This is a genomic window from Oribacterium sp. C9 (genome assembly GCF_002007235.1).
GTDB lineage: Bacteria > Bacillota > Clostridia > Lachnospirales > Lachnospiraceae > Oribacterium.
On the sequence record NZ_MUHW01000018.1, the window covers coordinates 1 to 57,671 of the forward strand.

At 42.5% G+C, this 57,671-nt stretch carries 52 protein-coding genes and 2 riboswitches (1 of these 54 running past the window's edge); of the genes, 46 read left to right on the plus strand and 6 right to left on the minus strand.

Annotated features, from left to right (window positions below; all coding sequences use genetic code 11):
• Positions 1–166: 166 nt before the first annotated feature.
• Positions 167–415: a helix-turn-helix domain-containing protein gene (locus BXO88_RS17175; RefSeq protein WP_256363675.1), complete on the minus strand. Its 249-nt coding sequence runs from the start codon at positions 413–415 to the stop codon at positions 167–169.
• Between the two features lie 460 nt (positions 416–875).
• On the opposite strand from BXO88_RS17175, the gene BXO88_RS11465 reads away from it, so the two are divergent.
• From BXO88_RS11465 to BXO88_RS11490, 6 genes are all read left to right on the plus strand, one after another.
• Positions 876–1,634 (plus strand): metallophosphoesterase, encoded by a 759-nt coding sequence (locus BXO88_RS11465; protein ID WP_242945211.1) that lies wholly within the window; start codon positions 876–878, stop codon positions 1,632–1,634.
• The gene (locus BXO88_RS11470) at positions 1,627–2,427 is read left to right on the plus strand and encodes a segregation and condensation protein A (protein ID WP_078037872.1); all 801 of its coding nucleotides are present in this window, start codon (positions 1,627–1,629) and stop codon (positions 2,425–2,427) included. Before BXO88_RS11465 ends, BXO88_RS11470 begins: the two co-directional genes overlap by 8 nt.
• A gap of 3 nt (positions 2,428–2,430) precedes the next feature.
• On the plus strand, positions 2,431–3,237 hold the full coding sequence (gene scpB, locus BXO88_RS11475; RefSeq protein ID WP_139355578.1) for an SMC-Scp complex subunit ScpB: 807 nt from the start codon (positions 2,431–2,433) through the stop codon (positions 3,235–3,237).
• Complete coding sequence (locus BXO88_RS11480; protein WP_078037873.1) at positions 3,221–3,658, plus strand: dUTP diphosphatase; 438 nt, start codon at positions 3,221–3,223, stop codon at positions 3,656–3,658. Before scpB ends, BXO88_RS11480 begins: the two co-directional genes overlap by 17 nt.
• A 102-nt stretch (positions 3,659–3,760) precedes the next feature.
• Positions 3,761–4,390: a tetratricopeptide repeat protein gene (locus tag BXO88_RS11485; RefSeq protein ID WP_078037874.1), complete on the plus strand. Its 630-nt coding sequence runs from the start codon at positions 3,761–3,763 to the stop codon at positions 4,388–4,390.
• Positions 4,391–4,684: 294 nt separating this feature from the next.
• Positions 4,685–6,034: an aminotransferase gene (locus BXO88_RS11490; protein WP_078037875.1), complete on the plus strand. Its 1,350-nt coding sequence runs from the start codon at positions 4,685–4,687 to the stop codon at positions 6,032–6,034.
• Positions 6,035–6,263: 229 nt separating this feature from the next.
• Here BXO88_RS11490 and BXO88_RS11495 read toward each other — a convergent pair whose 3' ends face one another.
• Positions 6,264–6,782 carry a DUF4364 family protein gene (locus BXO88_RS11495; protein ID WP_078037876.1) on the minus strand — a complete coding sequence of 173 codons (519 nt, stop codon included), beginning with the start codon at positions 6,780–6,782 and terminating at the stop codon, positions 6,264–6,266.
• Between the two features lie 169 nt (positions 6,783–6,951).
• Here BXO88_RS11495 and BXO88_RS11500 point away from each other — a divergent pair, with 169 nt between their 5' ends.
• From BXO88_RS11500 to rlmH, 5 genes are read left to right on the plus strand one after another with little or no spacing between them, the layout of a single operon-like run.
• Positions 6,952–9,645, plus strand: a complete 2,694-nt coding sequence (locus BXO88_RS11500) for a DUF5717 family protein (RefSeq protein ID WP_078037877.1) — start codon at positions 6,952–6,954, stop codon at positions 9,643–9,645.
• Between the two features lie 4 nt (positions 9,646–9,649).
• Entirely contained in the window at positions 9,650–10,867 is a 1,218-nt protein-coding gene (locus tag BXO88_RS11505; protein ID WP_078037878.1) for a DUF5716 family protein, read from the plus strand.
• A 15-nt stretch (positions 10,868–10,882) separates the two neighbouring features.
• Positions 10,883–11,674 carry a tetratricopeptide repeat protein gene (locus BXO88_RS11510; protein WP_139355579.1) on the plus strand — a complete coding sequence of 264 codons (792 nt, stop codon included), beginning with the start codon at positions 10,883–10,885 and terminating at the stop codon, positions 11,672–11,674.
• Between the two features lie 29 nt (positions 11,675–11,703).
• Entirely contained in the window at positions 11,704–14,343 is a 2,640-nt protein-coding gene (locus BXO88_RS11515) for a valine--tRNA ligase (RefSeq protein WP_078037880.1), read from the plus strand.
• Positions 14,344–14,350: 7 nt separating this feature from the next.
• On the plus strand, positions 14,351–14,830 hold the full coding sequence (gene rlmH / locus BXO88_RS11520; RefSeq protein WP_078037881.1) for a 23S rRNA (pseudouridine(1915)-N(3))-methyltransferase RlmH: 480 nt from the start codon (positions 14,351–14,353) through the stop codon (positions 14,828–14,830).
• Between the two features lie 153 nt (positions 14,831–14,983).
• Here rlmH and BXO88_RS11525 read toward each other — a convergent pair whose 3' ends face one another.
• Positions 14,984–15,493, minus strand: a complete 510-nt coding sequence (locus tag BXO88_RS11525; protein ID WP_078037882.1) for a CarD family transcriptional regulator — start codon at positions 15,491–15,493, stop codon at positions 14,984–14,986.
• A 284-nt stretch (positions 15,494–15,777) separates the two neighbouring features.
• Between BXO88_RS11525 and BXO88_RS11530 the strand changes: the two genes are divergently transcribed.
• From BXO88_RS11530 to BXO88_RS11615, 18 genes are all read left to right on the plus strand, one after another.
• Positions 15,778–16,197, plus strand: coding sequence for a GtrA family protein (locus BXO88_RS11530; protein ID WP_078037883.1), 420 nt, complete (start codon positions 15,778–15,780; stop codon positions 16,195–16,197).
• 70 nt (positions 16,198–16,267) lie between these two features.
• Positions 16,268–18,868: a YfhO family protein gene (locus BXO88_RS11535; protein WP_078037884.1), complete on the plus strand. Its 2,601-nt coding sequence runs from the start codon at positions 16,268–16,270 to the stop codon at positions 18,866–18,868.
• Between the two features lie 112 nt (positions 18,869–18,980).
• Positions 18,981–20,312, plus strand: coding sequence for an argininosuccinate lyase (gene argH, locus BXO88_RS11540; protein WP_078037885.1), 1,332 nt, complete (start codon positions 18,981–18,983; stop codon positions 20,310–20,312).
• A 495-nt stretch (positions 20,313–20,807) separates the two neighbouring features.
• Positions 20,808–22,070: an argininosuccinate synthase gene (locus tag BXO88_RS11545; RefSeq protein ID WP_078037886.1), complete on the plus strand. Its 1,263-nt coding sequence runs from the start codon at positions 20,808–20,810 to the stop codon at positions 22,068–22,070.
• A 305-nt stretch (positions 22,071–22,375) separates the two neighbouring features.
• Positions 22,376–23,605 carry a bifunctional glutamate N-acetyltransferase/amino-acid acetyltransferase ArgJ gene (gene argJ / locus BXO88_RS11550; protein WP_078037928.1) on the plus strand — a complete coding sequence of 410 codons (1,230 nt, stop codon included), beginning with the start codon at positions 22,376–22,378 and terminating at the stop codon, positions 23,603–23,605.
• Between the two features lie 72 nt (positions 23,606–23,677).
• The gene (gene argB, locus BXO88_RS11555) at positions 23,678–24,565 is read left to right on the plus strand and encodes an acetylglutamate kinase (RefSeq protein ID WP_442944931.1); all 888 of its coding nucleotides are present in this window, start codon (positions 23,678–23,680) and stop codon (positions 24,563–24,565) included.
• A gap of 21 nt (positions 24,566–24,586) precedes the next feature.
• Positions 24,587–25,840 (plus strand): aspartate aminotransferase family protein, encoded by a 1,254-nt coding sequence (locus tag BXO88_RS11560; protein WP_078037930.1) that lies wholly within the window; start codon positions 24,587–24,589, stop codon positions 25,838–25,840.
• A gap of 244 nt (positions 25,841–26,084) precedes the next feature.
• Positions 26,085–26,759: an NUDIX hydrolase gene (locus BXO88_RS11565; RefSeq protein ID WP_078037887.1), complete on the plus strand. Its 675-nt coding sequence runs from the start codon at positions 26,085–26,087 to the stop codon at positions 26,757–26,759.
• Between the two features lie 232 nt (positions 26,760–26,991).
• The gene (locus BXO88_RS11570) at positions 26,992–27,675 is read left to right on the plus strand and encodes an ECF transporter S component (RefSeq protein ID WP_078037888.1); all 684 of its coding nucleotides are present in this window, start codon (positions 26,992–26,994) and stop codon (positions 27,673–27,675) included.
• A gap of 57 nt (positions 27,676–27,732) precedes the next feature.
• Complete coding sequence (locus BXO88_RS11575; RefSeq protein ID WP_168171694.1) at positions 27,733–28,518, plus strand: type III pantothenate kinase; 786 nt, start codon at positions 27,733–27,735, stop codon at positions 28,516–28,518.
• 22 nt (positions 28,519–28,540) lie between these two features.
• The gene (gene coaBC / locus BXO88_RS11580; RefSeq protein WP_078037890.1) at positions 28,541–29,737 is read left to right on the plus strand and encodes a bifunctional phosphopantothenoylcysteine decarboxylase/phosphopantothenate--cysteine ligase CoaBC; all 1,197 of its coding nucleotides are present in this window, start codon (positions 28,541–28,543) and stop codon (positions 29,735–29,737) included.
• Between the two features lie 32 nt (positions 29,738–29,769).
• Positions 29,770–30,453: a cyclodeaminase/cyclohydrolase family protein gene (locus BXO88_RS11585; protein ID WP_078037891.1), complete on the plus strand. Its 684-nt coding sequence runs from the start codon at positions 29,770–29,772 to the stop codon at positions 30,451–30,453.
• 113 nt (positions 30,454–30,566) lie between these two features.
• A complete protein-coding gene (locus tag BXO88_RS11590) occupies positions 30,567–31,454 on the plus strand; it encodes a bifunctional 5,10-methylenetetrahydrofolate dehydrogenase/5,10-methenyltetrahydrofolate cyclohydrolase (RefSeq protein ID WP_078037892.1) in 888 nt (295 codons plus the stop codon).
• Between the two features lie 196 nt (positions 31,455–31,650).
• Positions 31,651–31,762, plus strand: a riboswitch (TPP riboswitch).
• A gap of 65 nt (positions 31,763–31,827) precedes the next feature.
• On the plus strand, positions 31,828–32,463 hold the full coding sequence (gene thiE, locus BXO88_RS11595; protein ID WP_078037893.1) for a thiamine phosphate synthase: 636 nt from the start codon (positions 31,828–31,830) through the stop codon (positions 32,461–32,463).
• A gap of 171 nt (positions 32,464–32,634) precedes the next feature.
• Complete coding sequence (gene thiD, locus BXO88_RS11600; RefSeq protein WP_078037894.1) at positions 32,635–33,435, plus strand: bifunctional hydroxymethylpyrimidine kinase/phosphomethylpyrimidine kinase; 801 nt, start codon at positions 32,635–32,637, stop codon at positions 33,433–33,435.
• Between the two features lie 80 nt (positions 33,436–33,515).
• Positions 33,516–34,064, plus strand: a complete 549-nt coding sequence (thiW, locus tag BXO88_RS11605; protein ID WP_242945212.1) for an energy coupling factor transporter S component ThiW — start codon at positions 33,516–33,518, stop codon at positions 34,062–34,064.
• A 154-nt stretch (positions 34,065–34,218) separates the two neighbouring features.
• The gene (locus tag BXO88_RS11610; RefSeq protein ID WP_078037895.1) at positions 34,219–35,184 is read left to right on the plus strand and encodes a hydroxyethylthiazole kinase; all 966 of its coding nucleotides are present in this window, start codon (positions 34,219–34,221) and stop codon (positions 35,182–35,184) included.
• 124 nt (positions 35,185–35,308) lie between these two features.
• Complete coding sequence (locus BXO88_RS11615; protein WP_078037896.1) at positions 35,309–36,139, plus strand: hypothetical protein; 831 nt, start codon at positions 35,309–35,311, stop codon at positions 36,137–36,139.
• 279 nt (positions 36,140–36,418) lie between these two features.
• Here the strand turns inward: BXO88_RS11615 and BXO88_RS11620 are convergent, their stop codons facing one another.
• The gene (locus BXO88_RS11620) at positions 36,419–36,958 is read right to left on the minus strand and encodes an energy-coupled thiamine transporter ThiT (RefSeq protein WP_078037897.1); all 540 of its coding nucleotides are present in this window, start codon (positions 36,956–36,958) and stop codon (positions 36,419–36,421) included.
• Positions 36,959–37,053: 95 nt separating this feature from the next.
• A riboswitch (TPP riboswitch) is annotated at positions 37,054–37,151 on the minus strand.
• 111 nt (positions 37,152–37,262) lie between these two features.
• On the opposite strand from BXO88_RS11620, the gene BXO88_RS11625 reads away from it, so the two are divergent.
• Positions 37,263–37,811 (plus strand): ComEA family DNA-binding protein, encoded by a 549-nt coding sequence (locus BXO88_RS11625; protein WP_242945213.1) that lies wholly within the window; start codon positions 37,263–37,265, stop codon positions 37,809–37,811.
• Positions 37,812–37,936: 125 nt separating this feature from the next.
• Here the strand turns inward: BXO88_RS11625 and BXO88_RS11630 are convergent, their stop codons facing one another.
• Complete coding sequence (locus BXO88_RS11630) at positions 37,937–38,557, minus strand: NUDIX hydrolase (RefSeq protein ID WP_078037899.1); 621 nt, start codon at positions 38,555–38,557, stop codon at positions 37,937–37,939.
• Positions 38,558–38,867: 310 nt separating this feature from the next.
• Between BXO88_RS11630 and BXO88_RS11635 the strand changes: the two genes are divergently transcribed.
• The 15 genes from BXO88_RS11635 to BXO88_RS11705 all read left to right on the plus strand — a co-directional run bounded on the left by BXO88_RS11635 (position 38,868) and on the right by BXO88_RS11705 (position 54,653).
• A complete protein-coding gene (locus BXO88_RS11635) occupies positions 38,868–39,251 on the plus strand; it encodes an Asp23/Gls24 family envelope stress response protein (protein WP_078037900.1) in 384 nt (127 codons plus the stop codon).
• A gap of 129 nt (positions 39,252–39,380) precedes the next feature.
• On the plus strand, positions 39,381–39,929 hold the full coding sequence (gene nusB / locus BXO88_RS11640; protein ID WP_078037901.1) for a transcription antitermination factor NusB: 549 nt from the start codon (positions 39,381–39,383) through the stop codon (positions 39,927–39,929).
• Between the two features lie 3 nt (positions 39,930–39,932).
• Complete coding sequence (xseA, locus tag BXO88_RS11645) at positions 39,933–41,270, plus strand: exodeoxyribonuclease VII large subunit (protein WP_078037902.1); 1,338 nt, start codon at positions 39,933–39,935, stop codon at positions 41,268–41,270.
• A gap of 1 nt (position 41,271) precedes the next feature.
• The gene (locus BXO88_RS11650; RefSeq protein WP_078037903.1) at positions 41,272–41,514 is read left to right on the plus strand and encodes an exodeoxyribonuclease VII small subunit; all 243 of its coding nucleotides are present in this window, start codon (positions 41,272–41,274) and stop codon (positions 41,512–41,514) included.
• On the plus strand, positions 41,492–42,475 hold the full coding sequence (locus BXO88_RS11655) for a polyprenyl synthetase family protein (protein ID WP_330395150.1): 984 nt from the start codon (positions 41,492–41,494) through the stop codon (positions 42,473–42,475). The genes BXO88_RS11650 and BXO88_RS11655 overlap by 23 nt, the downstream gene beginning before the upstream one ends.
• A 21-nt stretch (positions 42,476–42,496) precedes the next feature.
• A complete protein-coding gene (gene dxs / locus BXO88_RS11660) occupies positions 42,497–44,383 on the plus strand; it encodes a 1-deoxy-D-xylulose-5-phosphate synthase (RefSeq protein WP_078037904.1) in 1,887 nt (628 codons plus the stop codon).
• An 89-nt stretch (positions 44,384–44,472) separates the two neighbouring features.
• Positions 44,473–45,303: a TlyA family RNA methyltransferase gene (locus BXO88_RS11665; protein ID WP_078037905.1), complete on the plus strand. Its 831-nt coding sequence runs from the start codon at positions 44,473–44,475 to the stop codon at positions 45,301–45,303.
• 100 nt (positions 45,304–45,403) lie between these two features.
• Complete coding sequence (locus BXO88_RS11670) at positions 45,404–46,222, plus strand: NAD(+)/NADH kinase (protein ID WP_078037906.1); 819 nt, start codon at positions 45,404–45,406, stop codon at positions 46,220–46,222.
• A 19-nt stretch (positions 46,223–46,241) separates the two neighbouring features.
• Positions 46,242–46,691 carry an arginine repressor gene (gene argR, locus BXO88_RS11675; protein WP_044995801.1) on the plus strand — a complete coding sequence of 150 codons (450 nt, stop codon included), beginning with the start codon at positions 46,242–46,244 and terminating at the stop codon, positions 46,689–46,691.
• 89 nt (positions 46,692–46,780) lie between these two features.
• Positions 46,781–48,436, plus strand: a complete 1,656-nt coding sequence (gene recN, locus BXO88_RS11680; RefSeq protein WP_078037907.1) for a DNA repair protein RecN — start codon at positions 46,781–46,783, stop codon at positions 48,434–48,436.
• Positions 48,437–48,565: 129 nt separating this feature from the next.
• Positions 48,566–50,011: a glycogen synthase GlgA gene (glgA, locus tag BXO88_RS11685; RefSeq protein ID WP_078037908.1), complete on the plus strand. Its 1,446-nt coding sequence runs from the start codon at positions 48,566–48,568 to the stop codon at positions 50,009–50,011.
• Positions 50,012–50,017: 6 nt separating this feature from the next.
• Positions 50,018–50,485, plus strand: coding sequence for a divergent PAP2 family protein (locus tag BXO88_RS11690; protein WP_078037909.1), 468 nt, complete (start codon positions 50,018–50,020; stop codon positions 50,483–50,485).
• Between the two features lie 87 nt (positions 50,486–50,572).
• Positions 50,573–51,553, plus strand: coding sequence for a peptidylprolyl isomerase (locus tag BXO88_RS11695; protein WP_078037933.1), 981 nt, complete (start codon positions 50,573–50,575; stop codon positions 51,551–51,553).
• A gap of 354 nt (positions 51,554–51,907) precedes the next feature.
• A complete protein-coding gene (locus BXO88_RS11700) occupies positions 51,908–53,404 on the plus strand; it encodes a carbon starvation CstA family protein (RefSeq protein ID WP_078037910.1) in 1,497 nt (498 codons plus the stop codon).
• A 241-nt stretch (positions 53,405–53,645) separates the two neighbouring features.
• Positions 53,646–54,653, plus strand: coding sequence for an ATPase P (locus BXO88_RS11705; RefSeq protein ID WP_078037911.1), 1,008 nt, complete (start codon positions 53,646–53,648; stop codon positions 54,651–54,653).
• Positions 54,654–54,803: 150 nt separating this feature from the next.
• Here the strand turns inward: BXO88_RS11705 and BXO88_RS11710 are convergent, their stop codons facing one another.
• Entirely contained in the window at positions 54,804–55,658 is an 855-nt protein-coding gene (locus tag BXO88_RS11710; RefSeq protein WP_078037912.1) for a DegV family protein, read from the minus strand.
• Between the two features lie 247 nt (positions 55,659–55,905).
• On the opposite strand from BXO88_RS11710, the gene BXO88_RS11715 reads away from it, so the two are divergent.
• A protein-coding gene (locus BXO88_RS11715) for a polysaccharide deacetylase family protein (protein ID WP_242945214.1) crosses the window boundary here: on the plus strand, positions 55,906–57,671 show its 5' portion. The gene runs 70 nt beyond the window's last position; the window shows 1,766 of its 1,836 coding nt (coding positions 1–1,766); its start codon is at positions 55,906–55,908; its stop codon lies beyond the right edge, outside the window.

Consider the following 57,671-nt stretch of genomic DNA (forward strand, 5'->3'; position numbering starts at 1 on the left):
TGCCGAACGGCACGTACGGTGGTGTGAGAGGGGGATTATATTCCCCCTACTCGATTGTACTGAAGGTTTGAAGCTGTAAATCCTCAGTGTAATTGGCAATATAAGCAAAGAACTGCCGGGAAGAATTAGAAATGCCAAAATGAAAAGTTAATATGCTATAATAATTCTACTTGGCGTCGTCTAAGCGGAACATAAAAACATCTGTCGGGGTGATCCCCAATCTTAGACAGAGCATAGCTATGGATTTTAGAGTAAGTGGTCTGTCTGTTCGAAGCTTCTGCAGCAAGCTTGATGAGATATCCATCTTGGTTACAAGATCATATTGTGAGATTTTCTTCTTTTTCAGTGTACGCCAGAATGGAGCATAAGAAATTATGTCGTCGTAAGATGTGGTTTTAGAACAATTGGTATCCATGATTACTTCCTTTTAATTAATGGACAAGTTTTTAAAATAAAACTTAAAGGTTTAGGTATTGATTATCTTTTGTTTATCAATATCATATAGTTACATCGCATCATGATTGAGCTTCAATTCCTTTTGACACTCAAGTTGCACGCATAATCCCGGAAGCGGGAATGAAATATATCTGTCAAATGACGTCATGCTCCCCCGTACGTCATATCTGAAATTTATCAAAATTATGCTCATGATGCATGATGGTTATTATATAGGGATAAATATCGCGTTATCTATGGAAAAATATTTTATAATTTTTTTATTATTATGTGGCATAATGCTGATTTGTATATCAGAATGGGAAAGAAATAAACTAAAAATTTATAAGTATTCCGTTTCCTCACCCAAGCTTAAAAATGAACATAGATTTGTTTTCCTGTCGGATCTTCATGAAAAACAGTTTGGTGAAGATAATGAAGTGCTGATACGTAAAATAGATGAATTACAGCCTGATTTCATACTTATAGGCGGAGATCTCATAAGATCACATAAGGTACATGAGAACAGAAAATACATTGACAGAGATGCAGTAAGTGTCAGTGTATCTCTCATTGAAAAACTGAATAAAAAGTATAAAATTTATTTTTCTTACGGAAATCATGAACAGAGACTGCTTCAGAAAGCAGGTTTCGATGATTGCAAAGATGCTGTAAAATATGATAAATATATACAGGATATTTCTAAAGGAAAGGCAGAAGAGCTGAAGAGTGCATTGAAGGAAGTATGTGTACTGGATAACAGCTCTGTTTCTTTTGAGGATTTTGATATTACCGGTATCACCTTACCGATGAAATATTATACTCCGTTATTCTTACGCAAGGGTGAAGAATTACCTGAAAGCGACATCAGAGAAATGATCGGTGATCCTGATGATGATAAGTTCCATATCATGATGATACACACTCCCATGTATTATAGAAATGTCATCACGCATGGGGCTGATCTCGTGCTGTCCGGGCATTATCACGGAGGGACAGTATATATTCCGTATTTCGGGGCTCTGATGACACCTCAGTATCAGTTTCTGGTGAAAGAGTGTGCCGGAATGCTTAAGTACAAGAACGGAACACTCATAGTTAATCGTGGGCTGGGAACCCATTCGGTTAATGTGAGGATCAATAACAGGCCGGAGATAAGTTTGATAACCATAAAACCCGGGAAAGGGCAGTATGTCTGAAATTACATATAAACTTGATAAATTCGAAGGTCCACTCGATCTTCTCCTTCATCTTATTGAAAGAGATAAGATAGACATCTTCGATATACCTATAGTCCAGATCACAGCAGAATATCTTGATTATGTGAGTCATATGGAAGAGGAAAATCTGGACATAGTTTCCGATTTCCTTGTTATGGCTGCTACACTGCTTGAGATAAAATCAAGGATGCTGTTGCCGAGAGAGGTGGATGAGGAGACAGGTGAAGAGGTTGACCCGAGAGCTGAGCTTGTGGCACGTCTTCTTGAATACAGAAAATATAAGCTTATGGGTCAGATCCTTCAGGAAAGGGAGGATTTGGCTGACAGATATTTTTATAAGGGACCGACGATTCCAAAAGAAGTTGAAAAGTATGTTCCTCCTATTGATCTCGACGATCTTTTGAAGAAGGTATCTCTCGAAAGTCTCAAAACAGTTTTTGAGGATGTGATGAGGCGTAAGGAAGATTCCATAGATAAGGTTCGTTCCAAGTTCGGTGTCATCAAGAAGGAGAAAATATCTCTGGAAGGACGTATCCGAGATGTGCTCAAGTATGTACGAGGACATCACAAATTTTCCTTCCGTCATATGATACGGAAGAAAAAAGACAAGATGGATGTGGTAGTAAGTTTCCTCGCTATTCTTGAGCTTATGAAGATGGGACGTATAACACTGGTTCAGGAAACACCTTTTGGAGATATGGATATAACGGAGGTTTTGGATCCTGAGATGAAGGATGATGATCTTGACCTTACAAATCTGGAGGACTTGTAGTTGATGAGTAAAAATGAACAATTGAGATTACCTATAGATGAGGAAGATGATCTTGATGCCATAGAGAAAAAGCTTGCTATGGAGATAGACAGGGAGTTTACGGATGAGCTGACGCAGGAAGAAAACATTATTGAGGCTCTACTGTACACAAAGGGCAATTCTGTAAGTCTCGAGGAGATAAAGACTGCTCTGGACTGCGGAGAACGTCCTGCAAAGAAGGCCATCGAGAGACTCATGAAGAAATATGAAGAGCGTAACGGAGGCATCATCATACAGATGGTTGCGAACCATTATCAGATGGCGACAAACCCGGCGTGTTTTGATGCTCTTATCAGAGTCGCAAAGCATCCGAAAAAACCGGTGCTCACTGATATCATCATGGAGACTCTCGCTATAATCGCATACAAGCAGCCTGTTACGAAGGCAGAGATCGAAAGAGTCAGGGGTGTATCCTCGGATCATGCTGTAAATAAGCTTGTGGAGTACGGTCTCGCATATGAGGTGGGACGTCTCAACGCTCCCGGTAGACCTGCGCTTTTTGCCACTACAGAGGAATTTCTGAGGAGATTCGGAATCAGCTCACTTGAGAATCTTCCTAATCTCAACCCTGAGATGGAAGAGGAGATCAAGAAGGAAGTAAATGATGAGGTGGTTGATATCATGGGAGCCATGCAGCCTGAAGACTCAGATGAGGATGCGGAAGTAGAGGCATTGGCACATGAAGAAAATGCTGAGACCGAAGTGACTGTGCAGACAGAAGAAACAACTGAAGACGTAGACAATGAGGAGAATCATGGAGAAGACAATTAAGATAAAGTATCATTCACAGGAAATAGAAAAACTTGAGTATATCGCAGGGAAGAGCGACTGGATAGATTTGAGAGTTGCCGAGAATGTGAGCCTCAAGAAGGGTGACTTCAAGCTCATCAGTATGGGTATCTCTCTTCAGGTGCCTGATGGTTACGAGATGCTTCTTGCACCGAGAAGTTCAACTTTCAAGAATTTCGGACTTATACAGACAAATTCTCTTGGCGTCATAGATGAAACCTATTGTGGTGATAATGATATAATCCGTATGCCGGTTTATGCTACAAGAGATACAGAACTTCATGTAAATGACCGTATATGTCAGTTCAGGATCATAGAGCATCAGCCTCATATCGTATTTGATGAGGTTGAGACACTCGGAAATCAGGACAGAGGCGGGTTCGGTTCTACAGGTAAGAACTGAATATATCTATAAATACATTTTGATGAGATCATCATTGACAGGTTTTCCGGACTGCAGAAAAGCCTTTTAAGATTTATCTCGTCATGCAGGGATGTTCATAATATGTCAGATATAAACATTATAAAAAAATACTTGAGGATAGTGAGTCTGCTTGGGCTTTTACTGCTTCTTACAGCCTGTTCTTCAAAAAAGGCAAATGAACTGAGGCTTCAGGGGATAGAGGAGCTTCAGAAAGCCAAGTATGAGAAGGCCATCGAGACCTTTAATGAAGCTATGGAGCAAAGTGATGGAAAAGTCGGTGAGCTTCAGTTCGATATACTTATGTACAGAGCGGAAGCTGAATACATGAGCGGAGATCTGGAGGCTGCTGAGAAGACCATCGAGACACTCAGACAGGTCAATGGAGATAAGGATGAATATATACGTTTCCAGTCTCAGCTTGATGCAAAGAGACTTGTGTCTCAGGCGACAGAGGCCCTTGATTCCGGTGATCTCGAGACTGCAAGAGCAAGACTTGATGAAGCCGAGGCTCTGGGAATCCGGAATGACAGAGATCTTCAGTATGATGAGGTCGTATATTTGGAGAAAACAGCTCAATGGGAAGAGGCTTACGAAGAGATAAAATCCTACCTTAACCAGTATCCTGATGACAAGGAAGCTCAGAGGGAGGAAAAGTTCCTTTCCACCAGAATATCTGCTCTCAGAAATAATGAGGCCATGACGGCAGGATAATGAACACTCCGTAATATGAATGTATGTCAAAAGTTGATATATAATCTTTTGGCGTAGAACTAATGATGTATGAGCTTTGTCGTACGCGCTATAATATTTATGTTATAGCTGCTATAGTCTAAAATATGTTTTTTGTTGCCCGATGCTTGCATGCATCGGGCTTTTTGATTATACTCGGTGGGTAAAAGTTTGGATTTTAACGATCGGACTTTTGTCGGATAGGAAAACGGAACTTTATTTTCCGGTTTCTGTGATCCGGGCTGGCAAATTTAGATTATGGGCAGGAGGCCACTGATGAAAGCTTACACAGAGATGACAAAAGAAGAGCTTCAAAAGGAGCTTGTGGAACTTAAGAAAGAGTACGCAAGATATCAGGCTATGGAGATGAGTCTTGACATGAGCCGCGGTAAGCCATGTAAGGAGCAGCTTGATCTCAGCATGGGACTTATGGATGCTCTTACAAGCGGAGCCGATATGTACTGCGAAGACGGAACAGATTGTAGAAATTACGGTGTTCTGGGTGGTATCGATGAGGCGAAGGTGCTTCTCTCTGATATGATGGAGAACAATCCTGATAACATCATTATCTACGGTAACTCTTCTCTTAATGTCATGTATGATTCTATCTCAAGATCCATGACACATGGCGTTATGGGAAATACTCCATGGAGTAAGCTTGATAAGGTCAAGTGGCTCTGTCCGGTACCGGGTTATGACAGACATTTCGGAATAACAGAATATTTCGGTATCGAGATGATCAATGTTCCTATGACACCGACAGGTCCTGATATGGACATGGTTGAGAAGCTCGTAAAGGAAGATGAGACCATCAAGGGAATATGGTGCGTACCTAAGTACTCTAACCCGCAGGGCTATAGCTATAATGATGAAACAGTACGTCGTTTTGCCCGCCTTCAGCCTGCTGCAAAGGATTTCCGTATCTATTGGGACAATGCTTACGGAATTCACCATCTGTATGACTGGGATCAGGATTACCTTATCGAGATCCTTGCGGAATGTAAGCGTGCAGGAAACCCGGACATGGTTTATAAGTTTGCATCAACTTCAAAGATTACCTTCCCGGGTTCCGGTATCGCCGCACTTGCAACGTCATCAAACAACCTTGATGATATCCGCAGTCAGATGAAGCATCAGACCATAGGTTATGATAAGGTCAACCAGCTTCGTCATGTTCGTTTCTTCAAGGATATTCATGGTATGGTTGAGCACATGCGTAAGCACGCAGACATTATCAGACCGAAGTTTGAGATGGTTGAAAATGTTTTCTCAAAGAATCTAGACGGGCTCGGAATCGGAGAGTGGACAAAGCCTAACGGAGGTTATTTCATAAGCTTTGATACCATGCCGGGATGTGCAAAAGAAGTTGTCGCTCACTGCAAGAAGGCAGGAGTGAAGCTTACAGAGGCAGGTGCCACATTCCCTTATCACAAGGATCCAGAGGATAGAAATATCCGTATAGCTCCTACATATCCGCCACTCGATGATCTCAAGACTGCTGCAAATCTCTTCACTCTCTGTGTGAAGCTCGTTTCAGTAGAGAAGCTTCTTGCATCAAAGACAGGAGAGGACATCAAAAAGCTTGATGATGCTCAGCCTGAAGAGGTAATGGCTACAGCTCAGTAAAGAGATCAGGTCTCACAGAACGTGACATTCAGATGAATATGTCCTGAACGGGTTCATCGGGATACGGCTATGATCATTCAGGACAATATAGTAAAAAAAGAGTTTCCGTAATGCGGAAACTCTTTTTTGAAATAGACGATAATTGAATTTTGTATAGGGAACGATATGATAAGCAACTGAAATATACCGGAGTGGAAACTGCTGTAAAAAAAACAGCGTATATCTTCAGTCAGCTCAGAAGATTTTTTACGATAAAGGCGTATATCTCCTGATTCTTTTCACCCCACTTGATGCACATACGTTCAGCCGATTCCTTATCAGGAACGTTTATGTCTATGGCATAAAGTATGCTGTTTTCTTCTCTTACTTCGGCATGAACGATGTAATCTCCGGTCTCGGTCTCATAGTAATCTGTGTAGTTGGAGGATTCCTGACGGAGCTTCATCTTGTTTTCCTTCAGGAAACGGTTCATATCTTCTACTGCACCTGAGGATATATCATTTCCGAAAAGCTCGATGGTGTTGGAGCCCTCCTGTGTGATCTCGTATCTGGTGGACTTCTTGCTCTGATGAGTCTTTATGAGTCCTGCATCATCAAGATCCGAGATGGCTTGTTGAAGAGTGAAATATGTAGTATATTCGTAGTCCAGAAAAAAACCGCTCAGTTGATTATTTGTTAAAGGGTAATTTACAGTCTTTAATAAATAAAGAATCATTAGTTTGTATAATGTAAGTGGTTCTGTTATCATACTTGTATTTCCTTTTGTTAAATTTGTGTCTCATTATCATAACAAGAAAACAGCTGTATTTCAATGGACATAAGCATTGAAGCTTAGTGAAATAGCGCCAAAGCTTTAAATTTACTTTAATAAGGTCTTTTTCTGTGTTAATATATACTTTCATGGAGAAAATTAAGAAATGAAAGAACGCATAAATAAACTAGCCAGAGGTATAGTTGAGCTTGACAAGCCTGTACTCAAAATGAGTGATACTTCATTTAAAGGCACAGTCAATATCGGTGAGCTAGCAAAATTTGAATTTATCATATATTCGGAAAACGGAATACTGTTAAAGGGACTTATATATTCTGACAATCCGCATGTGACTGTACAGAAGGATGCTTTCGGAGGTATCCGTTCCCTCATCAGATGCGTGGTGGATACACGTAAGATGAAGGATGGAGACAAGATTGAAGGGCAGCTTTATATCGTATCGAATGGTGGCGAGGTAAAGCTGACCTATTCTTTTGATGTCAGGTCAACATATAAATCCAACGAGATAATATCGGGGCTTCATACCGCAGAGGATTTTATCAGATTCTGTGATGAAGACCCTGATTTTGCTGTACGTGTTTTTGACTACAGTGATTTTCAGGATGCGGAGTTCATGCAGGACTCTAAGCTTTTTACTATTTATCAGGGCCTGAAGAGCGGACATGACAGAAAGATCGCTTTGGAGCAGTTCCTTTCGGTATTGGGTTCCCCGAAAAAAGACGAAGACAACAGTTCGGATACGGAGACTGAAGATAGCAGTGAGGAGACCGCAGAGACTGAAGCAGTGCCTTTGCTTCAGGAGGTTTATGCGTTGGAGCTTGATGATAAGCCTCTTATAGAAAAGGCTGCCGGTATATGTATCAGAGAAGGTGCCACAGATAAGATGGCTTTCGATATTTATCAGAGAGCTATAGAGATGGGATCGAACATAACTAGACTATACGAGTATTATATGTTCGCCATGCCTAAGGGATGGAAGGGAGAGCTTCCCAGAGAGGTATATCTCTATTTTGATTATGAAAGTACCATGGAAGAAAATATGAAGCTTCCATTGTATTACAACATACTGATGAACTTTGATGAAACAGATGATGTTTATCAGAGATATGAGAAGAAGATACAGAGCTTTGCCATCGATAAGCTCTTAAGATCTGATTTTGACGAGAGACTAAGTGTTATCTATGACAGGATGATCCTTTCTGATATGATCGATGAAAGAATCGCTTCGGTACTTCCTGCCATACTGAGATCCTATAAGGTTACGACAGATGATAAGAGAATGAGCTATGTCGTGATCAAGTACAGAGAGCTGAATCGTGAGGAGATGTACGCTTTAAAGGGCGGCTCTGCATATGTTCCTGTATTCTTCGATAACAGCGAGCTTCTTTTTCAGGATGACTACGGAAACCGGTATACAGATGTATCCCATAAGCTTACGAGGATCATGCATAAGGAGGAGCTCGAAAAGAAGTGTTTCGAGATACTTCCGGAACATGCCATGCTCAAGCTTCTGAGGGCAAAGAATGTGGCTTCGGAGGGTATCACCAATATAGGACAGCTTAGACTGATAGAGGAGATAGCCTCCGATATGGATATATCGAGACCGTATCTTTCCAGTCTTGAGCATGCAGCGCTTCTTTATCATGAGAAGTATACAAAGGATTCAGATAAGAATATCGATGATTCAGATATTGAGTTCCTGAGAAATATAGATGTGACCAGCCACAGCAGTGAAGACGTAGACATTATCCTGAGAACCTATATAAAGCTGAATCTTTTCAAGGATGCATATAAGCTTTTACGCGAGACGGGAAGTACAGGTATCAAGCGTACATATCTTGAAAAGCTCGGACGTTTCCTCATCAGTGATGAAAAGACAGCTCATACAAAGGATGTGATGCTGCTTGCCCGAAAGATCTTTAAGATGGGTACCAGCGATAAGGATATAATTTCATATCTTCTCAGAGAGTATAACGGTCTCTCAGGAGATATGCTCGCCATACTCAGACAGGGAATAAAGACCGATGCTGATGTTCAGGACATGACTGAGAGACTCCTTGCACAGATGCTTTTCTGCTGGGCAGAGGAAGGTCTCGATGATGTTTACCATATATACAGGGAACAGCCTGTCACTCAGAATGTTCTGATCAGAGCTTATATAACAAAGCGTTCTATAGACTATTTCATACTCGGACAGAGCATATCAGAGGATATCTTTAAGGATATATACGGAATCATCCGGGATGAAAAGATAAAGGACAGAGTTCCGATGATCTATCTGCTCACCATGTCAAAGTATATGTCTGAGAACAAGAAGCTAAACGCTGAAGAGAAGCTGGTTCTGCAGGATGTTGTAGACATTCTTATTCAGAAAAAGCTGGTCTTCGCTTATACCAGAACACTCAGTGATGTTATACGCATACCTGACTGGATCATGGATAAATACTATATCGAGTATCATGGCGATAAGACTGTGAGACCTACACTCCAGATGAGGATACTTCCAGATGAGCAGGACTTTGAGGAAGAGGAGATAAGCAGGGTATACCAGAATATCTATGTGAGACCTGTTACCCTTTTCACCAGAGAAAAGGCCGAGTACCAGATATTTGATGAAACAAAGGGAGAGGATGTGGCTGCGAGCGGCACAATCAAGGCCGATAACAGCATTCGCCATAAGGGCGACACCTTTGATGTCCTGAATGAGATGTCGGATCTTCTCGGACAGGATAATGACAGAGAGCTTCGCGAAGTCATGCTTCGCTATGTGAAAAATGAATCAGTTATCGATGAGCTTTTTACCAGAGAGTTGATTGAAACAAAAGATAAGGAGCAATAATTAAGTGAATCGCTATATTGGAATTTCACTAAATGATGATTATACGTGCATTTGCATAAATGACAAAACAGTGTCCAGATTTCAGCCTACGGTTATCGCCAAGGATAAAACGGAGGACAAGTGGACCATAGGAGAGGATGCCTACAAGGCAACTCTTGCAGGTTCGGGAGTGATCGTGGACAAGCTGCTCAGTCTTCTGGAGAAAAACGGCACGTCTACCATAGCAAGGGTAAAATATAAGGCTATAGACATACTTTCCCATTATTTTCGTGAGCTTTTAGGCAAGGACAGCAATAAGACCGAAGATGATATAGTAGCCGTATCCATCAGGAAGCCGAATCGTGAGATCGTGAACAAACTGAAGGAGGCTCTGGTTAAGGCCGGGGTACCAGAGGACAATGTCTACATCATGAGTCATACGGAAAGCTTTGCACACTTTGTGCTTGATCAGGATAACAGCCTGTTCAACCGGATGGTCGGTATGTTTGAGCTTAACAATCAGTGTCTTTACTACTATGAGATGCATGTATCCAGAGGTACGAGACGTTATGTGATGGTTGGCTCAGAGGCTGAGGAAGAGGCATTCAGCCTGGATATACTGAAGACTACCTCCGGTGGAAAGATAGCAGACAAGATACTCACAACAGTTGCGGACAGAGTTATGAGCAATAACTCATATTCGGCCATCTTCTTATCAGGAAGAGGATTTCAGGATACCAACTTTGCGGCAAATTTCATGAACTTTATCTGTAAGAGAAGAAGAGTTCTTATTGAGCCCGGTATGTTTGCCATCGGAGCAGAGATATATGTAAAGAATCTTGCCGAGGGCAAGAGTGAAGATTACATGATACTTTGCGATACACGCTGCAGCTCCGATGTGTCTGTAAAGGTCATGATGAACGAGAAGCTGGAGACTCTTCCTATAGTTCGAGCAGGTGAGAGCTGGATGGATACCAGCTCATGCTATGAGATGATCCTGGATGATCAGGATTATATCGATTTTCAGGTCACTACCATAACGAAGCCTCAGAGACCTATCAGACTTCGCATGATGCTTGATACATTCCCTGAAAGGGAAAAACGTACCACACGTATCCGTATGTCTACAGAGTTTTCAGATGCGGATACCTTGAAAGTCACTGTGAAGGATCTTGGTTTCGGAGACATTTATCCTGCTTCGGATATGGAGATCGTTGAAGAAATAGATTTGTCGGAAAAATAAACATTAGGAAGAATCATGGCTTTACTATTATGTAATAAGGGTGCTAGACATCCGTTCTACTATGAACAACTAGATATCGACCTTTGGTCCATACAGGAGCTGAGCTATGTGATATACAAGTATCCTGTTATCATTCCACCCGATTTTGTGGATCATAAGCTCAGCAGCTGGCTGAGAGATGAGCTCAATATGGGTATACTTGCATCAAAGCTTGAGCAGTTCATGAATGCGGGAGAAGATGGCAATCAGGAAAGACTGCTCCTTATGATCCTTAGGGAGAGTAACTATTACACTCAGGCTGAGATCGTCCGTTTTGAAAATGAATATAAGAAGCTCAGAAATATAGAAAAGCATACTTTTCTGAATATGCTGGGTGACACCTATTTTCGTATGGAAAGGTACGGCAAAGCTATAGAATCTTACGAGGAATCATTATTTTTGAAATCAGATTTCAATGTACAGATGAAACTTGCCGGAACTTATGTTACAGTAATGCAATATCAAAAGGCATCTGATCTCTATGAAGAGGTCTTCGTATCCACAGGATCAGAAGAACCTCTCAGAAAGCTGTATTTTATCTGTAAGCTTGAGCCTTCCATCAGGACCATAGAGAAGTATCTCGATAATATAGATACAGAATCACTTGCAGGATGGGAGCTCGAGTACAATAATGTGCAGTCGGCAGCCGAGCACGGAACACGTGCCGGTGAGATCCATGATATATATCAGAAAAATCGTTCAGCTTTCCGTGAACATGCGAAGATCATGATCCTGAAATGGAAACGGGAATACCGTGCGAAGATCTGAATACATAACTATAGAAAGGTACAACATTTATGAAGGAACTTGCTAAACAGTACAATCCGGAAGAAGTTGAGGACCGCATTTATGAAATGTGGATGAAGGGGAATTATTTTCATGCTGAGGTAAATGCCAACAAGAAGCCATTTACAATCATGATGCCTCCGCCAAACGTAACAGGACAGTTACATATGGGTCATGCACTTGACAACACTCTGCAGGACTCTCTGATCCGTTTCAGAAGAATGCAGGGCTTTGAGGCTCTCTGGCAGCCGGGTTGTGACCATGCAGCTATCGCTACAGAGGTTAAGGTCACCAACAAGCTGAAGGAACAGGGTATCGATAAGCATGATCTCGGACGTGAAGGCTTCCTCAAGGAAGCATGGAAGTGGAAAGAAGAGTACGAGTCAAGAATCGTTAACCAGCTTCACAAGATCGGTTCTTCCGCAGACTGGGACAGACTTCGTTTTACTATGGATGAAGGCTGTTCAAAGGCTGTTGAGACTACCTTCATCAACCTTTACAAGAAGGGATACATCTACAAGGGTTCACGTATCATAAACTGGTGCCCTGTTTGTCATACATCACTTTCTGATGCCGAGGTAATCCACGAGGAGCAGGATGGTAATTTCTGGCATATCAAGTATCCTATCGCAGGACAGGAAGACAGATTTATCGAGATCGCAACAACAAGACCTGAGACTCTTCTCGGTGATACAGCTGTTGCGGTAAACCCTGAGGATCCAAGATACAAGGATCTCATCGGAAAGACTGTAAAGCTTCCTCTCACAGACAGAGAGATACCTATCGTAGGAGATGAGCATGCCGATATGGAATTCGGTACAGGTGCAGTTAAGATCACACCTGCTCACGATCCTAACGACTTCGAGGTTGGAAAGCGTCATAACCTTCCTGAGATAAATATTCTCGCAGATGATGCTACTGTTAACTGTCCAGGCTCAAAGTATGACGGACTTGATCGCTACGAAGCACGTAAGCTTATGGTTCAGGATCTCAAGGATCTCGGTCTTCTTGTCAAGATCGTTCCTACAAAGCATAATGTCGGAACCCATGATCGTTGCGGCACTACTGTCGAGCCTATGATCAAGCCACAGTGGTTCGTAAAGATGGCTGAGATGGCGAAGCCTGCCATCAAGGCCATAGAGACAGGTGACCTTCAGTTCGTACCTGAGAACTATTCAAAGACATATCTTCACTGGCTCGAGAACATCAAGGACTGGTGTATCTCCAGACAGCTCTGGTGGGGACACCGAATCCCGGCTTACTACTGTGAGACTTGCGGCGAGATGGTTGTTTCATCAGAGGTACCTTCTGTATGTCCAAAGTGCGGAGGAACACACTTTACACAGGATCCTGACACACTTGATACTTGGTTCTCAAGTGCTCTCTGGCCTTTTGAGACTCTTGGATGGCCACAGGAGACTCCCGAGTATAAGTATTTCTATCCTACCAATGTTCTCGTAACAGGATATGATATCATCTTCTTCTGGGTAGTACGTATGGTATTCTCAGGAATCGAGCAGACAGGAAAGGTTCCTTTCGGAAAGGTACTTATCCACGGTCTCGTAAGAGATGATCAGGGCCGTAAGATGAGTAAGTCCCTCGGTAACGGTATCGACCCTCTTGAGGTCATCAAGACCTATGGTGCCGATGCTCTCCGTATGACTCTTCTTACCGGTAATGCTCCGGGAAATGACATGCGTTTCTATTGGTCAAGAGTTGAGGCTTCACGTAACTTTATGAACAAGGTATGGAATGCTTCAAGATTCATCATGATGAACCTTGATAAGGCAGAGGTTCCTGCAGACATGCCGTCAAATATCACCATGGCTGACCGTTGGATCCTCAGCAAGGTAAACAACCTTATTCAGGATGTGACACGTAATATGGAGGCATTTGACCTTGGCATCGCCCTTGATAAGGTACAGAACTTCATTTGGGAAGAGTTCTGTGACTGGTATATCGAGATGGTTAAGCCGAGACTCTGGGACGAAAAGGATGAGACAAAGAGCGCTGCACTCTGGACACTTAAGTATGTTCTCACAACATCACTTAAGCTGCTTCACCCGTTCTGCCCGTTCATTACAGAGGAGATCTTCGATACTCTTACAGATTCAGAGACACCTCTCATGAAGCAGGAATGGCCTGTATATTCAGAGGCTTTCAATTTCTCAAATGATGAGTCTGAGATCGAGGCTATCAAGGAAGCCGTACGTGCCATCAGAAATGTACGTACAGAGATGAATGTTGCACCTTCAAGAAAGGCTCAGAACTTCGTTGTTACAACAAATGACAGAGTTAAGAAGACATTCGAGCATAGTAAGGTATTCTTTGCAACACTTGCCAGCGCTTCAGATGTTATCATCCAGGAGGATAAGGCAGGTATAGCAGATGATGCGGTATCAGTTGCTATTCCAGATGCTACTATCTACATTCCTTTTGCAGATCTCGTAGATATCGAAAAGGAGAAGGAGAGACTTCTTAAGGAGAAGGAAAAGTGGGAGGCTGAGATCAAGCGTTCAAACGGTATGCTCAACAATGAGAGATTCATCTCAAAGGCTCCTGAGGCAAAGGTTCAGGAAGAGCGTGATAAGCTTGAGCGTAATATGCAGATGCTCAAGCAGGTTGAAGAAAGACTTCAGGCGCTTAACTGATACATTTATGAAAGTAACACTTGTAACGGTTGGGAAAATAAAAGAAAAGTATCTGAGAGATGCCATTGCGGAATACAGTAAAAGACTGGGCGCTTTTTGTGACATTAACGTAGTCGAGGTTCAGGATGAAAAGACTCCTGATCATGCGCCTCAGTCAGTTGAAGAAAAGATAAAGGAAATAGAAGGAGAAAGGATACTTCAAAAGATAAGTGACAGATCCTTCGTTGTGGCTCTCGCCATAGATGGAGACATGCTGAGCTCCGAGCAGCTTTCAGGCAAGATCTCAGATCTTATGGTACGTGGAACCTCGGACATCGTCTTTGTAATAGGCGGTTCTCTCGGTCTTTCACCGGCTGTCATGAAAAGAGCCAATTATAAGCTCAGCTTCAGTAGGATGACATTCCCTCATCAGCTTATGAGGGTAATACTGCTGGAGCAGGTATACAGAGCTTTCAAGATAATCAATAACGAGCCATATCATAAGTGAATGAAATAAGGGCTGCTGCAGGATCACAAAAAACGTGATCCTGCAGCAGCCCTTCAGCTATCTATATTCATACTAAAATGTTAGTTAATACTCTACTCTATAAACTACTATATGATCAAATATCAGCATACAGAATATGAACTATATGCTATGTTAAACTACAGATCTATGTACGATACCGGAAATATACTCCGGAACATCATCCTTCGGCATATCCAGAACGAGAGCAAGCTCGTCATAAAGGATCCCCTCTGCCTGCTGCATATAATGTGTATCGGTAAGTGTAAGCTTCTTACCCTGACTGATACGCTCTTCCTTGCGAAGATGTAAAGTTTTGATGACTCTCATGAGCTCATCCGGACTACAGCTCTTGATGCACTCCTTGTACGCATCCTCACGCTGCTTGTTGTTTTTGATGTCGAGAACTCCGATGCCAGGTACAGTCTTGATGAAAGCTCTGGCTTCGTCTTTTGACATCACCTTTCTCATATTGATCTTTGTAGCCTCAACAGGAGCGTAAACAGAACCTGTAGGCTTGTCATATGGCTGCATCACATAATACTCTTTATCCTTTGATACGCCATCAAGATTTAAAACTGTTGTGTCGATGATTTTGTGTATGCCCTTACAACCGTAAACTACATAATCACCATTGTGAAACATAATACCTCCTTTTTAAATTGTAGCAAAAACATGGAAATGAAACAGGAATTTAAATCTAATTGTGAAATTTTTGTAATAAAATAAAGAATATAATATCTTGACAATTAAACTCCAAATTCATATATTATATATTTTACATTTTTTGGAAAAACTTTCAAAGTCAATATTGCACAATTACTTGCTAAAATTTGTATGATTTCTTGATATGGCAAACGGTGTAAGCTATACTTTAGCGTGATTGCCTGTAAATGATATAGGCAAAATGATATTATTTGGAGTATCCGATGCAAAAAATTAAAGAGCTGTATCTTAGCTATAAAGAGATAATTAATTATCTGATAGTTGGAGGACTTACAACTGTTGTGAGTCTTTCTGTATATTATCTGTGCGTATCAACATTTCTTGATCCGGCTTCACCTGTACAGCTACAGATCGCAAATATCATAGCATGGGTCATGGCAGTGACATTTGCATATGTTACGAACCGGCGCTACGTTTTCGAAAGCAACAGTGCATCTCTCATAGAAGAGGCAGGTAAGTTCTATGCCTCAAGGATAAGCACACTACTCATGGATATGGGGATAATGTTTTTCACTGTAAGCCTTCTACATATGAATGATAAGCTGGCAAAGCTCATAGTACAGGTTGTTGTGACTGTTGCGAATTATGTACTCAGTAAATATATAGTATTTAAAAAGCAGTGATCAGGTCATGGAACCGGTTGGATTTCAAGGATTTTCAAGTTGTGACTAAAATAGTAAGGAGTTGATCCTGATGTTTTTAAGATATGTGAAGCGACATAAAAGTTATCTTGTTTCGTTTTTCTTTCCTGTTGCGGCGATGCTGCTGATCTTCATCTTCAGAGGCATCTTTCCCTTCGGAAATGAAACTTTCTTACGTACTGATATGTATCATCAGTACGCACCCTTTTCTTCGGAATTTAATTATAAGCTGCAGAATTTCCGATCACTTCTCTACACATGGGATGTGGGACTTGGAATAAACTTTGCAGCTCTCTATGCATATTATCTTGCGAGTCCGCTTAACTGGCTTATGATACTCTGTCCAAAGGGACTCATACTCGAATTTATGACCTATTCCATCGTTCTGAAGATAGGTCTCTCAGGCGTCACCATGTGCTACTACCTTAGGCAGCACTTCTATAAGAGAGGAGTGGGATGCGTATTCTTTGCTGTGGCATATGCACTGTCCGGATATGTTTCAGCATACAGCTGGAACCTTATGTGGCTTGACTGCATCATACTTTTTCCTCTGATAATGCTTGGACTCGAAAGGCTTATGCAGGGCAAGAGCGGTATGCTTTACGTTATTTCCCTGGGACTCAGCATCCTTTCAAACTACTATATCTCCATAATGATCTGTATCTTTATGGTCATATACTTCTTCTGTCTTAATGTGATCTACGGTACATCAGGAGTTAATGTGGACTCACACAGAGTCATGATGTCTATGGATGAAGAGGATGATGAAACTGGAGCCTATGGCTTCGAATGCTTCATGGTGCGAGGCTTAAGATTCGGAGTCTATTCTCTGATTGCAGGTGGTCTTGCCGCTGTAACACTGCTTCCCGAGATCTTTGCGCTTCAGCTTACGGCTTCAGGTGATTTCAATTTCCCGAAGGTGGTTCAGCAGTATTTCACTATCATAGATATGTTCGCCCGCCAGATGCCAATAGTGGAGACAGAGCAGGGACTGGATCATTGGCCCAATATCTATGCCGGAGCCATGGTGTTCCTGTTGCTTCCGTTGTATTTTATGAATCAGAGGATCAGGATAAAGGAGAAGGCTGTCAACGGCGTCCTTCTTATATTCTTTTTCCTCAGCTTCAGCATAAATGTGCTGAATTTCATCTGGCATGGATTTCATTATCCGAATTCTCTGCCTTGCCGTCAGAGCTTCATCTATATCTTCATAGTACTAGGCATGTGTTATGAGGCTTATATAAAGCGTCATGAAGCATCCGTAAAGCAGCTGGGTATATCGCTTGCATCTGCCCTCGGCTTCATCATACTTGCCCAGAAGCTCGTTACGGATGATGCTATAAAGTGGTACACATTCTATGTTGCCATGCTTTTCGTGCTTATATACTTTTTCTTCATGTACGCTGACAGGCAGAGAAAGCTTAACCGTCCGCTGGGAGTGATCTGCGTTCTTTTTGTGCTTTTTATGGAGCTTACCATAAACATGGCGGTCACCTCCGTTACAATTACTTCAAGAGTTTCCTATACTCAGGATAATGCTGACGTTCGGACTATGGTGGAAAAGGTCAGGGAAAAGGATGATGGCTTCTACAGATTTGAGAAGATGACCAGAAAGACCAAGGATGATGGTGCCTGGATGAACTTCCCGAGTGTGTCCCTGTTCTCATCTACCGCATATGCTGCCTGCACCGATTTCTTCAAGGATATGGGTATGGAGGCTTCCACTAATGCATACTCCATCACAGGTTCCACCCCGCTCATGAATATGCTCTTCGGAGTAAAGTATGGTATCTATTCTCAGGAGCCCGCTGCACCTACGGAGACAGCATTGAACTATGTAGCAGAGTCAGGCGATACTTCAATCTACAGAAACAGCTACAGTCTGCCTCTGGGATACATGTTTTCAGATAAGGAGCTTAAGAACTGGAACACCGATATGGGAACACCGGCTCTTTCACAGAACAGTCTCTGTGAAGCACTGGATACAGATCCTGTTCTTAAGAACATGCTGGGAAGCTTTGAAGGAAAGAAGTATGTATTAACTGCGGGAATTGCCGGAGAGTACTATGCTTATGTCAACAACTCATCCATAAAGGAGGTCACTGTTGATTACGGCTACAGAAATAAAAAGACCTCAAATGTGGACAGAGGATTTTTTATTGAGCTCGGTTATCTGGAGGCAGGAGAGAAGGTCACTCTCATAAATGAGACTAACGAACAGGCTCTGGATGCTGATGTCTATTACTTCGATTATCAGGCTTTGGGAAAGGTCTATGAAAAGCTGAATGATGAGTCCTGGAACCTCAGTTCCTGGAATGATACCAGTCTGTCAGGCGATATAACGACGAAGGATGGGGGAGTCATGATGACTTCGATTCCATATGATGAAGGATGGACTGTATATGTAGACGGAGTAAAGACTGAGCTTCTAAAGGTAAAGGATACATTTATAGGTGTCAGGCTTGATCCCGGAACTCATTCCATCGAGATGAGATATTTTCCAAGAGGTCTTAAGCCGGGACTCTTGATCAGCTTCCTCAGTTTGCTTGCACTTATCATCATCAATCTCCTGACAAAACGCTATGGTTATGTAGAAAAGCTGCTTCCGGAGAGATATGAGGAGGATGAGGATGCTGCTCTTACAGAAGAATGATCATCAAATATGAATCTCTGATATTCTTTTTTATTATTTAACATCGAACCCGGTCTGTAGTATGGTTATCTATAGACTGGGTTTTTATATTTATTTTTTCGGAGGGAATAACATGAAGCTTTGGGGCGGAAGATTTACAGAAGCAGAGGATGCACTGACAGAGGCATTTAACGAATCACTCAGCTTTGATAAGCGTATGTACAGGCAGGACATCACAGGTTCCATCGCGCATGCAAAGATGCTGGGGAATCAGGGAATCATCTCAAAGGAGGATAGCGGTGAAATCGTTAAGGGGCTTCAGGGCATACTTCAGGATATAGAGGATGGTAAGCTTCAGATAGGCGGTGATGCAGAGGATATTCACAGCTTTATCGAGGCTGAGCTTACACAGCGTATAGGTGATGCCGGAAAGCGTCTTCACACCGGAAGAAGCCGTAACGATCAGGTGGCGCTCGATATGAAGATGTACACGAGAGACCATATCGACGGTATGATAAAGGAGCTTAAGAAGCTTATAGATACCTTTGAGAAGCTCATAGCAGAGAATAAGGACAGCTTTATGCCGGGCTTCACACATCTTCAGAAGGCACAGCCAACGACACTCGCACATCATATGGGAGCCTACAGGGAGATGTTTCTCAGGGATCTCAGTCGTCTCGGTGACACAAGGGATCGTTTAAATGAGTGCCCTTTAGGTGCGGGGGCATTTGCAGGAACAACATATCCTCTGGACAGAGATTTCACCGCAAGGGAGCTTGGATTCAGAAAAGCAACAGACAACTCCATGGATTCTGTTTCGGACAGAGACTATCTTCTTGAATACCTGTTTGATCTTTCCACAATACAGATGCACCTCAGCCGTCTCAGTGAGGAGATAATCATTTGGAACTCAAACGAGTATCAGTTCGTAAGGATCTCAGATGCCTATTCAACAGGTTCGAGCATCATGCCGCAGAAGAAGAACCCTGATATAGCTGAGCTTATCCGCGGTAAGACCGGACGTGTATATGGAGCACTTCAGAGTCTCATGGTAACCATGAAAGGACTTCCGCTCGCATATAACAAGGATATGCAGGAAGACAAGGAGATGGCGTTTGATGCCATGGATACAGTTACAAATTCTGTTATCCTTATGAACGGTATGTTAAGCACCATGACATGGAATAAGCCTCGTATGGAGGATTCGGCAAAGCGTGGTTTTACCAATGCTACAGACGTTGCGGATTATCTCGTACGTAAGGGTGTTCCTTTCCGTACAGCTCATGGAATAGTTGGTGAGCTTGTTCTTCTTTGCGAAAAGAAGAAGTGTGCACTGGATGATCTTAATATCGAGGAGTATCGTGAGATATGCGATAAGATCGATGATGATATCTATGAAGCGATCTCACTTGAGGTTTGCGTAAAGAACCGTAAGACAAAGGGAGCTCCGGGAGAGCAGCTTTGATGTGATGTCGTGAGATGAAGACTCTGAGGTCTTTCTGTGTGGAATGAAAGTGCGGGACAGCTTCGGCTGTCCTGCTTTTTTTGCGATAAGGCTGTCATGCGGACGCGGGTGCTTGCACACGCTGACATATGACAGCCAACGCGACATCTCACAGCAGAGCTGTGAGATGTAACAATATGCCATGTGCGATGGGAATATGTGTTCCAGTTGAGAGGATTTGGTTATGACTGATATTACTCATGCATATGTATAAATATACCTTAAAAATGAATTATATGATATTTTATGCAATATAAAATGACTAAATATGCATTATTATACAGAAAAAGCTTGCATTTTTATTCAATTGAGCGTATTATCCAAACATCAGATAAAACTTTCATACAGCATCGATTTAAAGAGTTGATGTCGAGAGTACGAAGTACTTACCACACTTCAGGGTTAAACCGGTACTGTCACAGTATGGAATGGATAGTTTTGAAAAGGAGAGTAATTATGAGCAATCTTACACCCAAGAACAACACACAGGGCGAGAAAGTAGTACTCGCATATTCAGGCGGACTTGATACAACAGCTATCGTACCATGGCTTAAAGAAACCTTCGGCTACGAGGTTATATGCTGTTGCGTAGATGTAGGACAGGGAAACGAACTTGACGGACTTGCTGAAAGAGCAAAGCTTTCAGGAGCCTCAAAGCTCTACATCGAGGACATAACCGATGATTTCTGTGACAACTATGTTGTACCTTGCCTTCAGGCAGACGCAACTTATGAAAATAAATATCTCTTAGGAACTTCCATGGCAAGACCCGCAATCGCAAAGAAGCTGGTTGAGATCGCTCGTAAGGAAGGAGCAAAGGCTATCTGCCACGGTGCTACAGGAAAGGGAAATGATCAGATCCGCTTTGAGCTTTCCATCAAGGCTCTGGCACCTGATCTCGATATCATCGCTCCATGGCGAATGACAGATATCTGGACCTTTCAGAGCCGTGAAGATGAGTTTAACTATATCAAGTCAAAGGGCATTCCACTTACATTTTCAGCAGATAATTCATACAGCCGTGACCGTAATATAGTTCATATCTCACATGAGGGACTTGAGCTCGAGGATCCTTCACAGGAGCCGAATTACGACCATATGCTGGTGCTTTCAAACTCACCTGAAAAGGCACCTGACAAGGAGACAGCAGTCGAGATCAAATGGGAAAAGGGTATTCCTGTAGAGCTTAACGGAAAGAAGATGAGCGTAAAGGATATCATCATCGAGCTCAACAAGCTGGGTGGAGAGAACGGAATCGGTATCATCGATATCGTTGAGAACCGAGTAGTAGGTATGAAGAGCAGAGGTGTTTATGAGACTCCGGGGCTTACCATCCTCATGGAGGCACATAAGCAGATCGAGGAGCTCATCCTCGACCGTCAGACCATGGAATTCAAGCAGATGGTAGACACAAAGTTCTCTCAGGTCGTTTACGAAGGAAAGTGGTTCGACCCTCTTTGTGAGGCTCTTCAGGCTTTTGTCAAATCAACTCAGCAGTATGTGACAGGTGTTACCAAGATGAAGCTCTACAAGGGTAATGTCATCAAGGCAGGAACCACATCACCATATTCACTTTACAACGAGTCTCTTGCTTCTTTCACAACAGGTGATCTTTACGATCATCATGATGCATCAGGCTTCATCACTCTTTTCGGACTTCCTGAGAAGGTACGTGCCATGAAGATGCTTGAAGTAAAGAATCTTGAGAACAACAAGTGATCATTTAATCCGGTAAGATCTTTTTCATGATGCAGAAAGCTGCATATATTGAAGAAGCTTGCTCATAGAATGAGGCTCTTCGGCGCGGTAAACCGGAGAGCTGAATTCATATAAGACGGTTGATAATGTTTCGGTCCAGGCATTATCACAAAAATGATTAGTTATTCATTTTTGAAAGCGTAATGCATATTGATGCATATAATTATTGAATAATAATTAATTTTATTATTCCTTTCAGAAATATGATAAAGTAGATTTTAAGATATTGATTTGCAGTTCATGCATATAAAAGGTGAGTTATGGGAATGATATCAGTTAAAGGCGGTGTGTGTGCCGCTTCAGGATTTATGGCTGCTTCAGCAGCAGCGGGAATCAGAAAGAAGGGTCGTGAAGATATGGCTCTTCTCTTTTCAAAGGAGCCTTGTACTGTGGCAGGAACCTTTACATCAAATGTAGTTAAGGCTGCCCCGGTTCAGTGGGATAAGAAGGTGGTTGCATCAGGAAAGCCGGTTCATGCTGTAGTTGTGAACTCCGGCATCGCAAATGCCTGCACAGGCAAGGAAGGACTTGATGCATGTCTCGCACTTGCAAGAAGCGTGGCTTATCAGTTCGGAAATGAGTTTTCGGAAAACTCGGTTCTGGTGGCTTCTACAGGTGTCATAGGAATGCAGCTTCCTGTTGAAAAGATGCAGGACGCTATCTCAGAGATGGTTCTGAAGCTCGATGCAGGAGAAGAAAATGCGACTCTTGCAAGTAAGGCTATCATGACAACCGATACAGTGAACAAGGAATTTGCTCTGGAGTTTGAGCTTTCAGGCAAGAAGGTTCACTTAGGTGGAATGACGAAGGGGTCAGGCATGATCCATCCGCGTATGTGCACCATGCTATGCTTCCTGACTACTGATGTTGCCATCTCCAAGGAAATGCTTCAGAAAGCCCTCAGTGCCGACATCACTGATACCTACAATATGATCTCTGTTGATGGAGACACTTCAACAAACGATACCTGCGTTATCCTTGCAAACGGTACAGCAGGAAATGTTGAGATCACAGAAGAAAATGAGGATTTCAAGACATTCTGTGAAGCTCTTCATCAGGTAAACAGTACACTTGCCACACGTATGGCTGCTGACGGTGAAGGTGCATCCCATCTTTTCACAGCAAAGGTTGTGGGGGCTAAGGATAAGGAAGAGGCAAGAACTCTTGCAAGAGCCGTTGTATCCTCCACACTTACCAAAGCTGCCATCTACGGAAAGGATGCAAACTGGGGACGTATCCTCTGTGCTATGGGATATTCCGGAGCGGAATTTGATCCTGAGAAGGTAGATCTTTATTTTGTAAATGATATCGGAAAGATCGCAGTTTATAAGCAGGGAGTTCCTCTTGATTTCGATGAGGATTTCGCTCTTGAGATACTTGGATATCAGGAAGTTACGGCTCTTATCGAGATGAACGAGGGAACCGAAACTGCAACGGCATGGGGCTGTGACCTTACTCATGAATATGTAGACATTAACGCAGAATACCGTACCTGATCCTTATAAGTAAGTTAAGCCGGGATAGAAGCTCTACATCCCGTTAAATGATTTGAACCTTGGAGGGAAATGATGGAGATTTCACAGGATATAATGAATAAGGCGGCTACCCTTGTGGAGGCATTGCCATACATTCAGAAATTCCAGGATAAAGTTGTTATCGTAAAATACGGCGGATCAGCCATGACTGACGAGCATCTAAAGATGCAGGTGATGCAGGACGTATCACTTCTTAAGCTGGTAGGTCTCAAGCCTATCCTCGTTCACGGAGGCGGAAAAGAGATCTCCAGATGGATAGGAAAGGTCGGCATGGAGCCGAGATTCGTAAACGGACTTCGCGTTACCGATGAGGATACCATGGAGATCGCAGAGATGGTTCTCAATAAGGTGAACAAGTCTCTGGTGCAGCTCATCAACAACCTAGGTGGTAAGGCCGTGGGAATCTCAGGCAAGGACGGAAATCTCCTGAAGTGCGTGAAGAAGTTCAGTAATGGTCAGGACATCGGTTTCGTCGGTGAGGTGGTGGGTGTAGATACAACCATCATTAAGGATATGCTGGATGACGGATTCATACCTATCATTTGCCCTGTAGGATTTGATGATCATGGGCAGACCTATAATGTCAATGCTGACGATGCGGCATGCGCTATCGCTGCAGCTATGAATGCTGAAAAGCTGGCATATCTGACTGATGTCGAGGGAGTATATAAGGATTTTGAAGATAAGGAATCCCTTATTCACACATTGAATCTCGACGAGGCGCAGAACATGATAGATTCGGGAGTTTTGGGGGGAGGTATGCTTCCAAAGCTTCAGAACTGTATCGATGCCATGAAAAAGGGCGTAAATCAGGTGCATATACTGGATGGAAGAGTGCCGCACTGTCTCTTGCTTGAGATCTTCACAAACAAGGGTATAGGAACCATGATCGAGAAGTCGATAGATAAGCATTTCGACTAAAAGGAGAAATAAATGAAATTTATGGATGATACCATCGTAAAGGGGAATGTAGTTAACGATCGTCTCCGCAATGAAGGCGAAAAGTATTTCTATAAGACCTACAACAGATTCCCTGTGGTCTTTGATCATGCAGATGGGGTATATATTTACGACGTAGGAGACAAGAAGTATCTGGATTTTGGTGCAGGAATTTCTGTTTGCGGACTCGGATACGGAAATGAGCTCATAAATTATGCTTTAAAATCACAGATAGACAAAGGGCTTCTCCATATATCGAATCTTTTCTACAACGAGCCTGCAATTGAGGCTGCTGAAAAGCTCACTGCTGTATCAGAGATGGACAAAGTGTTCTTTACAAATTCAGGAACCGAGGCCATAGAGGGAGCACTGAAGATCGCCCGCAGATATAACTACAATAAGGGAAAGAAGAATAGTGAGATCATCGCCATGCAGGGTTCATTCCATGGAAGAAGCATGGGTGCCCTCAGTGTGACGGGAAAGGATCATTATCGAGAGCCTTTTGAGCCTCTTGTAGGCGGAGTCAGGTTTGCAACATACAACGACCTTGATTCGGTCAAGGCACTTGTAAATGAAAACACCGGAGCCATAATACTCGAGACCTTCCAGGGTGAAGGTGGGATCTATCCTGCAACTGAAGAGTTCCTGAAGGGTGTGAGACAGATCTGTGATGACAACGATCTCATTCTTATCTTCGATGAGATCCAGTGCGGCATGGGACGTACAGGATATATGTTCGCATGGCAGGAGTTCGGCGTGAAGCCGGATGTACTTACAGTGGCAAAGGCTCTTGGAAACGGAGTCCCTGTCGGAGCATTCCTTGCTTCGGGAAAGGCTGCCGACGCTATGAAGCCCGGAGATCACGGTTCAACCTACGGAGGAAATCCTCTCGTATGTGCTGTTGCATCTGCTGTACTTGATGTGTTCAAGGAGGCAGACATTCCGGGACACGCAAAGGAAATGGGTGTACACCTTTGGAAGGCTCTCGATGAGATTAAGGAGAAATATCCTGAGCTTGTCGTGGATCACAGAGGAAAGGGGCTGATTCAGGGACTTGAGTTCGCAGCTGATGTAAAGGTATCCGATATCGTCAGCAAGGCTCTCCTTGAGCAGCAGCTCATACTTATTTCCGCTGAACACAACACCATCAGGTTCGTTCCACCTCTCGTTATCGAGCGTGAGCATGTGGAAGCCATGAAGGAAAAGCTTATGACAGTGCTGGACGGGATGAGTGAAGGTACTGAAAGTGCAGAATAAGACAGTCCGATGGGATTTGGATTTTCTGTTTATAATTCGGAATATGTAATGCTTAAGGCACAGGATCATGGATTTCAGGGTCCTGTGTTTTTTGTGGTTATGGGATCAAAGCCTGAATTGCCCGGGGTTTTAAAAAGATGTATATTATGACGTGAGTGTTAAAAGTCTATCTTCCGCTTATGTGCGGTCAAAAGTGAAAGTCAGACTTATGACACTTATGTCAGATGAGAATGGATGATACTAAATGGTTGACAGAGATTTAAGAAAAGAATCAGAAAATCAATTGAACTGGGTAGAAGTCAGTACAGAACATATAATTCGGGATGAGTGGATAGATTTCAGGAAAAGCTCCTGGCGTTTCCCTGATGGAAATGTAGTGGGACCATTCTATAGCTATAGCAGGAAAGATTACGTGGTGATCGTAGCCACGGATACTGATGATAACTATATCTGTGTGAAGCAGTTCAGACAGGGGATCAAATGTGTCACTACAGAATTCCCTGCAGGTGGAATAGAAGGAAAAGACGAAAAAATAACTGGAAGTTCAGGTGAATACGCAGAAGAGTCTCTTGCTATACCGGAAGCTTCCGAATCTTCAGAATCAATAGAACGATCAGAAGAGTACTCAGAAGAGCTTGCACTGCAGGCTGCGAAGAGAGAACTTCTTGAAGAGACGGGATATGAGTCTCATGAGTGGAGACATCTTATTACTGTACCGTCAAACGCAACCATAGCCGATAACTATGCACATATTTTCGTAGCTGAAAACTGCCGAAAGGTCTCAGGACAGAATCTGGATGATACGGAGTTTGTGAATGTAGTTAAGACATCACCACAGGAGATCGAAAAGATGATCAAAGAAGGAAACTTCCAGCAGGCTGTTCATATCATGGCATGGCTGATGGTGAGGAAGGGATAAGTTTTAATTAATAAAGTTTAGATTTATTTAAATTATATTTTATACAATCCAGTCGATGTTTACCTATGAAAACATTTAGCCACTAATGTATGCAAAAAAAATCATCTTGGAATATTGCATACAAAACATAGTGATGACATAATGTTGATTGCGCGATACTTCGCAGAGGGATCTGTACGATAGTCGTACAGAGAGCGCCTCGTAAGACAAAGACCGCAGCAGGAGGGAAAAAATGAATAATAATGTATCAACTTCAGCAACATCAGGAAGAGCTATCAATGTCTCAAGCCAGGTACGTGACCTTTCAATCATGGCGATGTTTACAGCTATCGTTCTGATCATGGCATTTACCCCGTTCGGAATCATTGATCTGCCTCTTATCAAAGCAACAATTTTACATGTACCTGTTATCATCGGTTCTGTAGTAATGGGACCTAAGAAGGGTGCATTTCTCGGATTCCTTTTTGGAGCTACAAGTCTTTTCAAGAACATCATGACTCCAAGCATCTTATCCTTTGCATTTACACCGACAGTTCCTGTTCCGGGTCTTTCACACGGTTCACCATGGGCACTGTTCATCTGTTTCGTACCTCGTATCCTTGTAGGTGTTACACCGTTTATTCTTTACAAGGGCGTAACAAAGGTTCTTCCTAAGATGAATGACGCAGTACGTTTTGTACTTCTTGCTCTTTGCGGTGCACTTGGCGCATTTACAAATACCGGACTGGTTATGGGAACAATTTATGCAGTATTCAAGAATGCTTATGCTGCAGCTAACGGTATCCCTGTAGAAAAGGTATTGAGCGTTATTCTTGGTATCGTATTTGCAAACGGTGTTCCGGAGATGCTTGTTGCCGCTGTGATCGTTCCTGTTGTTGTAACAGCTCTTATTAAAGCACGTATAGTAAATAAGTAATATATGATGCCAGTCAAAGCCGTTTACGGTACGACTGGCATTTTTTGCGAGAAAAAAATGAAAACACTTTTAATAGATGTCGGAAATTCAAATATAGTAATAGGCCTTTTCGAAGACGGAAAAAAGCTTTTTCAGGACAGAGCAGAAACACGTATAAAATGGGATCAGCTGAGCTTCATGAACAAGCTTAAGTCTGTTTTTCATGATAATAATGTTTCAGCCGATGAGATAAACGGCGCCATAATTTCTTCTGTGGTACCGGATATCAATCCTATACTTGTTTCTGCCATACGTCGTCTGACACATTGTAAGCCCATCATCGCCAACAAGAACAATGTAGACATTCCTGTGAAAAACTACGACATGTCCCTTCTCGGTATGGACAGAATGGTGGATATGCTGGCTGCTAAGGAAAAGTACGGATCTCCACTTATGATCTACGATCTCGGAACCTGTACCACCATGTCCACCATTGACAGCAAAGGTTTCTTCATCGGTGGCATGATTTCGCCCGGTATTCAGCTAAGCCTTGATGCAGAGGCGGAAAAAACCGCACAGCTGCCGGAGCTTATGGCGGATGCACCTGAAAAGCTCTTGGGTGATGATACTGTTTCATGTATGATAAATGGTGTAGTCATTGGCACAGCAGCCATGATAGACGGTATACATGAAAGAGTAGCCAAAGAGATGGAGATAGAGCCTGAGAAGCTCACACTGGTGCTTACAGGCGGACTCAGCAAGCTCGTCATCCCATGGCTTAAAAATAAAGCTAATTTCGAGCCGGATCTTCTTCTGAACGGACTTGAACTGCTGTATCTGAAGTCAACTATGGATAAAAGCTGATCTATATTGAGGAGTATTACCTATGTTAAAAGGAAAGAATATTTTACTGGGAGTGACAGGCGGTATAGCCGCATACAAGGCAGCGGATATCTGTTCACGACTTGTCAAGAATCATGCCAATGTTGATGTTATCATGACAGAAAACGCACTTAACTTCATCACTCCCAATACATTTGAGGGTCTCTGCCACAACAAGGTGACTACCGATACCTTTGACAGAAACCATCCTTTTGAAGTGGAGCACATAGCACTGGCGGATAAGGCTGACTGTGTGATCATCGCACCTGCGACAGCCAATATCATAGGAAAACTTGCCAACGGAATAGCCGATGATATGCTTTCCACAACACTTCTTGCCTGCGAGTGTCCTAAGCTCATCGCACCGGCCATGAATACTCATATGTGGAACAATCCTATAGTTCAGGATAATATAGAGAAGCTAAAGAGATACGGATTTATCATCATCGATCCTGAGAGCGGACATCTTGCCTGCGGATACAACGGTTCCGGAAAGCTTGCAAAACCGGAAGTGATCGTTGACTGGATCATAAACACCTGCGCCCATGAAAAGGACATGAAGGGACTTAAGGTCGTGGTAAGTGCCGGACCTACCTGTGAGGATCTGGATCCTGTACGCTTCCTGACCAATCGTTCCACAGGAAAGATGGGGTACAGCATCGCTTCTGCCGCAGCTTCCAGAGGAGCCGATGTCACACTTGTGAGCGGACCTGTTGAACTTCCGGCTCCTGCAGGAGTGGAGGTCGTAAACATCAGAAGCGCGGCTGATATGTTCAGAGAGATCACATCCCGACAGGATAGGACTGATATCATCATAAAGGCTGCAGCTGTTGCGGATTACAGACCTGTGACTGTAGCGGATAACAAGATAAAGAAAAAGGATGACGGCTCGGATCTCAGTCTACCCCTTGAAAGAACGGATGATATACTGAAGTTCCTCGGTGACCATAAGAAGGCAGGACAGTTCCTCTGCGGTTTCTCCATGGAGACCGAGAACATGGTTGAGAACTCCCGTAAGAAGCTTGAGAAAAAGAACCTTGATCTTATCGCTGCAAACAACGTTAAGGTGGAGGGAGCCGGCTTCAGGGGTGACACCAATGTCCTCACACTGATCTCAAGGAATTCAGAAACTGAGCTTCCGCTTATGTCCAAGTGGGATGCAGCTCACAGGCTTTTGGATGAGATAATGAGACTGAGATAATTCACTATACTGTTTATACGATTGGAGAGCATATGACATCAAAGGAAACGAAACTTAAGGATTATCTTGATAAACTGGGGGCTAAGGAGTCTGTTCCGGGTGGCGGAGGTGCCAGTGCCCTGGCAGGAGCCTACGGTGTCAGCCTCGGGCTTATGGTGGTGTCTTTCACCAGCGGAAAAAAGAAATTTGCAGAGTTTGAGCCGAGACTTCAGATCATAAAGGATAAGCTTGAAAAGCTGAGGACCAGATTTCTGGAACTTTCGGATGAAGATGAAAAGGTATTCTATCCTCTGAGTCAGGCTTACGGACTTCCGAGTGAGACAGTGGAAGAGAAGGACTATAAGGAGACCACTCTTGAGACCTGTCTGTCCAATGCCTCCATGACTCCTATTAAGGTCATGGAGTGTGCATGTGAAGCCCTGAATTACATGCAGGAGCTTGCGGATAACGGATCAAAGCTTATGTTGAGTGATGTGGGTGTCGGCGTATCTTTCCTTAGCACAGCACTTCAGGGTGCGGTTATGAATGTCTACATTAACACAAAGATGATGAAGAACAGAAACCGTATGATAGAGCTAAATGAATATGCCTATAAGCTTTTAACGGACGGAAAGAGCAGGGCGAGACTTATATATGAGCAGGTCGAGGCTTCCGTGAGACCGGAGTATAATGCTGAAAAAGATCGTATAGCAAGAAATAAGGTGGACTTTTCGTGATATGATCTAAGGAAACACTTTGATCATCGTTTCTCTGAAATATCCAGGTCAGCTCATATGCATATGAACCTATTCAGGGAACAATAATTATTAATAAAAATACAGGAGTGAACATGCAGGAATTAAGAGGAAAACTCATTGCGGACAGAATAAAGGGAGAGTGTCTTGACTTTGTAGGAAAGTACAACGGTATCATGCCGGCACTTGCTATCTTAAGAGTAGGCAACAAGGAAGCAGACCTTTCATATGAAAGAAGCATTAAAAAGCGTTTTGTGGATTTCGGTCTCGAGGTAAAGGACTATGAGCTTCCGGAGAACTGTACAGACAAAGAGTTTCAGGAGGTCTTTGATTTCATCAACAATGATCCTGAGATCCATGGAATCCTCGTTATGCGCCCTCTTCCGAAGCAGATCGATGAAGAGGCCATGCTTAAGAAGATGAACCCTTTGAAGGACATCGACTGTATAACCGATGCCAATGTTTCCGGCGTGATGCGTGGTGATAAGGAAGCATTTGCACCTTGTACTGCACAGGCTGTTATCGAGATACTCAAGGCTTATAACATTGAGATGGCGGGAAAAAAAGCATGCATCATCGGACGTTCCATGGTGGTTGGAAAGCCTCTTTCCATGCTGCTTCTTCAGGAAAATGCCACAGTTACTGTATGCCATTCAAAAACAGAGAATATCAAGGCTGTTGCCAGTGATGCGGATATCGTGATCGCTGCTATAGGTAAGGCAAAGCAGATCAGCAGCGGATATATAAAGGAAGATGCAACACTGATCGACGTTGGTATCAATGTTGATGAGCAGGGTAATCTTTGTGGTGATTGTGATTGGGATCAGATCGTATTAAAGGCAGGTGCGGCTACACCTGTTCCGGGAGGAGTAGGCACAGTGACAACAGCCGTGCTTGCAAGACATCTTATAGATGCTGCCAGACGTCTCATGAATCTTCCTGAGGTGGATGACACAAAGGATGAATATGTCAGCGAAAGCTAAGTCATAACCTGGTCAGTGTTATATCACGGGATATTTATGTATATATAACTAAATTTCATTATAAAAACGAAATTTATGTGAGATATTAATGATATAAAGTGATATAATCACTTTGGTAAGGAAATCAATAACTGTTAAGCAGTTATTATTCATCGATGAATTGTTGATGCATCGATGGAATAGAATATATTACGATTGAAGTAAACGGGGGTGTCGGTCAGAACCGGCTGAGATAGGAACTGTGCGTTCCGGACCCTATGAAACCTGATTTGGATCATGCCAACGTAGGGAGTGAGCTTTATTTAACGCCTGTAGTGGGACTATCCGAATTAGGATAGTCCCTTTTTTGCGATAAAGCCCGGGAGAATATTATATGAACAAGAATTCACTTGTATTATACGGCATAACCGACAGAACATGTCTTCCGAAGGGGAAGACACTCGCAGAAGCAGTTGTGGAGGCCATAGAAGGTGGAATCACCATGCTTCAGTTAAGAGAAAAGGAGCTAAAGGGAGAGGATCTTTTGAAGCTAGCCGGAGAGCTTCAGGCTATTTGCAGGAGCCGGAATATTCCTTTCATTATTAACGACGATGTGGAGCTCTGCAGGATCATCGATGCTGATGGAGTTCATGTTGGTCAGGAGGATATGGCTCCGGAAGATGCAAGAAAGATCATAGGTCCCGGGAAGATAGTGGGAGTCACTGCAAAAACTGTGGGACAGGCAGCGATTGCCTGCAAAAACGGAGCGGATTATCTGGGATCAGGAGCTCTTTACGGTTCAGCAACGAAGAAAGACGCCATATACATGACGAAGGAAACATTTAAAGAGATCATCCGATCTGTGGATATACCTGTTGTTGGAATAGGGGGGATAAATGAGTCCAATGCTTCTGAACTTAAAGGTACAGGCGCTGCCGGAATAGCGGTTGTCAGCAGCATCTTCGGACAGGAAGACATCAGAGGAGCTGCAGAAAGGCTCAGAAAGACAGCCGAAAAAATAGTGGGATAAAGATAAGCGGCTTCTTGGGGGCACCACCTGAGGTCGCTATATAAAATTAGTGTTGTTGGCTGCAAAAATGCAGATACCGGCATCGTGAAATATAGATGCAGTATGATATCGGTCCTTGTCTGGTGACAAATCAAAATGGACCGATATTCCCAAAGTGGAAGGAGAGTAGTAATGAGAACAGCATTAACAATCGCAGGAAGTGATTCCAGCGGAGGCGCCGGCATCCAGGCAGATATCAAGACAATGCTCGCAAATCATGTATACGCCATGAGTGCGATAACGGCATTGACTGCCCAGAATACTACCGGTGTTTCTGACATTATGGAAAGCAGTCCTGAATTTTTAAAGGAGCAGCTGGACTGTATATTCACTGATATTTACCCGGATGCGGTCAAAACGGGAATGGTATCATCAAAAGGACTTATAGAGGTCATTGCAGAGAGACTTAGATTCTACGAGGCAAAAAACATCGTTGTTGATCCTGTTATGGTGGCAACCAGCGGAGCGAGACTCATCACAGAAGAAGCCATAACTACATTGAAGGAGAGCTTACTTCCTATAGCAACTGTCATAACTCCGAATATACCTGAGACAGAGGTACTTTCCGGAACGAAGATAGAGAGCCCTGAAGATATGGTTTCAGCCTCAAAAAAGATTTTTGAGGAATATGGCTGTGCAGTTCTCTGCAAGGGAGGACATAACCTTAATGATGCAAATGATCTACTGTATTCGGAAAACGGATATATATGGTTCAATGGAAAACGTATAAATAATCCGAACACTCATGGTACGGGCTGTACATTGTCATCAGCAATAGCTTCGAATCTTGCAAAAGGATATGATCTTGAAACTTCTGTCCGCTACGCAAAAAACTATATTTCCGGAGCTCTGGCTGCAATGCTTGATATCGGAAAGGGTTCAGGACCTATGGATCACGGCTTTGCCGTAAAAGGTGAATACAAAGACAATTGATCCTTATGGCATCGGTAAAATGATTACAATTCCCGTATAAAAACTTGTGTTTATTGCTGCTCCTTGGAATGGAGATCAAAATGAATAATGTTAAAAAGGAAACACTGGAGATGAAGGGAACGACCTATATCAACACAAAGAAACTGGCTCTTGCTGCCTTTTTTGCGGCTGTCGCTGTGGTGGGCTCTACATTTTCCATACCCGTATTCGGTGCCAAATGTTCACCTGTACAGCATCTGGTAAACGTTCTATGCGCTATATTCTTAGGCCCAGGATATGCTGTGGGAGCCGCATTTGTTGCCAGTCTCATCAGAAATCTCATGGGGCTTGGTTCGTTCCTTGCTTTTCCTGGTTCAATGTGTGGAGCATTCCTTTCAGGGATACTGTTTAAGACCTTCAAAAAGATGCCTGCAGCCTATGTCGGCGAGGTTTTCGGAACGGGTGTGATAGGAGGTGTCCTTTCATATCCGGTTGCAGCATTTATAATGGGGAACAGCTCGGCAGGTGTGTTCACATTTGTTATTCCGTTCCTTATAAGTACCATAGGAGGAACCGTACTTGCCATAGTCATAACCATGGCACTTAGGCAGCTCGGTCTCATTGAAAGGATCAGAGATATGCTGGTTTAAGAGTTTTTTATTAGATCCGGATCAGTGATACGCTGGTTTAAGAGTTTTTTTATCATATCATGATCGGAAATTGTACTTTCAAAAAAATTGCACTTTCAAAAAAATTGCAGCAAAAGGAGTATCGATAGATTCAGAGATCTGTCGGTAATTATTCATGGATTTATCAACTGAAATATCAGACATAATCAAAAAACACCGACCCCTCATTCATTCCATAACGAACTATGTGACTGTCAATGACTGTGCGAACGCCTTACTTGCCATAGGCGCTCGCCCTGTCATGTCTCATGCACCCGAGGAAGCTATGGAGATAACATCGGGAAGTGATGGACTTGAACTGAATCTAGGTGCTACGGAATACTATGAATCCATGCTTCTGAGCGGTAAAGAAGCCTTTACCCTGGGTATCCCGCTCCTTATCGATCCGGTTGGAGTTTCGGGATCCGCACATAGAAGGAATTTTCTGAAGAAGCTTATTGAGAATTGTTATCCTACAGCTATAAGAGGCAATCGTTCTGAGATACTAGCCATGATCAGGGATGAAAAAACCGAGACAGGCGTTGATTCTGTACGGTTTGATGCCAATGCTTCCGACGAGAGCTTACTTTCAGAGATGAAGGATTTTTGCAGGGCGCAAAAAGAAAGATATGAGACCAAAGGTGCGGTACATCAGCTTATACTTATTTGCTCCGGGAAGACAGATCTGGTCGCATCCTGCGATGATACAGCTGTCATAGACGGAGGCTCCTCCGAGATGTCTGGAGTAACGGGGACCGGATGTATGTCCTCTGTGGTCATGACTGCATTTATAGCCGGCGCCAGGATGTATAACAGGGAAATTGAAAATCCTGAAAATCAAAAAAAACATCCAAAGTGTATGCCAGTAGATAAAGCTCATCATGAACAGGAAATACAGTCGGAAACTGTAAAAAAAATTGTATCGGAAATATCAGATTTTGAAGCCTGTGTATCGGCAGTGAGATACATAGATGCAGCAGCGGAAAGAGCTGAAGCCAATCTGAATTATCTGAGAAAGATGGAGACATTGCCATACGGAACCTTCGGAACAGGCAGCTACAGGGTGCTGTTCATGGATCAGCTTTCCGGATTTAAGCATTGAAATTTTAAGGTAATAATTCATTAGTTTAATTTAATTTCATTGTAAATTGTTTTTTCTTCGCCAGTATGTAGAATAGTATAAGAAAAGTTTATATCTTACTGAAAAGCAAGGAGTATGGAAAAACATGAAGTTAAAGAAAATTTCAGCAGCCCTTATGACGGCTGTACTTGTCACATCTACACCGGCAGGTGCATATCTTGGTCAGATCTCTTCATTTGCAAAGGAAAAGGAAGAGGAAGAAGAAAAGAACTACAGTATCTCAGCTGCAGCCTGGGATGAGGAAATAGACAGCAATGGCAAGACACATGTTTTTGCCGTATGGTCAGAGTCAGATGACAAGGCAAATGCCAACATCTCCATATCAGTTGATGAGAAGAAGCAGTCATCTGTAGGAAGTATCACAACAACAACCACAGCCGGAAGAAAAGAACTGACATCATATATAAAGAAGATCAACAAAACAGGATCTTATACTTTCAAGATCACATCAGGAAAGAAGAACAAGGGAGAGGATGAAAAGTCATCTTCAGAATCAGATGCGCTTGAGATCGACAGCGAGTATCTGAAGAATCTTGCTTCAAGTAATTCAACAAGCAGCTCTTCAGGCTCAAGCTCCGGTTCAAGTTCTTCAAAGGGACCCGGTGCTTCTTCAGCTTCATCATCAAATACTGCCAATGCTTCAGGATCTACACCTGCAGCTGCCATGAACGGTTCTGCAGCAGGACAGGCTTCAAAGACTTCAGAGCAGGCTCAGGCTCCTGCAACAGGATGGCAGGATTGGGGCTATGGATGGGTCTATCTCGAGGATGGTCAGCTTGTAAAGGATAAGTGGGTAGTATCAAACGGTAAATTCTATCATCTCAATTCAACAGGATTTATGGATGTTAATACCTACGTTACAGATTCCGTTTACGGAACCAATTATGTTGGAGCTGACGGAGCTGTGGTTAACTGATATAAATTTTTACTGAGTTTAAAAAAGCTGAAGGCATGATCATAAAAGATGATGCTTTCAGCTTTTTTCTTTCTAAAAGTTTTCTGAATTTATATAAAGTCATCTTGTATTGTCGTAAAAGATGGGCTAATCTTTAAAATATTTTCAGAATTGTTCCGGTTTTTCATTATCCGGGATGCCGCACATGCGGATCTTTCGATGACTGCATTCGCAGTTATATTCCATTATCAGATATATTAAGGTTAAGAATCATAATTGAATTAAACGTATTTACAGTCTTCAGTTCGCGGCAGTTGCAGAGGATTTTACTCTCATAAATGCATCTAAAAGGGCAGGAACATGAAGGACAGCTAAAGTTATCACAGCTTCTGCACCTATGTAAATGATGTTATAGACTGCAGAGTAAAGCACAGGATTCCAGCCGGTCCACGCATATTCACCGAAGAAAACCCAGCCTGACAGGAAGGAGAAGAACCATCTGGCGATACAGGCAAGGATATAGCCTCGTGTAAGTCCGTTCTCCTTATTTGAAAAGAAGCCTGATAATCCAAATGCACCAAAGGCAAGTATATAGTCGAGAATAACCTGAACGGGTGTCAGCATGTACGGTTTAAGTATGAAATTGAGAACACCGCAGGCAACACCACTGCTTATTCCGGCCACAGGTCCGAAGAAGAAACCTGGAAGTGTCGCGAAAAGCATGGAAAAGAGGGTTACCGAACCGCCGGTTGGCAGGCTAAAGACAGGTATCATGGACGAGATGGTGAAAAGTGCGATGCAGGCAGAACAGTAGACAAGTGTTTTGATGTTTTTTGACATAAAAAAATCCTCCTTGATGTGAACGTCATCCAATATTCTGAAAGATAGACGTTATCTATGGAGGGGCATGCGAGAATCACATAAAAGAACTGTGATACTTACTTATATTGCTTCCCTACGCAGGTATTAACCTGATCAGGTAAAAAGGGTTGATCAAAAGATCATCTCAGCAAATGCGCCCCTAGCGTTTTATTCATAGAAAATTATACGCCGGAGAAAAAAGCTGTCAATGTTAATTTTTATGGTCCATAACATAATATTAATAAAATTATGAAATAAAATGCAAAAAAGAGGTGGATACAGCATGACAAAAAAAGAAAAAAACAAATTAAGAGAAAAACTCGAAAAAGTGAAACGGCTACTGATGATCCTTTTCATGCTTGCAAGCGGAATATGGTATGTGACCATGGGCAGGGCAGAAGATACAGCTTCTATCAGGATCTACAGTGAGGAATCAGATTATGATGATAAAGATGTGGAATCCGATATTCATGGTATTACGAAAATGCCGGAAGAAGGAGATATTTTAAAAAAGGAGAAATATGATACAGAAATAAAGGGATCCGTCAGCACGTCGGAATTATATAGTCAGGAATCGGAAACTGCTGAATCGGGGGAAATATCCTCAGATATATCTCCGCAATCAGCCATGGAGCGTTCTTCATTGGTTGATCTCAATAAGGCAGGTTTACAGGAGTTGGAATCCATTCCGGGGGTTGGACCCGCTACAGCCAAGAATATAATTGAATATAGAGAAAAGTATGGCGGCTTTGCAGACATAGAAGAGATAAAAAATGTCAAAAGAATAGGAGATAAAACATTTGAAAAGCTGAAGGATCATATCACCGTATAAAGTCAGATATTGACAAAGCTCCGCAGACATGAAACAAAAAAGCCCGTTCGGAAGATAATCTCTTCCGGACGGACGAAATGAATCTGATTTAATGATTTAAGTTTATGTCATATGCGGCAGCTGTGTTATCTCAGGTTTCCTTTTCCGAAATCTTCCTGCTCTTCATAGAATCTGTCCAGGGACAGATCTCCGTAAACCCAAAGGAAACAGAAGAGCTGTGCTCTTGCTGACATTTTTGCGGTTTTAAGAAGCTCCTTGACATCGTTCTTGCTGAGCCATACGCCTTGTATTTCTTCAAAACTAGAATCGCTACCCTGAATATCACCGTCAACTATGGCGATAACGCAGGATGTTGATTCATTGGACAGACCGATAGAATTGAAGCTGCTCTTTAATCGAACGATACGCTTTACGAAATGAAGACCGGTTTCCTCCATAAGTTCCCTTTTGGCGGCTTCAGTAGGAGTCTCACCCTTATCTATAAGACCTGACGGGAAATTATACACCCAGTCTCCGATGGCCATCTGGTACTCTCTGTTTAAAAGAATACGGTTATGGTTGCGGGAAAGACCGATTATGCAAACAGTTTTACTGCTCCAATCGGAAAGCTCCTCTAAAGAGGTGATATCCGGATCACGACTGACTATCTCATATATTTTCTCCTTATGGTCTCTGGTCTCATACTGAATATCATACCTGTGAATAAAATTTCCGCTGTCGATGTGCTTGATGCCTTTGAACTCCATGTTTAAACCTCCCCTATGTTGTCTGTTTTTCACGTTTCACGTATCCTGAGCCTATGCAGAGGACTGATATTTCTTAATATATATAATAAACTCATATTACTTAAAAATATACAAAAAAGATTTTTAAATGCATAAAATAGATAAATATGGTATGATGTGTTCAGCGTCATAGGTCCATCTATCGTTTGTGTACGAGCATAAGTGGTAGATGGACTTCATGACAAAAGTATCAAAAATTCAAATTAATCTGTACAAATCAGATATAAATATGTAAAATGTGCATTTGCACAACTTATATTGGAGGTTCTTTATGGAACAGAAGTTAGAGAGAGCAACACATGTTGTATATGAGAAGGATGACAACGGACAGGTTGTTATCGCCGATGAAGTTGTAGCTGTCATTGCCGGAATTGCTGCAACAGAGACCGAAGGTGTTGATTCCATGAATGGAGGATGGTCAGGTGAGATTATATCCAGAATGGGTATTAAGGATCTCGGTATGGGTGTTTCCATAAGCATTGAGGAGGGTCATGTTTCCGTTGATCTCAGTCTCAATGTCAAGTATGGCTATTCTATTCCTGAAGTATCAAAGAATGTTCAGGATAAAGTAGCTCAGGCTATTGAGTCTATGACCGGTCTCAATGTGCTTGACGTTAACATCAAGATTTCGGGAGTTGTTACAAACGAGGATTAACGATCCGGATAAATAACCGGTTTATTCATAGCATGGCTTAAGCAGGAAGCTTTGGCATCATGCCGTATTTGCGGCATTTATGCATTGATAAACCACAGTACATTTAAAATATTATTAGATAGGATAAGTATGAATAAGCGAGAAGAAAGAGATCATAAGTTTAAACTTCTTTTCTCCACACAGTTTTACCCTGGAGACGAGATTCCTTCACAGATGGAGCGTTACTTTGAGTCACCTGACTACGAGGATGGTGATAATCTGATCAAGATCGAGAACCTCACAGAAGAGGAGCAGAAGGATCTGGAGTCATCAGTACAGAAGATCGTAGATAAGATTCCTGAACTTGATGAGAAGATCAATTCAAGTGCCGATGGCTGGAAGACAGATCGTATGACTAAGACAGATCTTACGGCTATCCGTCTTGCACTTTATGAGATTAATTTCGATGAAGCGGTTCCTGAGAAGGTTGCCATAAACGAGGCTATAGAGCTTGCCAAGAAGTATGGCGGCAATGAATCAGGCTCTTTTGTAAACGGTGTCCTTGCGAGACTTGTAGACAGTACACGTGAGTCAAAGAGGGTTGAAAAGGCACCGCGCAAGCAGCAGGGTGAGGTGACAGAAAAGAAGTCTGCTGAGGGCAAGAGTGTTCATATTCTTATCAATAAGAACAATAAATAAAAGATGGGTCAGCTTAACAAGGCATATACGGTATCGCAGGTCAACAGCTACATAGGCAATATGTTCGCTACGGACTTTGCATTATCCGGCATCACAATAAAAGGAGAAATATCGAACCTGAAGTACCACACTTCAGGTCATATTTACTTTACATTAAAAGATACAGCTTCGCAGATCTCCGGCGTCATGTTCGTCAGGGATCGTGCGGGGCTTCAGTTTAAATTAGAGGACGGTATGAGCGTTCTCTGTACCGGTAATGTGGGTGTCTATGAAAGAGGCGGCAGCTACCAGATCTATGCCAAAAGCTTTACTGCAGACGGAGTCGGAGATCTATACATAAGATTTGAGCAGCTCAAAAAGGAGCTTTCCGGGATGGGTATGTTTGACCCTATGTATAAAAAGCCGATTCCTAAATATGCATCCAAAATAGGTGTGGTGACTGCAAAGACAGGGGCTGCTGTCAGGGATATAGTCCAGATAGCAAAAAGAAGAAATCCCTATGTAGACATCACCCTGTATCCGGCTTTGGTCCAGGGTGATGGTGCAGTTCAGTCCATCATCCGAGGTATCAAGACTCTGGATCTCATGAATCTGGATGTTATCATCGTAGGTCGAGGAGGAGGTTCCATTGAGGATCTCTGGGCTTTTAACGAACAGGCTGTGGCTCAGGCAATATTCGATGCAGATACACCTATAATCAGTGCGGTTGGTCATGAGACAGATACAACCATAGCTGATTACGTGGCTGATCTCCGGGCACCGACACCAAGTGCCGGTGCCGAGCTGGCTGTTTTTGATTACACAAAGTTCACGGATGATCTGGCCGGATATAAGGCTACTCTTGAATCGGTCTTATATGAACATATTCAGGATACGAGACAGAAGCTTGCTATGTATAAGCTGAGGATAAATCAGCTTAATCCAAAGTATATTCTCAACGAATACCACAAAAAAGAAATACTTTATCATAATGAATTAAAGCGGCGTATACAGGACAGACTGACTATAGAGAAAGAAAAGCTTAGAAAGTATGATGTTTTACGTGAATATATGAGCGACAGACTGTATGCAGTCAAAAATCGCCTGAGAGATTATGAGCGTATGCCATCACTTATGAAACAGAGTCTCGATAAAGCACATCACAGGCTTTTGTTGAATACTGAGAGACTTGAAGCTGTAAGTCCCGTACGGAAGCTGTCCGGTGGTTATGGCTTCGTTCAGGATGAAAAGGGTCATAAGCTTGACAGTGTGAAGAAGATAAAAAAAGGTGATCTGATAACTACTACCTTGAAGGACGGAACATTAAGAAGCCGTATAGAGGATATAAATTCAGGAGGTTGAAATGGCCGGCAGAACCAAAAGCAAGGAAATCAATACAGAAGCATCCGAGGAAAGTAGAAAGCCTTTAAACGAAGTGTTCTCTGAATTGGATGAGCTTATAGAAAAAATGGAAAATGAAGACAGCCTTGAAAAGACCTTTGAAATGTATAAAAAAGGTGTAGGTCTTCTAAAGGATGCAGGTGAAAGTATAGATAAGATTGAAAAACAGGTAAAGGTGTTGGATGAAGATGGAATTCTCTCATGAACTTGAAGAAACAGTTAGATCCATAAATGAAATAATCAGAAAGGAACTTCCGAAGGTTGAAGGCTTTCAGTCAACGGTGATGGAATCCATTACATATTCACTGGAAGCAGGCGGGAAGCGCATAAGACCGGTTCTGATCCTTAAGAGTTATGAACTCTATAAGGACAGATACGGAAGTGAATGGGATGCGTTCATGCGTCCTGTGCTCAACAGCTTTATATGTGCCATGGAGATGATACATACCGCAAGTCTCTGCCATGATGATCTTCCATGTATGGATGGAGACAAGTACAGACGCGGAAGAGAGTCTACATGGTATAAATACGGGGAAGCCATGGGGACACTTTGCGGGGATGCTTTGCTTATTTATCCCACTGAGTTAACAACAAGGATCTTCCGTGAACAGCTTACGAAACTTTTTTCCGCTGGCCTTCAGGCAAGTGCTGAAACGTTCAATGCCTATACCCTTTCTTTTGTGAAGGCACTTAACATTCTTTCAGAAAAATCAGGAGTATACGGTATGCTCGGCGGTCAGGTCGTGGATGTGGAGATGACTGGAAAACCGCTTTCTGATGAGCAGCTCATGTTTATATATAAGCTTAAGACAGGTGCTCTTTTACAGGCTTCGCTTATGATAGGAGCGGTTCTTGGCGGTGCCACAGATGCAGAGCTTGAGAAGATGGCTGATGTAGGAGAAAAGATAGGAGTGGCATTTCAGATTCAGGATGATATCCTGGATGAAACAAGTACAGTAGAGGTTCTGGGGAAGCCTATACATTCTGATGATGAAAATCATAAGACCACATATGTTTCCATATATGGCCTCGAAGATGCTCATAAAGAAGTCGAGCGTTTATCAGAAAATGCTGTTTTGGAGCTTCAAAATCTCACTGAAGTAAATGATGATTGCAGACGATTCCTTATAGAATTAACGAATATGTTGATCAATAGAAAAAAGTAGATTGGAAAGTTAAAGTATAAAATGTTACTTGATGATATATATGGACCGGAAGATCTGAAAGGGCTGGATGAACAGCAGCTTAATCAGCTTGCGTCCGAAATCAGACAATTTATTATAGAGAAGACCTCGGAGTGTGGAGGACATCTTGCATCAAATCTTGGTGTGGTTGATCTGACTATAGGTATATACAGAGCTCTTGAGCTTCCTAAGGACAAAGTGGTCTGGGATGTGGGACATCAGGCATATACTCATAAGATATTATCGGGGCGAAAAGATAATTTTGACGGTCTGAGAAAGTATCATGGTATGAGCGGATTTCCCAAGCGCTCTGAAAGCCCATATGACTGTTTCGGCACAGGACACAGTTCTACATCCATATCGGCGGGGCTCGGTATAGCGGCAGCCAGAGATATCAAGGGTGAAAAATACACAGTTGTATCTGTTATAGGAGATGGAGCTCTTACCGGAGGTCTCGCCTATGAGGGACTTAATAATGCTTCCCGCATGAAAAAGAATTTCATCATAGTTCTCAATGACAACAACATGTCTATATCCCAGAATGTGGGTGGTATCTCAAAGTATCTTAACGGTATCAGATCTGCAAAGGGATACAACAGGCTAAAGGTTGATGTGGGCGGGACACTTCTGAAGCTTCCTTTAGTTGGAGAAAAGCTTGTCAAGCACATACAGCAGGCAAAGAATTCAATTAAACAGCTTGTTATCCCGGGTATGTTCTTTGAGGATATGGGTATAACATATCTCGGACCTATAGACGGTCATAATATAAAAGAGGTTGAGAGAACCATAAATGAGGCGAAGAAGATAGATCATGCAGTTATAGTTCATGTACTTACACAAAAGGGTAAGGGCTATAAGCCTGCAGAAAGATATCCATCCAGGTATCACGGTGTTTCTCCTTTCGATATTCACTCAGGTAAGCCTATATCCAATAAGGGTAAAACCTATACTGAGTATTTTTCCGATAAGATCTGCGAGCTTGCAAAGGGGGACAAGAAGATCGTTGCCATAACTGCGGCCATGCCTGACGGAACCGGTCTGAGCAGATTTGCACACGATTTTCCAAACCGCTTTTTTGATGTAGGAATCGCGGAACAGCATGCTGTGACCTGTGCGGCAGGAATGGCATCCAATGGTCTGAAGCCCGTCATAGCTGTGTATTCCAGCTTTTTACAGAGAGCATATGACCAGATAGTTCATGATGTATGTCTCCAGAAGCTGCCGGTTGTTTTCTGTATAGACAGAGCCGGACTTGTAGGTTCAGACGGTGAAACTCATCAGGGTATTTTTGATTACAGTTACCTCACATCTATTCCGCATATGTCGGTCATGGCACCAAAGAATGCACATGAGCTTGAGATGATGATGGAATTTGCCATGAAATATCCGCTGCCAGTAAGTATAAGGTATCCAAGAGGAGTGGCTTATCAGGGCTTAAGTGAGTTTTCATCACCAATAGAATTCGGGAAGGCTGAAATGCTGTTCAAGGGCGAAAAGATCGCTCTTCTTGCAGCAGGCTCCATGGTTTCGACAGCAGAACATATACGTGATAAAGCCATGAAGAGAGGCTATGATCTTACTCTTGTTAATGCAAGATTTGTAAAACCTATAGATACCGATATGCTTGATCTCCTTTCACTTGATCATGAGGTGATCGTCACATTGGAAGAGAATGTAAAGCAGGGCGGTTTCGGCATACAGGTTGAAAGCTACATTCTGGAGAATCACCCGGAGGTGAAGGTGGTGACCATAACTCTTCCGGATAAGTATGTGGAGCATGGAGATGTAACAAAGCTTCGTGAAGGACTCGGAATAGACAGTGAATCCATCATGAAACTTTTAAACGAAAAAGGAATAATAGATTTTGGGTCTGATGATCGGACTGTATGATCACCATAAATGCCACTGATTTATGATCATTCAAAGATCATTCATGTGTTTTTATAAGTAACGGATCCATATCGATCGAGGAATAGATTTTGAAAAAAGAAAGACTTGATGTGTTACTTGTCAACAGAGGTCTGGCCGAGTCTAGAGAGAAGGCCAAGCGTACCATCATGGCAGGTATCGTTTATGTAAACGGACAAAAAGAAGATAAAGCAGGAACTACCTTTGATCCTGAAGTGCCTATAGAAGTGAGAGGGAATGTTCTTCCCTATGTTTCAAGAGGTGGATTGAAGCTTGAGAAAGCCATAAAGGAGTTCGGAGTATCATGTGACGGGAAGGTATGTCTCGATATAGGAGCCAGTACCGGAGGTTTCACAGACTGTATGCTTCAGAACGGTGCGGTGAAGGTTTTTGCCATAGATGTAGGGCATGGTCAGCTTGACTGGAAGCTTCGTAATGATGAACGTGTTGTCTGCATGGAAAAGACCAATATCCGCTATGTAAAGCCTGAGGATCTTGGAGAAACCGCAAGTCTTGTGTCCATTGATGTAAGCTTTATAAGCCTGCAGCTTGTTCTGCCTGTTGTTAAAACACTGATAGCTGATGACTGTCAGGTTGTATGTCTTATAAAGCCTCAGTTTGAAGCCGGCAGAGATCAGGTAGGAAAGAAGGGCGTAGTAAGGGATAAGAAGGTACATGTGGAGGTCATCGAAAAGACCCTGTCATTTGCATATTCCATTGGCTACGAGCTGAAGGGACTGACCTTCAGTCCTATAAAGGGACCTGAAGGAAATATAGAGTATCTTGCAGAGCTGATGCTTAGAAAAGATGCAGAGGCAGGAGAAGATACAGATCTCCTCTGGATACATGATATGGCTGAAAAGACTGTAAACGCATCACACGATATGCTGGATGTGAAATGAGCCTGTATCATTACGGGTCAAAAACCATAGAGAAAACATTGTTTCAAAACAGTATCTGAGATTCGGATATGTATAAAGTGAGAGAACATAGAGACAGGACATGAGAGTAACATTAGTTGTTAACACCAGAAAACCAGAAGCACTGGAATTTAAAAATATCATAGAAAAGCATCTGATTTCAAAAGGAGTCAAGGTAAATTCACTTTTGATAGAAAATTACTCCAGAGACGACTTCTTCGATGCAGATGCCATAGTCAGCATCGGCGGTGACGGTACCATGCTCAGGATAGCAGGAGTACTGCGTGGACAGGATACTCCTATTCTTGGAGTCAATGCCGGACATCTGGGATATCTCACTGAAGTATCCAAAAAGGAGCAGATACCAGGAGCATTGGACAGACTTATAAAGCATGATTACATTCGTGATGTAAGAACCATGCTTCACGGAAGTGTCAGAAGAAACGGTGAAGTCATCATGAGAGACACCGCTCTTAATGAGATACTGGTCAGCCGCCGCAACGGAATAAGTGTCATGAGGTTCGCAGTCACCTGTGACGGTCGTGAGCTTAGCAATTACATTTCCGACGGTATCATATTTGCAACGCCGACAGGATCTACAGCTTACAATCTTTCTGCCGGAGGTCCCATCGTGGCACCTTCGTCACCAGTTATAGTTATGACGCCTGTCTGTGCTCACAGCACCAACAGCAGACCTGTAGTTCTTTCGGATTCCAGCCGCATTCAGGTCAGGGTCGATTCTGATAATGAGGTGGTAGCCTTTGATGGTGAGCATATCTTTGATCTGGAAAAGGGAGATATAGTTACTGTCAGAAAGGCAAATGAAATGACAACGCTCATCAAGTTACGGGAAGGAAGCTTTCTGGAAACATTGAAAAACAAGATGGACAGCGAAAGATAGATAACAGAGGGGAGCTGAGATGAAGAAATCAAGGCATCAAAAGATCATAGAGCTGGTGGGAAGGATGCGTATAGGCACCCAGGAGGAGCTTGCGGATATTCTCAACAGAGAAGGCTACAAGGTTACTCAGGCCACGGTTTCCCGTGATATAAAAGAGCTTAAGCTCAGTAAAGTTACAGGAAATGATGGCAGCCAGTACTATCAGATCATAGAAAAGGAGGAACAGGTATATTCTGAAAAGTATATACGTGTTCTGAGAGAGGCTCTCATGAGTATGGATACTGCAGGTAATCTGCTGGTCATCCGTACCATGGCAGGTATGGCCAATGCGGTTGCTGCAGCATTGGACCAGTTCAGACTTGAAAAGATCGTCGGTACTCTCGCCGGAGACGATACCATCATGTGCGCAATGAAAAATGCACAGGATGCACTGGATGTAAAGAATCGTATCCAGGAAATAATGGAATAACAACATTTACCGGATGATAAGGACAACAAAGGAGACAAGAGCCCTCCTGGCATAATATGGGGCTTTGTTCCCGGAAAAGAGGAGACAAAATGCTATATCATCTACATGTAAAAGATCTTGCACTTATAGAGTCGGCAGAAGTTGAATTCGGTGAAGGACTGAATATACTTACCGGTGAGACCGGTGCCGGAAAGTCCATACTTATCGGTTCCATCAATCTTTGTCTTGGATCAAAGGCAAACAAGGATATGATCAGAAACGGTAAGGAATTCGGATTTGTGGAGATAGTGTTCGGCGATCTTTCCGAGCATCAGGAAGAGCTTCTTCGAGAGCTTGATGTGGAGCCGGAGGACGGTCAGATCATTATCAAGAGAAAGATCTCAAATACGAGATCCGAGATAAAAATAAATGATGAAACGGTAACTCTGTCAAAGCTCCGTAGGGTGGCAGAGCTGCTTATAGATATTCATGGACAGCATGAACATCAGTCACTTTTAAGAGACGGTTACCATCTGAAGGTTTTGGATGATTTTCAGCAAAAAGAGACTGGTGTTCTTCGTGTATCTGTGTCTGAAAAGTACCATGAATATACTGAACTCAGGGAAAAGCTCAGCAGCTTCGATATGGATGAAGGACAGCGCCAGAGAGAACTTGATTTTCTGAAGTTTGAGATAGAGGATATCGAAAAGGCAGAACTGAAGGAAGGCGAAGAGGAGGAACTGGCACAGAGATATAAAAAATATCAGAATATTCAAAAAATATACGGTTCGGTACAAAAGGCCAGAGCCATCATGGATGAGATAGATCTTTCTTCTGCCATCAGGTCTATTCAGGATGCACTTAATTATGACGATTCACTTCAGAATATCAGTGACAGTCTTTATGATCTTCAGACTATATCGGAAGATACGGTGAGGGAGCTGGATCATTATCTCGATAGAAATGATTTTGATGAAGAGGATTTTCAGGAAGTAACAGAACGCCTTGATTACATCCGTGGTATTATGGCAAAGTACGGCGGTACAGTGGAAAAGACAGAGGCAGCACTCGTTGAGAAGCAGGAGAGACTCAGGGAGCTGGAAGATTATGACGAAAACAGATCAAAGTGCCAGAAGAAGCTGAAAAAAGCAGAAGAAGAGCTTATGAAGCTCTGCGGTGAGCTTACCGAATCCCGTAAGAAGGGCGCGAAGCTACTCTGCACGAAGATACGTTCGGAGATGACTGAGATGGGATTTCTGGATGTAAAATTCGATATGGATTTCAGTAGTCTTAGAGAACCATCTTCCAATGGTATCGATGATGTGCATTTCGTTGTGAGCCTTAACCCGGGTGAACCGGTGAGACCTCTGAGTGAGGTGGCATCGGGAGGTGAGCTCAGCCGTATCATGCTTTCCATAAAGACTGTGCTTGCTGATACAGATGAGATCCCTACACTGATATTCGATGAGGTAGATACCGGTATTTCCGGTAGAACAGCCGAAAAGGTTTCTGAGAAGTTGAAGAAGATAGCATTATCACATCAGGTGATACTCATAACTCATTTACCTCAGATCGCCGCAAAGGCTAATAATCATTACTGTATAGAAAAGCTTGCAGAAGAGGGACACACTCATACAAACATCAGAAGACTCGATACTGACGAATCCGTCATGGAACTTGCCAGACTGCTGGCAGGAGGAAAGGTTACTGATGCAGTTCTTGCAAATGCCAGAGAGCTTAAAAACCTTGCTAAGGATGCTTTGTAGGAAGTATAATAATATGTGTCAATGGGTGTAAATTTATTACCTTTCAACGATGATTTTCACTTATTGCTTTCAATACATCATGAGATTTCTTGAATACGGAACTAAATTATGAGTGGGAGGCTGTATAAAATGAAAAATGTATTGATGCTTGCATCGGAAGCTGTACCTTTTATAAAAACTGGAGGATTGGCTGACGTTGTTGGTTCACTTCCAAAAACCATTGATAAGAGATACTATGATTGCCGCGTTATGATTCCCAAGTATATGTGCATACCATGGGAGTGGCGACAGAAAATGGAGTATGTGACACATTTTTACATGGATTATCTCGGTCAGTCCCGCTATGTTGGTGTACTCAAGTACGAACAGGATGGTGTTACATATTATTTTATAGATAATGAATCCTATTTTTCAGGTGATCGTCCATATGGTGACTGGTATTGGGATCTGGAGAAGTTCAGCTTTTTCTGCTATGCAGCACTTTCCGCATTACCGCTTCTGAACTGGCATCCTGATCTGATTCATTGCCATGACTGGCAGACCGGTCTCATACCTGTACTGCTTCATGACAAATTTGCCGGCGGCGAGTTTTACCGCTCCATCAAATCAGTCATAACTATACATAATCTCAAGTTCCAGGGAGTATGGGATGTGAAGACCATTCAGAGATTTACACAGTTAAGTGATTACTATTTCACTGCGGATAAGCTCGAGTGTAAGAAGGATGGAAATCTGTTAAAGGGTGGTATAGTTTATGCTGATGCCATCACTACTGTTTCAGATACGTATGCGGAAGAGATCAAGATGCCTTTCTATGGAGAAGGACTCGATGGACTTTTAAGAGCGAGAGAGCATGATCTCAGAGGTATAGTAAACGGAATTGATTATGATGAGTGGAATCCCGACACCGATAAGTACCTTGTCAAGAATTACAATGCCAAGAATTTCAGAAAAGAAAAGGCTAAGAATAAAAAGGCGCTTCAGGAAGACTGGGGCATGGAAGTCGATCCTGGAAAGATGATGATCGGAATCGTTTCCCGCCTTACCGATCAGAAGGGACTTGATCTTGTGGAGTGCATCATGGATGAGCTCTGTCAGGACAACATTCAGTTCGTTGTACTTGGAACGGGTGATGAAAAGTATGAGAATATGTTCCGACACTATGACTGGAAGTACCATCACAAGGTATCAGCTCAGATCTATTATTCCAATGCTATAAGTCATAAGATGTATGCTGCATGTGATGCATACCTTATGCCTTCACTGTTTGAGCCTTGCGGACTTTCACAGCTCATAGCTTTGAGATACGGAACTATACCTATCGTAAGAGAGACCGGCGGACTTAAAGATACGGTTGAACCTTTCAACGAGTACGAAGATAAGGGTACAGGTTTTTCATTTACCAATTACAATGCTCATGAGATGCTTAACACCATCCGATATGCCGAAAAGATCTATTATGACCGTAAGAGGGATTGGAATAAGATGGTGGATCGAGCCATGGCTACAGACTACTCTTGGAGAACTTCAGCCATGAAGTATCAGGAACTTTATGATTGGTTGATAGGATATTGATTTTAGATGAATTTTTTTGAAGAATTACTCAGTAACTATATGCTCACAACGGCTGTCTCATCCTGGCTGGCAGCTCAGGTGATAAAAACAGCTATAGATGCATATTTCAACAAAGGGATAAACTGGGAGAGGATGACAGGTTCGGGAGGTATGCCCTCCAGCCATTCCTCCTTTGTGGTATCCATAGCTACAGCTGCCGCACTTCAATATGGTATAGCTTCATCTATGTTTGCTGTGTGCTTTGCTCTGGCAAGTGTTGTTATGTATGATGCAACGGGAGTCAGGAGAGAGACTGGTAAACAGGCTGTTCTTCTGAACAAGATATTGGAGGATAATCCTTTCAACTGGAGACCGGAGGAGTTTGAAATGAAGCTAAAGGAGTACGTAGGTCACACTCCTTTACAGGTTTTCATGGGAGCACTTCTGGGGATAGGCATGGCATTTCTGGTGAAAAGTCATTACCCATGGATATGAGGCTGAAACGGAATTAAAGTAGCAGACATATAAGTGTCTGTGAGTCAGATATTGTATGAGGGAAGACCTTATGCAATAGAGGAGCTTATGATTTTTAGAAAGTTTTTTAAAACAACAGTAACCTTACTGAGCTGCATGCTTTTGGCGTGCAGCTTAGTTTCGTGTAAGGGTGTAGAGATAACAGGAAAAACAGAGGATGTTGAAGGCTATTCTGAGGCTGAATGCAGAATAGTTATAGGATCTGAAAGAAACAGATATCAAAATGCCCTTGGATCAAATATATGGAATCTGCCGGTGGAAAATCAGCATGAATCCACATATGGTCCCTATTTTGTTTCCAGAATCAAAGAATTTCTTCAGGATATAAAGACTCTTAATCTTCTGGCTGCGAGAACGGGTATCATCGCAACTTCAACTGAAATGGATAAAATACGAACCATATCCAATGAATTCTATGACAGCCTGACACCGGAAGATATAGAATTTATGGGTGGTTGCACCGTTGATGACGTGGTACACATGTATACAGAGTATTTTCTTGCCTGCAAGACGGCGGACTATCTGATATCGGATGCTGATCTCGAAGTATCGGATGCCGAGGTAAAGGTCATAAAGATACAGGAGATAGAGTGCTCGGACAGTGCCGAAGCATATAAACTCCTTGAGCTTGTCAATGTCGAAGGTGCAAGTTTTCAGTACTACGCGAGACAGAACAGTGAAAATCCGGAAATAGAGAGAACTGTTTCAAAATCAGATAAGACGGATGCCATAAGTACAGCTGCATTTAAGCTTGAAGAGGGTCAGATTTCTGACATTATCGAAGAAAACGGTAAGTACTATATCATAAAGGTCATAGATGCCTATGATGAAGATGCTACTCTCGCCATGAAGAAAAAGCTGGAAACAGTACTTAAATCAAAAGCCTTTTTTGATGAGTACGGCGAGTATAAGGAGCAGCATATAGTCAGATTCAGAGAACCCTTTTGGGAAAGGATCGATCTGAATGAATACAGCGAGAGTAAAGCGGATAATTTCTTTTCACTTTTTAATGAAAATATAAACTTTTGATCTCCGGAATTTCCTTCAGTTGAAAAGCAGAACAAGAAATAAAATAAAATTTTATAATTAGACAAATCCTTATAAAACAGGGCAAAAGAATTGAAATTTTGTTCAAAATTTTAATTCTCTTGCCTTGTTTTTATGCAGATTTTTAATTTGAAATATTTATAGCAAAACACAACGCTTATTATGTACAAAATAAAAATTATTTTTAATGCATATTACACAGATAATGATTTTTTTATTGAAAACAATTTGATTAGAAACTACAATAAATACGGAACAATTAATAAAGATTTTATAAAGTGTTATCCGGTCAATAACATTTTATAAAATCAATGCCCATAATTAGGGAGGTTATGTATGATCAGTTTTCTAATTTGTCTTTGCTTACTGATCGCAGGCTACTTTACCTATGGTAAATTGGTTGACAGCACATTTGGTCCTGATGACCGTGAAACCCCGGCCGTTACAATTAACGATGGTGTTGACTATGTAGTTTTACCACAGTGGAAGCTGTTCCTGGTTCAGCTTTTGAACATCGCAGGTCTCGGTCCTATCTTTGGAGCACTTCAGGGCGCACTTTGGGGACCTATCGTTTTCCTTTGGATCACATTAGGTACTATCTTTGCCGGTGGTGTACATGATTATTTCTCAGGTATGCTCAGTGAGAGAAATAATGGATACTCTATCGCAGAGGTAACAGGAAAGTATTTAGGAAATACCATGAAGTCGATCATGAGAGTATTCTCGGTTGTTCTTCTCGTTATGGTAGGTACAGTATTTGCAGTAGGACCTGCAGGTCTTATAGTACAGCTCCTTTCAAGTAAGGGTGTTACAGGAGCATTTGCAAATACAGCTGTATGGCTTGCAATAATTCTTGCATACTACTTTATAGCTACTTTTATTTCCATCGATAAGATTATCGGAAAGATTTACCCTGTATTCGGAATCTGCCTTATCATCATGGCAATAGGTGTTGTTATCGGATTACCAATTAATGGTTTCCATACACCTGAGCTTTGGGACCACTTCTACAATATGCATCCGGGTTCTACTCCTGTATGGTCATTCATGTTTATAACTGTAGCATGTGGAGCTATCTCGGGTTTCCATTCAACTCAGTCACCTCTTATGGCCAGATGCCTTAAGTCAGAGAGACAGGGACACTTCGTATTCTACGGAGCAATGGTAGCAGAAGGATGTATAGCTCTTGTATGGGCAGCTGCAGGTGTTTCTATTTATGAGACAACAGGCGGACTTAACACAGGTCTTAAAGAGATCCTTGCAGGCGGACAGTCAGTAGCGATCTATGATGTCTGCGTAAAGACCATGGGTAACATTGGTGTTGTACTTGCTATGCTCGGTGTAGTTGCATGTCCTATCACATCAGGTGACACAGCATTCCGTTCAGCAAGATATACAGTTGCCGACTGGATCAAGATGGATCAGGAGTCCTTCTCCAACAGACTTAAGCTTTGTGTTCCATTACTTGGATGCGGTGCTTTCCTTGGATTCGGAAACTCTTTCGGAATCTTCAGCTATGCAGTTATCTGGAGATACTTCTCATGGACAAACCAGACTCTGGCTATGCTGGTACTCTGGACAGGTTCTATGTACCTCGTAAGAGAGAAGAGAAATTATTGGGTTTGCGCAGTTCCTGCAACATTCATGTCAGCTGTTTCAGCTACATACTTCCTGATGGCTCCTGAGTGTCTGGGACTTATCCCATTCTTCACAAACAACACAGCTGTTGCATATCCACTTGGAATCATCATCGCAGCATTCTTCCTGTATCTCTTCATCAGAGCTTCAAAGAAGTACGGTACAAATCAGAATGCTCATCTGGCGCACGCCTAAAACGTAGGTTTTCGGATACTGAATAGGAGGAGTACCGGAACTTATGATAATGTCAACTGACCACTGGCATTTTAAAAATTAAATATTTGCATGATGCACAGAAAAGACGTTAACGTACACTGTTCATCATAACGGGAAATAGTTCATCCTTATGAACAAATTTTCACTTTGACAAATTAATACATGACAGGGTGGGGACAAACTTCACCCTGTCATATTTTTACAGCAACAGGAGGACATTATGTTATTTACTCCAACATGTCTCGGAACGACAACATTAAGCAGGGAAGAGCTTAAGGAAGATAAGAAAAACTGTATAAAGGTGGGTCCTTGTGGTTTAGGAAAGGAAGCCATGTACCTGAATAGTTTCTTTATAGACAGATGCTACTACATAAGTTACAGAGACATTAGCAGATGCTTTAAACGTGTGGCTATGAGTAAAGGTGGATTCTCGGGCAAGGGGATCTTCGGAACGATGCCGTATCTTGTTGTAAAGTATGGAACCGGTCTTGAAAAGCAATGTAATTTCAAATACGAGGAAGAGGTAGATATCTTTCTTACAGAACTTGGAAAAATAAGACCGGATATGCCTCTTCACAGTGTTGAGGCTGAATATAAGCTTAAGAAGGCAGAAGAAGAGGAGAAGGCCAGATATCTGAAGGTACTTTCTCCTGAACAGGAATCTTCGGTCAAGGAATTAAGAGATGCTGAAAAACTCATCAATAACTATGAGGATCAGTATACCAGACTGTCAACTACAGCCAAGCAGAAGAGAGTCATAGACAGGATCAACCCGACTTATCAGAAGGTTGCCATGGTCATTCTGATGCTTGCCATTTTCTCTGCAATATTCGGTGTATTTTCTATACTGAAGGGGCAGGGAATGGCTATATATTTTGTTCTTTTCGGTTTTTCATTTATTTTTATAGTTATATCCTCAAGGATCCTTCCTACTGGACATAACAACAAGCGGAGCGCACAGAAGGAATGGGATGATGCCCTTTCCGATATGAAGTCAACGATTGCAGATAATGTTGATTTTCCGCTTCCACCGCAGTATGCCCATCCTGTAGTTATCGAGAGAATGATAAGAGTCATAAGAGAGGGAAGAGCAACAACTATTGCGGAAGCCTTCAAGACCATGAAGGATGATTTAAGAAAACTTAACAGCGATGTTACCGTATCTCAGAAGGAATATGATGAAGTAGTTACGGTAAAACCGATGTTTTTGGTAATGGATTATAAATGATCTGACAAAGGCATGAAAAATTTATCAAGGTGTCGGATATGAAAATTCAAATATAAAAAGAAAAACCTCCGGGAGAATCTTCTCGGAGGTTTTGTTCATGTATATCTATTTAATTTACCCGGTGTAATGATGTCCAAAGTACAATGATAGTCAAAGTGCAATGACTATACCGCCGTCCTCTGCATAAACTGTAGCAACACCCATGGTGTTTGTGATGACTATCCTGCGGAATGGTGCAAGCTTTAAAAGTTCTTCCTTTACATATTCTGCACGCTCAAGACAGTTCACATGAGAAATGGTGAGAAGCATATGCTTTGTTTTCTCAGGACCGCCTGCTCTTTCAACTGCAAGCTGAACCATACGCTTTATGGCCTTGTTGAGACCTCTCTGCTGATCGAGCTTCTGAATGACACCGCTTACCGCAGTCATAACAGGCTTTATGTTAAGCGCTGTAGCCAGGAAGGACTTCATAGCCGAAAGTCTTCCGTTCTTACGAAGATTTTCGAGGGATTCAAGTACGAAGTATACCTGCATAACATCTATCTTGTCTGTCATGTAGCTGACAACCTCATCAAAGGTCTTGCCTTCATTCTTTAATTCCTGGATAGTGAGACAAAGATTAAGCTCACCGGCGGTTGCAGTGTTTGTGTTGAACACCTTGATCTTTTTCGTGCTGTCCGGATGTTCCTCTTCATACATCTGAACACCTACTACAGCAGACTGATAGGATCCTGAAAGATGCTCTGAAATGGTTATAACATATATCTCATCGGAATCACTTTCTTCGATAGCCTGCTTATAGGCTTCTGGTGAAGGGCAGGCGGTTTTTGCGCCTACTGAGGATTCCTTGAGTCTTCTGATGAAATCCTGCTGATCGAAATGTTCATCATCAATTACTGTATAAGAACCGATTTCCAATGTAAGGGGAACTATAGAAAAATGAGGATCAGCTTTTAATTCAGGTGTGTAATCACAACAGCTGTCTCCTATAACTTTGTAATCCATATAACCTCCACGTTTCTTGACGTAGTTTTGATTACTACATATTATAACAAAGGATAAAAGTATGTCAATGACCTTGCCCTAACGTCACTTAAGCGGTAATATTAATAAATATGTGAAATACCTGTATTTTCATTTTTATATGAGGTATAGCATATAAATATACAGGAAAAATTTGTTCCTGTATAGTACGTCAGCTCTGCTCGCATTGAAATCAAAACAGACTGACGTTTTTATAAGAGGGTAGAATATGAGCTTAAAAAAGTTTTCTCAAAACAGTTCCAACCGTTCGACTAATGCATCTACTTCCCGCAACGGTTCCCGTAATATAAGCAGTCATTCCGAAAGCAATGGATATACAAGAAGGATTCCTTCACAGGAGGATTTCGGAGGTGAATATCATAGAACTTCACGTCGTTCCAGAAGAAGAGCATTTGATGATATTCCGGAGGATTCAGAGGATTTCTTTTTGGACTCGGATAACTATGATACAGAAAATGTAAAGGATGATTATGAATCAGGAGCTTATGCTGATCATAGCTACAGGACTAAGGATTCATATGATTCAGAGCATTTTGATGCGGATATCTCAGTATATCCGGATGAAGAAAAATCCTTCGACGAAAGACTTGCCGAGGGGCGCGAAGCAATAAGAAGCAGAAACAGACAGAGTGTGAGAAAGAGAAAGCAGATGAGATTCTCTGCAATCCTTATAACCATAGACATTCTCGTACTGCTAGTACTGGGTGTTCTTTTCTTTACCGGCAAGCTGAATCTCGCAGGACTGTTTGGTAAGAAGGAAGCAGTAGAAACGACCGTTGCCGTGGAGGAGACAACAGAAGCTCAGGAATCGGAGATAGAGTCGGAGAGCGCTATGGCAGAAGCGGATCTCAGTCAGCTCTTAGCTGTAAGTGACAGACAGGCTGCGATGTATGATTATGATGCGGCGGTTGAAACATTGACATCTTCTAGCTATGCGGCAGATCCACAGGTACAGGCGAAGATTCAGGAGTACCAGACAACAGCTGCGTCCTGCGTTGCCTTCGATAATTCTCAGGTGACACATGTTTTCTTCCATATACTCTGTGTAGATACAGACCGTGCATTCACTAATGACGCAGCCGGAAAGGACTTCAATCAGGTAATGACTACCATACCTGAGTTTGAGGCCATACTTCAGCAGATGTATGACAGAGGTTACGTTCTGGTAGGTCTTCATGACATGGCTGAGATCGAGATACAGCCTGACGGTACAGAAAAGATGGTCAGAAAAAAGATCATGCTTCCTGAAGGAAAGAAGGCATTCGTCATGTCGGAAGATGATGTCTGCTACTATGAATACATGGAGGGCAAGGGCTTTGCAGACAAGATGGTGCTTGACGAGAACGGCAAGCTAAAGCTTCAGTATACGGATGCAGCGGGCAATGTCTCTGTCGGAGATTATGACATAGTTCCTATACTTGATAATTTCATCGAGCAGCATCCTGATTTCTCATACAGAGGCGCAAAGGCTATCATAGCATTTACCGGATATAACGGTGTTCTTGGTTACAGAACGGATGAGACCTATGATGAAAGCTCACCTAACCGTGATCCTAAGATGAAGGCTAATCCGAATATAGCTGAGGATAGAGAGACCTGTAAGGTTCTTATGCAGGCACTTGTTGATGATGGTTATGAGCTTGCTTCTCACAGCTGGGGTCATCTGAATTTCACAAACAGAGATCTTAGTACCCTTACCAAGGACACAGACAGATGGGAGCGTAACGTGGAAACTCTCATGCCCGGAAACTGTGATATCATCCTTTATCCGTTTGGTGCTGACATAGCTGACTGGCATCCTTATTCAACGGATAATGAAAAGTTTAACATGCTTCAGAATGCCGGATTCAGATATTTCTGTAATGTGGATTCTTCTAAGGTTTGGGTACAGTTCGGAGACAACTTTGTCCGACAGGGTAGACGAAACCTCGACGGATACAGGATGTGGATGGATTTCTCCGGACAGGATAATAA

Bases quoted from the DNA above. Each gene is read 5' to 3' on its own strand.
- BXO88_RS17175 (WP_256363675.1), bottom strand. From the start codon at position 415: ATGGATACCAATTGTTCTAAAACCACATCTTACGACGACATAATTTCT.
- BXO88_RS11470 (WP_078037872.1), top strand. From the start codon at position 1,627: ATGTCTGAAATTACATATAAACTTGATAAATTCGAAGGTCCACTCGAT.
- scpB (WP_139355578.1), top strand. From the start codon at position 2,431: ATGAGTAAAAATGAACAATTGAGATTACCTATAGATGAGGAAGATGAT.
- BXO88_RS11480 (WP_078037873.1), top strand. From the start codon at position 3,221: ATGGAGAAGACAATTAAGATAAAGTATCATTCACAGGAAATAGAAAAA.
- BXO88_RS11485 (WP_078037874.1), top strand. From the start codon at position 3,761: ATGTCAGATATAAACATTATAAAAAAATACTTGAGGATAGTGAGTCTG.
- BXO88_RS11490 (WP_078037875.1), top strand. From the start codon at position 4,685: ATGAAAGCTTACACAGAGATGACAAAAGAAGAGCTTCAAAAGGAGCTT.
- BXO88_RS11495 (WP_078037876.1), bottom strand. From the start codon at position 6,782: ATGATAACAGAACCACTTACATTATACAAACTAATGATTCTTTATTTA.
- BXO88_RS11500 (WP_078037877.1), top strand. From the start codon at position 6,952: ATGAAAGAACGCATAAATAAACTAGCCAGAGGTATAGTTGAGCTTGAC.
- BXO88_RS11510 (WP_139355579.1), top strand. From the start codon at position 10,883: ATGGCTTTACTATTATGTAATAAGGGTGCTAGACATCCGTTCTACTAT.
- BXO88_RS11515 (WP_078037880.1), top strand. From the start codon at position 11,704: ATGAAGGAACTTGCTAAACAGTACAATCCGGAAGAAGTTGAGGACCGC.
- rlmH (WP_078037881.1), top strand. From the start codon at position 14,351: ATGAAAGTAACACTTGTAACGGTTGGGAAAATAAAAGAAAAGTATCTG.
- BXO88_RS11525 (WP_078037882.1), bottom strand. From the start codon at position 15,493: ATGTTTCACAATGGTGATTATGTAGTTTACGGTTGTAAGGGCATACAC.
- BXO88_RS11530 (WP_078037883.1), top strand. From the start codon at position 15,778: ATGCAAAAAATTAAAGAGCTGTATCTTAGCTATAAAGAGATAATTAAT.
- BXO88_RS11535 (WP_078037884.1), top strand. From the start codon at position 16,268: ATGTTTTTAAGATATGTGAAGCGACATAAAAGTTATCTTGTTTCGTTT.
- argH (WP_078037885.1), top strand. From the start codon at position 18,981: ATGAAGCTTTGGGGCGGAAGATTTACAGAAGCAGAGGATGCACTGACA.
- BXO88_RS11545 (WP_078037886.1), top strand. From the start codon at position 20,808: ATGAGCAATCTTACACCCAAGAACAACACACAGGGCGAGAAAGTAGTA.
- argJ (WP_078037928.1), top strand. From the start codon at position 22,376: ATGATATCAGTTAAAGGCGGTGTGTGTGCCGCTTCAGGATTTATGGCT.
- argB (WP_442944931.1), top strand. From the start codon at position 23,678: ATGGAGATTTCACAGGATATAATGAATAAGGCGGCTACCCTTGTGGAG.
- BXO88_RS11560 (WP_078037930.1), top strand. From the start codon at position 24,587: ATGGATGATACCATCGTAAAGGGGAATGTAGTTAACGATCGTCTCCGC.
- BXO88_RS11565 (WP_078037887.1), top strand. From the start codon at position 26,085: ATGGTTGACAGAGATTTAAGAAAAGAATCAGAAAATCAATTGAACTGG.
- BXO88_RS11570 (WP_078037888.1), top strand. From the start codon at position 26,992: ATGAATAATAATGTATCAACTTCAGCAACATCAGGAAGAGCTATCAAT.
- BXO88_RS11575 (WP_168171694.1), top strand. From the start codon at position 27,733: ATGAAAACACTTTTAATAGATGTCGGAAATTCAAATATAGTAATAGGC.
- coaBC (WP_078037890.1), top strand. From the start codon at position 28,541: ATGTTAAAAGGAAAGAATATTTTACTGGGAGTGACAGGCGGTATAGCC.
- BXO88_RS11585 (WP_078037891.1), top strand. From the start codon at position 29,770: ATGACATCAAAGGAAACGAAACTTAAGGATTATCTTGATAAACTGGGG.
- BXO88_RS11590 (WP_078037892.1), top strand. From the start codon at position 30,567: ATGCAGGAATTAAGAGGAAAACTCATTGCGGACAGAATAAAGGGAGAG.
- thiE (WP_078037893.1), top strand. From the start codon at position 31,828: ATGAACAAGAATTCACTTGTATTATACGGCATAACCGACAGAACATGT.
- thiD (WP_078037894.1), top strand. From the start codon at position 32,635: ATGAGAACAGCATTAACAATCGCAGGAAGTGATTCCAGCGGAGGCGCC.
- thiW (WP_242945212.1), top strand. From the start codon at position 33,516: ATGAATAATGTTAAAAAGGAAACACTGGAGATGAAGGGAACGACCTAT.
- BXO88_RS11610 (WP_078037895.1), top strand. From the start codon at position 34,219: ATGGATTTATCAACTGAAATATCAGACATAATCAAAAAACACCGACCC.
- BXO88_RS11615 (WP_078037896.1), top strand. From the start codon at position 35,309: ATGAAGTTAAAGAAAATTTCAGCAGCCCTTATGACGGCTGTACTTGTC.
- BXO88_RS11620 (WP_078037897.1), bottom strand. From the start codon at position 36,958: ATGTCAAAAAACATCAAAACACTTGTCTACTGTTCTGCCTGCATCGCA.
- BXO88_RS11625 (WP_242945213.1), top strand. From the start codon at position 37,263: ATGACAAAAAAAGAAAAAAACAAATTAAGAGAAAAACTCGAAAAAGTG.
- BXO88_RS11630 (WP_078037899.1), bottom strand. From the start codon at position 38,557: ATGGAGTTCAAAGGCATCAAGCACATCGACAGCGGAAATTTTATTCAC.
- BXO88_RS11635 (WP_078037900.1), top strand. From the start codon at position 38,868: ATGGAACAGAAGTTAGAGAGAGCAACACATGTTGTATATGAGAAGGAT.
- nusB (WP_078037901.1), top strand. From the start codon at position 39,381: ATGAATAAGCGAGAAGAAAGAGATCATAAGTTTAAACTTCTTTTCTCC.
- xseA (WP_078037902.1), top strand. From the start codon at position 39,933: ATGGGTCAGCTTAACAAGGCATATACGGTATCGCAGGTCAACAGCTAC.
- BXO88_RS11650 (WP_078037903.1), top strand. From the start codon at position 41,272: ATGGCCGGCAGAACCAAAAGCAAGGAAATCAATACAGAAGCATCCGAG.
- BXO88_RS11655 (WP_330395150.1), top strand. From the start codon at position 41,492: ATGAAGATGGAATTCTCTCATGAACTTGAAGAAACAGTTAGATCCATA.
- dxs (WP_078037904.1), top strand. From the start codon at position 42,497: ATGTTACTTGATGATATATATGGACCGGAAGATCTGAAAGGGCTGGAT.
- BXO88_RS11670 (WP_078037906.1), top strand. From the start codon at position 45,404: ATGAGAGTAACATTAGTTGTTAACACCAGAAAACCAGAAGCACTGGAA.
- argR (WP_044995801.1), top strand. From the start codon at position 46,242: ATGAAGAAATCAAGGCATCAAAAGATCATAGAGCTGGTGGGAAGGATG.
- recN (WP_078037907.1), top strand. From the start codon at position 46,781: ATGCTATATCATCTACATGTAAAAGATCTTGCACTTATAGAGTCGGCA.
- glgA (WP_078037908.1), top strand. From the start codon at position 48,566: ATGAAAAATGTATTGATGCTTGCATCGGAAGCTGTACCTTTTATAAAA.
- BXO88_RS11690 (WP_078037909.1), top strand. From the start codon at position 50,018: ATGAATTTTTTTGAAGAATTACTCAGTAACTATATGCTCACAACGGCT.
- BXO88_RS11695 (WP_078037933.1), top strand. From the start codon at position 50,573: ATGATTTTTAGAAAGTTTTTTAAAACAACAGTAACCTTACTGAGCTGC.
- BXO88_RS11700 (WP_078037910.1), top strand. From the start codon at position 51,908: ATGATCAGTTTTCTAATTTGTCTTTGCTTACTGATCGCAGGCTACTTT.
- BXO88_RS11705 (WP_078037911.1), top strand. From the start codon at position 53,646: ATGTTATTTACTCCAACATGTCTCGGAACGACAACATTAAGCAGGGAA.
- BXO88_RS11710 (WP_078037912.1), bottom strand. From the start codon at position 55,658: ATGGATTACAAAGTTATAGGAGACAGCTGTTGTGATTACACACCTGAA.